The sequence below is a fragment of the Sphingobium sp. RS1 genome (assembly GCF_056156825.1).
Genome location: NZ_JBLZXE010000002.1, coordinates 2,839,044 through 2,895,591, shown reverse-complemented (window position 1 = coordinate 2,895,591; position 56,548 = coordinate 2,839,044). Strand labels below are relative to the sequence as shown.

Sequence of the window (56,548 nt, the reverse complement as noted above, 5' to 3'; positions counted from 1 at the left end):
TCGGTCTCGAAGGCGGCATGCATAGCCTGTGTCTTGAACGCATTATAGTCGCCATCTTCCTCGACATGGTTGCGGCGGGTGGCGAAGAAATAATGGGTTTCGTTGTTGTCGCCCGGCGTGCAGCTGTGCAGGTCATATTGGCTGATGCCCTCGTCGCACGGCGTGTCGCCCTGCGCGGCGGCGATCGACAGCTGGATATTCGCGGGCGCAGTCCAGGTGACGCGGATATGGTGCCGCGCACTTTCTTCCGGACATGGCAGGAAAGGAGCGAAGATCATGATTGGCGGGGTCTGGCTGTAATCCCAACTGGCCGACACGCTGGATGCTGTCTCTTCCACCTGCGGGATCAGGGGGGAGAGCTGGCCGCGCGTCGTGATGATCTCGCCATGGACATAGTCGACGTGGCTGAGGTCCATGACATTGTCGAGAATCATGCGATAGTCGACCGGCAGCTTCATATAGGTGTGGCCGACGCCATTGGGATGGCCCTCGTCCAGGAGTGAGAAATCGGTGAGCAGCGCCGGATCTGCGGCTTCTTCCGCCATCCATATCCACAGGAAGCCGTGGCGCTCGATCAGCGGAAAAGTGCGCACGACAGGCCCCTTGGGCAACTGGCCGCGACCATGGGGATTGTGCACGCAATGACCCGCGTGGTCGAAGCGAAGGCCGTGATAGGGGCAGGCAATCGTGTCGCCCACCCGGTTGCCCATGGAAAGCGGCGCGAAGCGATGGGGGCAGCGATCCTGCATGGCGACTGGCTCGCCTGCTTCGTTGCGATAGATGAGAACGGACGTGCCCAGGATGCGGCGGTGAAAGAGTTGGGTCGCATCGACCTCACTCGACAGGGCGGCGACATACCAGGCGCGCTTGAGACAGTGCATGATGATCCTCTTCCCAGTTGGGCCGCATCGTAGGCGGCATATGGAGACGGACATCGCAAGGGGTGTGCCATCCGTCCCATCACCCTGCCCTCGTACGGGTTGAGCGTGTCGAAACCCTGCCTTCCCCCTTGAAACTGCGAAAGAAAGTTCAGCTCTTCAACAGGTTCAGGGCGAATGAAGGTGAGGCGATAATCTGCCGTGCCTGTTGAATTTTATCGATATCCCGCTCATGATTGCAGAATATTCTACACACTGGAGCGGCCATGCCTGCCAAACCCACCGGCTTGACCCGAGCCTTTCACGAAGGTGCAGCCACCCTCGTCGAACCGTCCGATCTTGCCGACCTGCTCGACAGCTTTCATTTCGATCCTGCCCGTGCCGAAATCCGGCTCGGCGACCGGCGGATGTTGCTGGTGGACGATATCGGCTTCGGGATCCTGCGTCGCGAACTCATCCACGCCCTTGGATATGAACGCGCGCGCGGCGCCATGTCCCGTATCGGCTATGGCATCGGCGCGGCGGACGCGGAACTCGCGCAACAACTGCGCAAGGATGCCGGCATCGATCAGGTCTATCGTGCCGGCCCGCAATTCCATGCGCTCAAGGGCGCCGTCCGCGTCGAGGAGCTGGCGTTCGAGGCGGATTTTCAGGCGGGGCATTTTTACGGCGAATATGTCTGGCACAACTCTGCGGAGTGCCAGTCGCACCTTCACGAAATGGGCATCGGCGCGCATCCGGCGGGGTGGCAGCAGGCGGGCTATGCGTCCGGCTACGCCTCCACCTTCTTCGGCCGGCCGATGGTGTTCCGCGAACTGGAATGCATCGCGATGGGGCATGATCGCTGCTACCTCGTCGGGCGGCCGGCGGACGAATGGCCTGACGCGGACGCAGAACTGCGCTGGTTCCGCGCCGACACCTACAGCCACCGCCCGGTCGCGCCGAACGCCGCGCCGCCAGTGGACGCGGACCTTCAGATTGGCGCGCGGGCGATCGTCGGCGCGTCGGCGGGCTTCAACACCGTGCTGCATCTGGTCGACAAGGTCGCGCCGACACTGGCCCCGGTCCTGTTCCTGGGCGAAAGCGGCGTCGGCAAGGAAGTGTTCGCGCGCGAACTGCACAAGCGCAGCCGTCGCGCCGACCGCGACCTGATCGCGGTCAACTGCGCCGCCATCCCCGAAACGCTGCTGGAGGCCGAACTGTTCGGCGTGGAGAAGGGCGCTTTCACCGGCGCAGTCGCGACCCGCTCCGGCCGGTTCGAGCGGGCGGCGGGCGGCACGCTGTTCCTGGACGAGATAGGCACATTGTCGCTGGCGGCGCAGGGCAAGCTGTTGCGCGTGTTGCAAGAGGGGGAATATGAGCGAGTCGGCGGCGCGAAGACGCTGCGCGCCGACGTCCGTCTGATCGCCGCGACCAATGCGGACCTGCGCGCGGAGGTGGAGGCGGGGACATTCCGCGCCGACCTGTTCCACCGCCTCAGCCCCTTCCCCGTCTATATCCCGCCGCTGCGTGACCGGCGGGCGGATATCCCCGTGCTGGCCAATCATTTCCTGGGGCGGCTGAGCCGGCGGCATGGCCGCGAAGGGTTGCGCTTCGATGCGGAGGTGATCCGGCTGTTCCACGATTATGGCTGGCCGGGGAATATCCGCGAGATGGAAAATCTGATCGAGCGCGGCATCATCCTGGCGGATGCGGGCGAGGCGATCGGCGTCCATCATCTGACTCTGGGCGTTGGCAATGCCGCGCCGGGCGGGCAGAGCGGCTTCCGGCCTGACCCGTTCCGCGACTTCGTGGCGCAGCGCTTCCGCGAGGGGCGACGGGATGCAGGGGCGGACATTGGCGTGCTGCTGCTGGAGAGCGGCCTCAGCCAGCAGGAGGTGACGGACCGCCTGATCGCGGCGGCGCTGGAGCGAAGCGGCGGCAATATCAGCGCGGCAGCGAGTGCGCTGGGCATGACGCGGGCGCAGGTGCAATATTGGAAGAAGGGACGGGGTTAGCCGATCATACCGACCCATTGCACTCGGTTGTCAATATTTTGTCCGATGCCACATCATAGATGATCGTGACCTGGCTACAGCCCCCATCGTTGATGCCCGGGAAATCTTGATCCACTGACACAAACCATCGGCGCTCGTTCGCTTTGGCTTGCGATTCAATCAATTGCCTTTCCATATCGGCAATCTCTTTCAGGTCCTGCGCCGAACATGGTTCCAGTTTGTCATCATCCCCAATCGCCGAGCAACCCTCGTCTGGGTCGGATGGTTTGGGTGGGATCAGATAGACGCCCATTACTTTCCCATCTTTCAGATAGGTATAGTTCCGACCATATTCGGAATATGGGAAAGCGCCATCGGGCAGCTTCGCCTGTTTTTCGATACCGTCCATAATATGTTCGCGGCGCAATGCTTCTGATGGCGCAACGGAAGCTGACATGAGTGTCAGCAATAAGACGAACAGTTTCATTTAGCTGTCTTAGCCGTTTCCCAAAGGCTGCGTCACCCCGTCACCACCTTAACCGCCTGCCGGAACCCCTCGATCAGCGGCGACTGGTCATCCGACCGGTAGATCATGCAGAGGTCAAACGCCGCCGGCCCGTCATCCTCCGCCAGCGGCACATAGACCACATCGGGCAGTTGCAGCGACCGCGCCGATTCCACCGCCGCCGCCAGCCCCACGCCGCTCGATACGAAGGCGACGGCGGTGACGACATCCTCGACCGTCTGGATGATCTTCGGTTCGATATTCAGGTCGTGGAAGGCCCGCAGCAGGAAGTTGGAGAAGCCGCCCGGCGCGGTGGCGCGGGGGTAGAAGATCATCGGCTCGCCGGCGAGGTCGGCCAGCGTCACGCTTTCCCGCTCCGCCAGCCGATGATGGCGCGGCATGGCGATAATCATCGACTCATGCACCACCGTTTCCCAGGCAAGGTCGGGATATTCCAGGAAAAAACGGTTGAAGCCGATGGCAATGCGCCGTTCCTGCAAGGCCTTCACCTGCGTCTCGCGGTCCATATTGTGCAGCACCACCTCCACATTGGGGTAGCGCTTGCGGAAATCGAGCACGATGCGCGGCACGATGTCGAGCACGGCGGAGCCGAACACGCCCACGTCCAATCGCCCGAGCGCGCCCTGTCCGATCAGCTGGGTGGTGGCACAGGCCTGCTCCACCAGATTCAGGATATTGACCGCCTCGGTATAGAGCGCCTGCCCCGCCGGGGTCGGCTCTACGCCATGGCGCTTGCGCACCAGCAGCGGCACGCCCAGCACTTCCTCAAGATACTGGATCTGGCGCGTCAGGGGCGGTTGCGACAGGTTGAGTTCCTGCGCAGCGGCGCGGATGCTGTCATGCTGCACGGTGGCGACGAAATAGCGCAGATGCCGGATGTCGATGCGGTTCGCGAACATGGGTTTGACCTCTCTTTTTGTCCCCCACTCCGCTCGTCCCGAGTAGCCATTGAGCCCGTCGAATTTAGCAGGTGAAACGTCCCCCAGACGTTTCAGGATCATCCGGGGGATGATCCGACCTGCTAAACGTATCGAAGGATCAGGCACGGCGCTGGACGCTTCGAAACGGGCCTTAGAAACGCTCAGTCCCTACTCAGCACGAACGGATGTGGGTGATACTGTCGAGATATGCCTGTCAGGTATCTCCAAAGGCATAAAACAGTATTATTGGGTTTCGCTCAAGCCCGTTAGACAGGATCCCAACGAAGCGGAGAGGACGAGTTGACCCAGTTCCAGCATTTCATCGACGGCGCCTTCACCGGGGGGACGTCTGGCAAGAGCTTCCCCAAGATCCGCCCCAGCGACGGTTCGCTGGTCGGCACAGTGCACGAAGGTGGTCGCGCGGAAATCGACGCGGCGGTGCAGGCTGCTCGTGCGGCGCTTAAAGGTCCATGGGGCAAGCTGACGGTCGATGACCGTTCCGACCTGATGCGCGCCGTCGCGGACGGCATCACGAAGCGCTTTGATGATTTCGTCGAGGCCGAGATGGCCGACACCGGCCAGCCCAAGTCGATGATGGAACATGCCTTCATTCCGCGCGGGGCCGCGAACTTCAAGATTTTCGCCGACGTCGTGAAAAATGTCGCGACCGAAAGCTTCCAGACCCCCACGCCGGACGGTCGCGGCGCGCTCAACTATTCGATCCGCAAGCCCAAGGGCGTGGTCGGCATCATCTGCCCGTGGAATGCGCCGCTGCTGCTGATGACGTGGAAGGTCGCCCCGGCGCTCGCCTGCGGCAACAGTGTCATCGTCAAGCCCTCGGAAGAAACGCCGGGCACCGCGACTCTACTGGGCGAGGTGATGAACGACGCGGGCGTGCCCAAGGGCGTGTATAATGTCGTCCACGGCTTCGGTCCGGACAGCGCGGGCGGCTACCTCACCCAGCATCCGGGTGTCGACGCAATCACCTTCACCGGCGAGACGCGCACTGGCACCGCGATCATGCAGGCGGCGGCGCATGGCCTGCGCGACGTATCGTTCGAGCTGGGCGGCAAGAACAGCGCGATCGTCTTCGCCGACGCTGACCTGGACGTCACGCTGGAGGCGCTGGGGCGCTCGGTTTTCCTTAATTGCGGGCAGGTGTGCCTCGGCACCGAACGGGTACTGGTTGAACGGCCGCTGTTCGACAAGCTCGTCGCGGGGCTGAAGGCCAAGGCCGAAAGCCTGAAGCATGGCACCAGCATCGGCCCGCTCATTTCGGCAGAGCATCGCGAAAAGGTGCTGTCCTACTACGCCAAGGCCGTGGCCGAGGGCGCGACGGTGGTGACGGGCGGTGGCGTGCCAACCATGTCCGAAGAGCTTGCCGGCGGCCATTGGGTGCAGCCGACGATCTGGACCGGACTGCCCGACGGCGCCGCCGTCTGGAACGAGGAGATTTTCGGCCCCTGCTGCCACATCCGCCCGTTCGATACGGAGGAGGAGGCGATCACGGTCGCCAACGCCACCGACTATGGCCTTTCCACCTCGATCTTCACGACCGACCTGTCGCGCGCACATCGGGTCGCGGCGGAGATCGACGTGGGCATTACCTGGGTGAACAGCTGGTTCCTGCGCGACCTGCGTACGCCCTTTGGCGGCACGAAACATAGCGGTATCGGTCGGGAGGGCGGGGTCCACTCCCTCGAATTCTACACCGAACTGCGCAATATCTGCGTGAAGCTGTGACCATGGACAGCGCAGCCATCCGCTATCATGGCGACGAACTCTACGAAGCGCTGGTCGCCGGCACGACCGTTCCGAATCTGCGGGATCGCGTGCCGGGTATCACCATCGTGGACGCCTATCATATTCAGGCCCGCATGATCGAACGGCGCATCGCGGCGGGCGAAACGGTCGTCGGCAAGAAGATCGGCGTCACGTCCAGGGCGGTGCAGAACGCCATCGGCGTGTTCGAGCCCGACTTCGGCATCCTCACCTCCGCCATGGCCTATGACGACGGCGCGACCGTCCCCATGGACGCGCTGATCCAGCCCAAGGCCGAAGCGGAAATCGCCTTCGTTTTAAAGCGCGACCTCAAGGGGCCCGGCGTCACGGCGGCGGACGTGCTCGCCGCGACCGACCATGTCCGGGCCTGTTTCGAAATCGTCGACAGCCGCATCACCGGCTGGGACATCAAGATACAGGACACGGTTGCCGACAATGCCTCCTGCGGCGTCTACGCGCTGGGGTCCGAGAAGATCGACCCGCGAGACGTGGACCTCGCGCTGGCCGGCATGTGGGCGGAGCGCAATGGCGAGCAGGTCGCGGTCGGCGTCGGCGCGGCGGTGCAGGGCTCGCCGGCCAATGCCGTTGCGTGGCTCGCCAATACGCTGGGCCGGCTAGACATGCCTTTCCTTGCCGGCGAGGTGATCCTGTCCGGTGCGCTCGGGCCCATGTTCCCGGTCGAGGAAGGCGACGAAATCGCCATGCGGATCGGCGGCATCGGCGACTGCAAGCTGACATTCGGACGGAGGACCGCCCATGCTTGATGCAACCGCCGTCGCAGACCTCGCTGATCGCGTGGATGGCGCGCAGTCGAACGGCCACACCATCGCGAAACTGACCGACGATTATCCCGCCATGACCGTGGACGATGGCTATGCCGTGCAGGACGAATGTCTGCGCCGCTGGCAGGCGCGGGGCCGCACGCTGATCGGCTACAAGGCGGGGCTCACCTCCCGCGCCAAGATGGTGCAGATGGGGGTCACCGTGCCGAGTTTCGGCCTTCTCATGCGCGACACCTGCGACATGGAGGGCGGCGTCATCCCGACCACGGGCCTTATCCACCCGCGTGTCGAAGCGGAAATCGCCTATATCATCGGCACCGACCTCGCCGGGCCGGACGTGACCATCGAACAGGTTCACGCCGCCACCGACTTCATCCAGCCAGCGATCGAAATCCTCGACAGCCGGTTCGAGAAGTTCAAATTCGACCTGCCCAGCGTCGTCGCCGACAATGGCTCCAGCGCCCGCTTCGTGCTGGGCGGTCGGATGCGGCGGCCAACCGATGTCGATCCCGCCACGATCGGCATCGTGCTGGAAATCAATGGCGAACAGGTCGCCCTTGCCTGCTCCGGCGCGGTGCTGGGCCATCCGGCGCGCGCAATCCAGATGCTAGTCGGTTGGCTGCACGGCCGGGGCCAGATCCTGCCTGCCGGCGCCATCGTGCTGACCGGCGCCGCAACCGAAGCGGTACCGATCAAGCCGGGCGACAGCATCTGCGCCCGCTATCAGGACATGGGCAGCATCAACATGAGGGTAAGCTGATGCCAATCATCTCTGTCGTGATCGGCGAGGGCCGGTCGCCGGAAAAGAAACGCGCGCTGATCCGGGCGCTGACCAATGCCGCAATCGAAAGCTTCGAGGTGCGGCCCGAACAGGTGCGGGTGATCCTCAACGAAACCCCGCTCGATCATTATGCCGTCGCTGGCGTGACCTTTGCCGAGCGCGAGCAGCAGAAGCAGGACGAACCGTCATGACGAAAGTAAAATGTGCGATTATCGGGCCGGGCAATATCGGCACCGACCTGCTCTACAAACTGCTGCGCTCCGACGTGCTGGAGCCAGTGTGGATGGTGGGTGTCGATCCCACGTCCGAAGGCCTGGCCCGCGCCCGTGACCTGGGCCTCAAGACCACCGATCAGGGCGTGGACGGCATGCTGCCCCATGTCGTAGCGGACGGCGTCCAGATCGCCTTCGACGCCACATCGGCCTATGTCCATGCGGAAAACAGCCGCAAGCTGAATGCGCTGGGCGTCCTCATGATCGACCTGACGCCGGCCGCGATCGGCCCGCTTTGCGTGCCCCCGGTGAACCTCGCCGCGCTGGCGCAGGCCGCCGCTGCCAACGTCAACATGGTAACCTGCGCGGGGCAGGCAACGATCCCGATGGTCAACGCCGTCGCCCGCATCCAGCCGGTCGACTATGCCGAGATCATCGCGACGGTGGCCTCGAAATCGATCGGACCGGGCACCCGCAAGAATATCGACGAATTCACCCGCACCACCTCCGGCGCGATCGAGAAGGTCGGCGGCGCGGCGAAGGGCAAGGCGATCGTAGTTGTTAACCCCGCCGAGCCGCCGCTGATGATGCGCGACACCGTCTATTGCGAAACTGCCGAGGAGCCGGACCGCGAGGCGATCACGAAATCGGTCCATGACATGATCGCGCAGGTCCAGAATTATGTCCCCGGCTACCGCCTCAAGAACGGCCCGACCTTCGAGGGACGCAAGGTCTCGATCTTCCTGGAGGTCGAGGGGCTGGGTGACTTCCTGCCCAAATATGCCGGCAATCTCGACATCATGACCGCGTCCGCCGCACGTACCGGCGAGATGTTCGGGCGGGAAATACTCGCAGGAAAACTCAATCTGGCCGTGGAGGCAGCAGCATGACGACGAGCGCAGAGGTCAAGGGCCGCAAGGTCAAGCTGCATGACATGTGCCTGCGCGACGGCATGCACTCGATGCGGCACCAGATCAGCGTCGAGCAGATGGTCGAGATCTCGACCGGGCTGGATGCGGCGGGCGTGCCATTGTTGCAGGTCACGCATGGCGACGGGCTGGGCGGTTCCTCGCTCAACTATGGCCGGGGCGCGCATAGCGACCGGGAGTATATCAGCGCCGTCGCATCGCGGATGAAGAATGCGACCGTTTCGGTGCTGCACGTCCCCGGCATCGGTACGCTGGACGAACTGCGCATGGCCGCCGACTGCGGCGCGGGTTGCGTGCATGTCGCCTCGCACTGCACCGAAGCAGACGTGACCGAACAGCATATCGGCCTTGGCCGCAAACTTGGCCTCGACACAGTCGGCTTCCTGATGATGGCGCATATGACCGGTATAGAGACGCTGGTCGAACAGGCGCTGCTGATGGAAAGCTATGGCGCGACCACCGTCTATTGCGTGGACAGCGCGGGCTATATGCTGCCCGAACATGTCACCGCCCGCGTTGCCGCTCTGAAGCAAGCGCTCCAGTCGGACACCGAGATCGGTTTCCATGGTCACCATAATCTCGGCATGGGCGTCGCCAACTCGCTGGCCGCCATCGCGGCGGGCGCCAGCCGCATAGACGGGTCTGCCGCCGGCTTTGGCGCAGGCGCGGGCAACACGCCGCTGGAGGTGTTCGCCGCCGTTTGCGAGCGGATGGGCGTGGAGACCGGCGTCGATACCTTCCGCCTGATGGACGTGGCGGAGGACAAGGTGCTGCCAATGATGGCCAAACCGCCCCGCGCCGACCGGGACAGCCTGACCCTGGGCTATGCCGGCGTCTATTCGACCTTCCTCTACGCAGCCAAGGACTGCGAACGCAAATATGGCCTGCCGGCACGCGATCTGCTGGTGGAACTTGGGCGCCTCAAGATGATCGGCGGTCAGGAAGACATGATCGAGGATACGGCGCTGACCATGGCCAAGGAGCGCGGGCTGATTTCGGCCTGAACGTGCGCTGCTGATCGAGGAAGAACAGATGTCCCAACCGGACGATTTCGCCGAGCATGTTGTCGTGGTCGGCGCCAGCGGAGCCTTGGGTGCCGCGATCGTGGCAAAGCTGGTCGCGCGCCGCAAACATGTGATTGCCCTCGCGCGGTCCATCGCGCCGCTGAACAGGCTGGTCGAGCGGCATGGCGGATCGGTGGTATTGCCGGTCGTGGCTGATTTTTCGACCGATGCCGCGATCGGCATGCTGAAGGAGCGGCTCGACCGTCCCGTCGCGATGGTCATCCATGCGCCCGGCGTTCCCGTGGCCGGCGGCATTCGCACCGCGCCGACCGATGCGCTGGTGGAAGCCTGCAATATCAAGGTCGGCGGCTTCGTCCGGCTGGTTCGCGCAGTCGAGGCACGTCTGCGTCGCCACAGTCGGCTGGTCGCGATCGGTGGCCATTACGGGTTCGAGCCGACCGCCTATGCCGCGACCGCCGGTGTCGCCAACGCCGCGCTCGCCAATCTGGTGCGGCAGATGAGTTGGGCCTATGGCGGCGATGGCGTGACGGCGCATCTGGTCGCGCCCGGTCCCGCCGACACCGAGCGGCTGCATCGGGTCGCAAATGCACGGGCCGCGGATAATGGCTCTTCCGTCGAATCAGAACTGGACGCGATGCGTGGCGAGTCCGCCATTGGCGCGCTCACCACGCCTGAACAGGTCGCCTGGGGGATCGCGATGCTGCTGGATGAAGAAGCCGACGCGATGGCCGGTGCGTCGCTGATGCTCGACGCCGGTCGCCGTCGCGGCTTGCCCTGACAGGAGATGCGCCATGCCCATCGTTCAGTTCCATCTGGTCGCTGACCATTATCCCGATGCGGCGATCGCTGCGCTGCTGGAGGAGGCATCGACCTTCTACGTCGATACGCTCTATCCCACGCTCGACCCTCGACCGATCGAGCGCGTCAGGGCTTTCGTCTCGCCTGTTCCGGCGGAACATTTCGCGACCGGCGGACGGCTCGTCAGCCTGGGGGGAACGGCTGCCCCCTATTTCACCTGCCTGTCACTGGAGGGGCGTCCGGTTGAGCAGTTGCAGGCCTTGCTGGCCGGTTTCACCGATCTGATTGAACGGCATCTGTGCTGTGACCGCGCGACCATCAGGGGCACGGTCGTGGAGATTGCGCCGGCGTTCTGGAGCATCGGCGGCGTGCCCGCGAGCCAGGCGCGTGATACCGAAAAGGCGCTGCGGGCAGGCATTTCGGCATAGGGTGATACGGATTGGGCATCATCCATTAGCCCAAAGGGTATTTGTCGGTAATTCATAACCTGGTTATGCCAGTAAAAAACAAGACCAGTCTGGAGCGAGAGGACCGATGGAAAGGCGGGACGACAAGAAGGATGGCGCGGCGACCGTCTTCTCGATCGAGATTGCCGGTAGCGATGTCCGCTTTCCATGCCGCGCCGACCAGAGCCTGCTGGCGGCGATGATGGCAGCGGGCCATCGCGCACTGGCCGTAGGTTGCCGCAGTGGCGGTTGCGGCGTCTGCCGCGTACGCATTCTGTCGGGTCGTTTCACCACGGGGCATATGAACCGGGCTGTAGTGAGTATCGCCGACGAGCTGGCGGGGAGCCTCCTGTCCTGCCGCACTTTTCCGCGCAGCGATATCCGGCTGGAGCCGATGCCGCGCGCGACCGGCACGGCGGTGATCATAGAGCGAGCGGCATGAGCTTGGCGACCGCCATCGCTGCGCCCACGGTCGAAACGATCGAGCGGCTGCTATCGGCTGCGCGGGAGCGAGCGGACGCGATCAGCATCTGCGTCAATATCGGCATCGTCGATGGCGCAGGTAATCTGGCGGGTTTCCTGCGGATGCCGGGATCGTTCCTGAGTTCAGGCGAACTTGCCATCGACAAGGCCTATACCGCCGCCAGCTTCGGCATGACGACGCGCGGCTTCGGCGTATTGCTGGAAGCCAGCCCGCGCGCGGTGCGAGACGGCCTGCTGCGTCGGCCACGCCTGACCGAGGTGCCGGGCGGCCTTCCGATCCTGATCGACGGTCGACTTGCCGGGGCGATCGGTGTGTCAGGCGGTAGCGACGAAGAAGATGAAGATATTGCGACCTACGTCTTGGCAGCGGTCGCGCATGAGAATTCCGGGAGAGTGTGAATGGCGATTAGAGGACTGCTCCGTGTTGGCGAAGTCTGCGTCCGCGTGTTCGATCTGAAGGAATCGCATCGCCATTATGGCGAGCGCATGGGCCTGATCGAGACGTATAAGGGTGACCCCGACAAGCTCTATTACAAGGTCGCGGACGAGCATGACTGGTATTCGGTCGTGCTACAGCAATCCGATACGCCCGGCATCGAATATTTCGCTTTCCGGACGTTCGAAGACAAGGAGATAGACGAGTTCGCGGCGGCGCTGACCGACTATGGCCTTACCGTCGAGCATATCGAAGCCGGCGTCTATCCCAAGAGCGGGCGACGCATCCGCTTTACCCTGCCGTCCGGCCATGTCATGCACATCTACGCCGACAAGGAGAAGATCGGCAACGGGATGCCGACGCGCAATCCGGGCACCATCCCCGACGAAGGCTATATTCGCGGCTTCCGCTGCGTGCGGCTCGACCATGTGCTGATGGGCGGCACCAACATCGTCGAAAATCGCGACATCTTCACCAACATCTTCGGCTTCACCATCAGCGAGGAACTGGTGACGCATGGCGACGAGATGCGCCTGGCCGTCTTCCTCTCCTGCTCCAACAAGCCGCACGACATCGCCTTCATCCTCCAGCCGGAGGAGAGCAAGTTCCACCATGTCTCCTTCCTGCTGGATTCGGTGAACGACCTGTTCCACGCTGGCGACCTGATCGGCAAATATGAGATTCCGGTGGACGTGTCGGTGAACCGCCATGGCGTGACGCGCGGCGCCACCATCTATTTCTTCGATCCGTCCGGCAACCGGAACGAGGTCTTCACCGGGGGCTATGTCCATTATCCCGATACGCCCACGCTCATCTGGGACACGTCCCAGCTGGGTAAGGCGACCTTCTCGCAGGATAACACGCCGCGCGAGAGTTTCCTCAACGTCCTGACCTGAACTGCTGAACCAAAACGGCCCCTGTGGGGTGGCCGATAAGAATAGCGAGGGGAGTATTTCCATGAAGTCCGTGATTTTCAACAGCGCTTCGGCGCTGGCGGTGGCGCTCGTCCTGACGACACCGGCCGCCCACGCCCAGGATGCCGCGCCGCAGGACGGCAATGTGGGCCTGGAGGATATCGTCGTCACCGCGCAGAAGCGCTCCGAAAGCGCGCAGCAGGTGCCGATCGCCATCTCCGCCGTCACCGCCGACGCGCTGCAGTCCAAGGGGCTGACCGACATTGCCAGCATCAGCGGACAGGCACCCAACGTCACGCTCAAAAGCTCCGGCGCATTCGGAGGATCCAGCTCGACCCTGTTCACCTATATTCGCGGCATCGGCCAGAACGATTTTGGCTTCAATCTGGAACCGGGCGTCGGCGTCTATGTCGACAACGTCTATCTCGCCCGTAACATCGGCGCCAATGTCGACCTGCTCGATCTGCAACGGGTGGAAGTCCTCAAGGGGCCGCAGGGCACATTGTTCGGCCGCAACACGATCGGCGGCGCGCTCAACATCGTCACCTCCGATCCGGGCGATGAGTGGAAAGTGAAGGGAGAGGTCACCACCGGCCGCTACAACCGGATCGACGTGCGCGGCGCGATCGAGGCGCCGCTGGCACCGGGTGTGCTGCACATGGGGCTCGCCTTCTCGACCAAGCATCGCGACGGCTGGCAGACCCGTATCCCCTACACCGGCGACACCGGCAATAATCCGATCTGGCTGCTGGCGACCGGCGGCGCGTCGGGCGGCCCCACCAACAGCAACACCGACGGCGCCCATCTCTTCCCGGTCACGGCACAGGATACGCCGTCCAGGTCGGGCAACATGAACCAGACGGCGGTGCGCCTCAAATTCCTGTTCACGCCCAATGACCGGCTGACCATGCGCCTGATTGGCGACTATCTGAACGCCGACGAGCAGGCGACCCCCTTCTCGCTGTTGCAGGTCAACCAGAACGCCTATGTCGCGCTCTACAACACATGCATCTCCGGCAACCCCGGCTTCTACGCGCCGGTTGCGGGCCTCGCGGGCGTCCCCGCCGCCGGCGTCACCGACCTGTGTCAGGGTATCAGGGGCAATGCCGGTTCCCCCGCCGGCACCCAGCCATCACTGGAAAGCCAGGCCGGCAGCAACCTGCCCTATGACAATCGCTACGTCATCCGCAACGCGGACGGCAGCATCAACCCGAACCTCAGCTACGCCAGCGGCGCCAATTACAACAAGATCGACAATTACGGCATCAACGGCCAGATCGACTATGAACTGTCCGACGCGCTGACGGTAAAGTCGATCACCGCCTATCGCCGGCTCGTGTCGAAATTCGGCGCGGACATTGGCGGCGCGCCCTTCTCGGCCCTGTCGCCCACCTTCGCCGACTGGGAAAACCAGTTGAGCCAGGAACTGCAACTGGTCGGCAATGTCTGGGACGATCGCTGGAAATTCGTCGTGGGCGGCTATTATTTCCACGAATATGGCCGCCATGCCGACCGCGTGCCCTTCACCGGCGGCATGATCCAGATCGTGTCGAACGACACCTACGACACCAAATCCTACGCCGCCTTCATGCACAATAATATCGACGTCATCCCCGATAAGCTCGGCCTGACGCTTGGCATCCGCTACACGAAGGACAAGAAGCGTTTCACCGGCACCCAGCGCGACGAGAATGCCTTCGGCCTGCGCCTGACCCAGGCACCGCCGGGCCTCGTCCTGCCTGATCCCAGCGACATCTACCGCGTCTATCCCATGGGCGAGAACCGGATGGCGTTCGAAAATGTGTCCTACCGGATCGGCGCGGAATATCACATCAACCGACGGGTTATGGCCTATGCCTCCTACTCCACCGGCTACAAGGGCGGCGGCTGGACCACGCGCCTGACCCTGCCCAACTTCACGGTCGATTCCAGCGGCAATTTCGTGAAGCTGCCCGCCCCGACCTTCGGTCCGGAAAAGGCTTACACCACCGAAATCGGCCTGAAATCCGAGCTGTTCGACCGTCGCGTGCGCCTCAACATCGCCGCCTTCAACACCGAATATAACGGCATCCAGCTGACCTTCCAGAACGGCTCCTCGCCGGTCACGGCCAATGGCGGCGATGGCCGCATCCGGGGCGTCGAGGCAGAGGTTAACATGGCGCTGGTCCGCAACTGGACGCTGGACGCGAGCATTGGTTACATCGACGCCGAATATCAGAGCATTCGGCCCGGCGTGCCGCTGACGGGCAACGAGAAATTCGTCAACACCCCCAAATGGCAGGCGCAGGCCGGCACCGGCTACACGTTCGACGTGGGTACTATCGGCTCCTTCACGCCGCGCATCGACTGGACGTTCGCCAGCAAGACATATAATGACGAGGCGAACACCGAACTGCTCGCCACACCCAAGGGCAGCTTCTTCAACGGATCGGTCACATGGCGCGCACCCGACGAGCGGTATGAACTCCAGGCCGGCGTCACCAACATCGCCAATCGCCGCGCGGTCGTGTCGGGCTATACCAATGCCGAAGCCATCTATTCAGGGGTCTTCAGCCGCCCGCGCGAATGGTTCCTGACCCTTCGGGTCCGCAACTGACAGGAAACCGGACGCTCCACTCTCTCTGAAAGCCCTGCGTAATAAGGCCGTCCGAAGCAATGCCCTGCACAGGCATCCGCTCCGGGCGGCCTTTCTTTTTGCCCGCTTTGCGCCGCCCTCTCCACAACTCACGCCGTCATCCCGCGCTTGATGCGGGATCCATTCGGAGCAGCGGTGCATGAGAAGGCTGCGTCGACCTGGATGGATCCCGGATCAGGTCCGGGACGACGCCGGTGCGGGGGGCAGGCCTCACCCCTGATGACAAATTTGTCGAGCACCACAGCCCCCATGACAAAATCGTCAACCGCCCCGTCCCAAAACTCTTAAAAACCCAGCAAAATCAAACTGGCACGCGCCTTGCTAAAATAAAATCACAGAGCAACAAGCCCATGGAGAGGACGATGGCGACCCAGCCACAATCCGACATATTGGACGCGAAATATATCCGCGTCCGCAATCGCCGCGCCAACGGCCTCGTCGAATTCGACTTCGCCATCGGCGCGCCGGAAATCTTCGTGGAGCTGCTGATGCCGGTGGCCGAATTCGACGAATTCTGCGCCGTCAACCGCGTCATCGACGTCACCGGCCAGCCACTCGAACATAACGACTTCGAAGTGCGGCTGGCGCGCGTGCTCGCCGGCGAAGCACGATAATCAAGGGGAGAGCACAGACATGCAGATGGACCTGCGCACCGTCACCATCACGCCGCAGCGACAGACTTACGGCCATGTCGCCCGCCATATTGGCGGCGACAAGCCGGCCAGCCGCTATCAGGAGGGAACGATCGGCCTCCAGACCACGGGCAACCAGCATTATCGCCCGCTCTGGGATCCCAAGCATGACTATTTCGACGAAAGCCGCACGCGGCTCACCATGGCGGACTGGTACGCCTTCCGCGACCCGCGCCAATATTATTATGGCAGCTACGTTCTGGCCCGCGCCAAGCAGCAGGAAGCCGCCGAAGCCGCTTTCGATTTCGTGGAGACGCGCGGCCTTGCCGATGCGCTGCCGGACGATATCCGCGCCCTCGCGCTCGACCTGATCCTGCCGCTGCGCCATGTCGCCTGGGGCTGTTCGATGAACAATGATTTCGTCGCAGCCTATGGCTATGGCACCGGCATCACCCAGCCGGCGCTCTATTATGCGATGGATCAGCTAGGCATTGCCCAGTTCGACACGCGGCTCGGCCTGCTGCTGGCCGAAGCAGATGCGCTGGACAAGGCGAAGGATGCTTGGCTGAACGACGTCCGCTGGCAGTCGTTGCGCCACCTCGTAGAAGACCTGTTCGTCGAGCAGGACTGGTTCGAGCTGTTCGTGGCCCAGGACCTTGTCCTCGACGGACTGCTCTATCCGCTGGTCTTTCAGGCGATCATCGACGACGACCTCGCATTGCGCGGCGGCGCGGCGGTCGCCATGGTGACGCAGTTCCAGAATGAATGGGCTGCCGAAACCCGTAAATGGGTCGACGCACAGATCAAGGCCGCCTGTGCCGACAATCCCGCAAACGCGGCGCTGATCGGCCGGTGGATCGCGAAGTGGAGGCCCCGCGCCGCCGCCGCTCTCTGCCCGATCGCGGAACTGGGACTTGGCGAGCGTTCCTCCGCGACCATGGATGAACTCTGCGCTGCGCTCGACGCCCGCGCCGCCAAGGCGGGGGTGAAGCCATGAGCGAGGTCCGTTCCACCGTGTTCCTGGCACTCCAGGCCAATGACGACACCCGCCCGGTCGTGGAAGCGATCATGGCGGATAACCCCGAGGCCAAGCTGGACCACCAGCCCGCCATGGTCCGCATCAGCGCGCCAGGCACGATGATCGTGCGCCGCGAAACAGTCGAGGAACTGATGGGTCGCGATTTCGACCTTCAGGAACTGCACATCAACATCATCTCGCTGTCGGGCCATGTGGACGAAAGCGACGACGAACTCACGCTTAGCTGGGAGCGGTAAGCCATGGATATGCCCGTCGCCAAAAAGAAAAAACTCGGCCTCAAGGAACGCTATGCGCTGATGACGCGCGGCTTGGGCTGGGAACCGAGCTATCAGTCGATCGACGACATCTTCCCGATGGACCAGTTCGAGGGGATCAAGATCCACGACTGGGACGCATGGGAAGACCCGTTCCGCCTGACCATGGACGCCTATTGGAAATATCAGGCGGAAAAGGAGCGCAAGCTCTACGCCATCGTCGACGCCTTCGCCCAGTCGAACGGCCATCTGACGCTGTCGGACGCCCGCTATATCAATACGGTGAAGCTGTTCGTGAACGGCTTCGCGCCGCTCGAATATATGTCGCACCGGGGTTTTGCCCATATCGGCCGCCAGTTCCGCGGCGTCGGCCCGCGCGTCGCCTGCATGATGCAGTCGCTCGATGAAATGCGCCATTCGCAGACGCAGATCCACGCGATCAGCAACTATAACCGCTATTATAGCGGCATGGCGGAGTTCCGGCACCACCATGACTATCTGCCCTATCTTCAGGTGCCCAAAAGCTTCTTCGAGGATGCGGCGACTGGCGGCCCGTTCGAGTTCATCGTCGCGATCGGCTTTGCGTTCGAATATGTGCTGACCAACCTGGTCTTCGTGCCCTTCATCTCGGGCGCGGCCTATAATGGCGACATGGGCGCGATGACCTTCGGCTTCTCGGCCCAGTCGGACGAGGCGCGGCACATGACGCTGGGCCTGGAAGTCATCAAGTTCGTGCTGGAACAGGATCCGGCCAATGTCCCCATCGTCCAGAAATGGCTGAACAAATGGACCTGGCGCGGGGTGCGCCTGCTCAGCCTCGTCGCGATGATGCAGGATTATATGCTGCCCAAGCGGGTCATGAGCTGGGCCGAAGCGTGGGAAATCTATTTCGAGGAAAATTGCGGCGCCCTGTTCCGCGATCTCGCCCGCTACGGCATCACCATGCCCCCATGCGTCGAGCAGGTCCGGCAGGAACGCGATCACCTCAGCCACATCGCCTGGTGCCATTTCTATCAGGCGCGCGGCACCAGCGACTTCCATGTCTGGCTGCCGTCGAAGGAGGATATGGACTGGCTGTCGGCCAAATATCCCGACACGTTCGACCGCTATTACCGCCCGCGCTTCGAATATTGGGCGCAATGCGAGGCGGAAGGGAAGCCGTTCGAGGCGACCGCGGTGCCGATGCAGTGCCAGGTGTGCCAGATTCCGACCATCTTCCCCGAGCCGGGCGACCCGACGACGCTGTGCCAGCGCCACTCGCACTATAAGGGCGAGCAGTATCATTTCTGCTCCGATCATTGTCAGGCGATCTTCGAAGACGAGCCGGAGAAGTTCATCCAGGCGCATATCGCCGGGCATGAAGTGTTCAAGGGCAACGCCTTCCGCCCCGGCACCGATCCAACCGCCGAAGGCTTCAACCCCGCTGCCGAGGCGCTCGCCTTCTTCCGGATCGAGCATGGCCGCGACAACGGCCTGCACAACGGCTCCACCGACGAAGCGAATTTCGACCTGTGGCGCGGGCTGGCGAAGGCCAACGACTGACGAGCGCCCAATACCCCCACCTCCGTTCGTTTCGAGCGTAGGCGAGAAACGCAAAGCACAGCGCTAGCCGCTTCTCGACTAGGCTCGAAGCGAACGGAAGGGGGAACCAGAATATCCAGGAGAGAGCCCATGGCCGTCACCGCCATCGACACCTATGAATTCGAGCCATCCGACAAGGTCGAAAACTTCCACGGCGCGCACCTTCTTTACGCCGGCTGGGACGGGCACCTGCTCTTCTCCAGCCCCTATGCCTGGCCGCTCCCGCCAGACCTGCCCTTCGCCCATTTCGTCGCCGGCCCCATGGCGAACATCTTCGGCCAGCATCCCGACTGGGCAAAGATCGAATGGAGCGCGGCCATCTGGACCCGCAACGGCGCCGCCTTCACGCCGGACATGGGGGCAAGCCTCGCCGCCAACGGCCTCACCCACAAGGATTCACTGCGCTTCCGCACCCCCGGTCTCGACGGCCTTGCCGGAGCCGGCCTCTGATGAGCTACACCCTCACCATAGACACCACCGGCGACGAGGTGGAGGTGGAAGACGGCCAGACCATCCTCGACGCCTGCCTGCGCGCGGGCATCTGGCTGCCTCATGCCTGCTGCCACGGCCTGTGCGCGACCTGCAAGATTCAGGTCACGGACGGCGAGATCGACCATGGCGAGGCGTCCAGCTTCGCACTCATGGATTTCGAACGCGACGAGGGCAAGACGCTGGCCTGCTGCGCGCGCCTGGAAAGCGACGTCACGATCGAGGCGGACATAGAGGAAGACCGCGACGCGCTCGGCATTCCGGTGGAGGATTATGAAGGCATAGTCACCCGCATCGACCCGCTGACCCCGACGATAAAGGGCATCCACATCGCCCTCGACCGTCCGATCCGCTTTCAGGCCGGCCAATATGTAAGCCTGACGCTGGGGGAAGAGGGCGTCCTCACCCGCGCCTTCTCGCTTGCCAGCGACCCGAACCAGCCCGAGCGCATAGAACTCAACATCCGCATCGTTCCTGGCGGCATCGGCACCACCTGGATCCACGAGCATCTGAAGGAAGGCGACCGCGTGAAGCTGTCCGGTCCCTATGGCCGCTTCTTCGTCCGCCACTCGGCGCAACTACCCTTGCTGTTCCTAGCTGGCGGCTCCGGCCTGTCTTCGCCGCGATCGATGATCCTCGATCTGATCGCCCGCAACGAAACCCTGCCGATCACGCTGGTCTATGGAGCCCGCAGCCTCGAGGAACTCTATTATCACGAAGAGTTCGAAGCCCTCGCCCAAAGCCACCCCCATTTTCGCTACATCCCCGCTTTGTCGGATACCCCCGCCGACAGCGACTGGCCGGGCTATCGCGGCTATGTCCACGATGCCGCCAAGGCCGCCTTCGACAACGACTTTCGCGGCCACAAGGCCTATCTGTGCGGGCCTCCGGTGATGATAGAAGCCTGCCTTTCCACCCTGATGCAGGGCCGCCTGTTCGAGAAAGACATCTACACCGAAAAATTCTTCTCCGCCGCCGACGCGCAACAGGTGCGTAGCCCGCTTTTCAGGCGCATCTGACCGGTTTTTGCGTTACTACCGACACAAGAGCCGCCGATAACAGTGGCCAGGAAGATGAGAGGGTAAGGCATGGCAAGCAAGGCGGTCGCCGATCCGGTGGATCGGATCGACCTCTGGTCCAAATTGCGGTTCGACCCCGACACCGGCACCGTGTGGCTGGACGAACAGCGCATGCTCCTCCTCCATGCCGGATCGCTGGGCGCCCTGCGCGCGGAAATGGTCCGCACGCTGGGTGAAACCCGCGCCGGCCCACTCCTCATGCGCATGGGCTATCAATCCGGCATCCAGGACGCCGAAATCGCCCGCAAGCTGGTGGGCGACCGCGATTATGAGGATGTCTTCCTGCTTGGCCCCCGCCTGCACAAGCTGGAGGGCCTGGTGCAGGTCGAAACCATCTGTTGCGACCTCGACCTCGACGCCGGCAAGTTCCACGGCGAATTCCACTGGACGCAAAGCTGGGAAGCGGAAAGCCAGATCGCCCATTTTGGCCTGGGCGATCACGCTACTTGCTGGAACCAGCTGGGCTATGCGTCGGGCTATGTCAGCGCCTTCATGGGCCGCCCGGTCATCTTCCGTGAAACGATGTGCAAGGCAAAGGGCGACCCGCATTGCACCATCATCGGCGAGATCGCCGCCGACCTGCCGCAGGACGACCCCTATCTCAAGGCCATGCACCCGGACGATATCGCCGGCCAGTTGCGCGCCATGGCGGAAGAGATCGGTGAACTGCGCGCGTCCCTGCGCCGCGAAAAGCAGACGGGTTCACTGATCGGCCAGTCTCCCGCTTTCCTCAAATCCCTCAATCTGCTGCGCCGCGCCGCCGACAGCCCGATCACCGTGCTGCTGACCGGCGAGACGGGTGTAGGCAAGGAGGTCTTCGCCCATTGGCTGCACGAGAACGGTCCGCGCCGCGACAAGCCTTTCGTCGCAATCAACTGCGGTGCGATCCCCCACGACCTTGTCGAAAGCGAGCTGTTCGGCGCGGAAGCCGGTGCCTATACCGGGGCCGGCCGCCAGCGCATCGGCCGGTTCGAGCGCGCCGATGGAGGCACCCTCTTCCTCGACGAAGTCGGCGACCTGCCGCTCTCCGCGCAGGTGAAACTGCTCCGCGTGCTCCAGACCGGTGAAGTCGAGCGGCTGGGCGGCGAAAAGACCCGCCATGTCGATGTCCGCATCGTCGCCGCGACCAATTTGGACCTGACCGCCGCGATCGAGGCGAAAACCTTCCGCGCCGACCTCTTTTACCGCCTCAACCCCTTCCCCATCCCGATCCCCGCCCTGCGCGACCGGATCGCCGACATCCCCCTTTTCGTGGAAGCCCTGATCGAGCGCCTGTCCAAACGCCACGGCAAGCCGGTGCGCGGCATCTCCGATCAGGCGATGCGTGCGCTCACCGCCTATCGCTGGCCGGGCAATGTCCGGGAACTGGAAAATGTGCTGGAGCGCGGCGTGCTGCTCGCCGAACCGGGCGGGCGGATCGACGTGGATACGCTCCCGATCTTGCCGGAACCCGATGCCCGCGAACAGGCCCTTGTTCGTCCCGACGGCCGCCTGGCGCTGACCGGCGCAGCATTGATCCCCGACATCGAAAATGCCCCGCTCATTCTCGCAGACTATGAGGGTGCCCTCGTCGCCGAAGCGTTGCGCCGAAGCGAGGGCAATATCGCCGACGCAGCCCGCTTGCTCGGCATGACCCGACGACAACTCGACTATCGTCTGAAGCAGGATCAGGGGACGTGACGCTTGTCGCAGACCCTCGCGACTGGACATGGTCCGCCCGACCGGCGTCAAGCCAGTCCACTCTACACCAATGGGCTACGCTCATTTCGCAGGAGATTGCCGAAATGGCTATCGACAGCGATGTCGGGTCGCATTTCTCCGCCAACTGGACCCGCTACGGGCTAGGTCCAGTGGAACTCAACTTCCTGCGCTGTAGCCCGCAAACCGTGACACGGTCGCTCGAAATGATTGCGCGTGGCAGCTTGCGCAACTTCGAACTGCTATACGCTCGCAGTGGGATGATAGGTGTCGAGCATGGCAACAGCAGGGGCCTTGTACCGCCAGGCTGCTTCGTGCTGCTGGACGACCAGCAAGCCTACCGTCTCGACTTTCCGCAGGGCAGTGACTGTCTGACGGTGCGTATGCCGGAAGATTGGTTGCTCGACTGGATGGCCGGCGCGCATGATCTGATCGGGCGCACGATCGGCCTGCTATCGCCTTGGGGACGGCCGCTTGCCGGACTGCTCACAGCGATAGCCGACGGGGGTCTGACGCAAGCCAGTCTGTCGCGCGCTGTGATAGCCGACCAGCTGGGCGGCATGGCGGGCATGCTGGCGGGCGATGCCGAGGACGCCGGGCGCGCGCGCCCCAGCCTCGCCAGTCGCGCGCGCGACGTGATCCATGCCCTGCATGCCGATGCGGAACTGACCCCCGCGCGCGTGGCCGCCGAACTGTCGGTAGGCGTGCGACACCTGCATCGCGTGCTGGCGCGATCGGGCGACAGTTTCGGCCGATGCCTCAACGCCGCCCGCATCGCCGCCGCGCAGGGCATCCTTGCAAGTCGTGAAGGCCGCGACATGCCGATCGGCGAAGTCGCCTGGCGGGTCGGCTTTGCCGACCAAAGCCATTTCGCGCGGCTTTTCCGGGCAGCGCACGGATGCAGTCCGATGCGTTATCGCCAAGGCAGCAGGTCGCTGACATCCTGAAATCAGGTCACTGTCAGGCGCGCCGAACGACATCCGCCATGGCAGAATGCTCCCAATGATGAGGGGAGGACGCGGCCATGTTCCTGCGCAATGCCTGGTATATCGGCGGCACGTCCACCGCGCTTGACGCCGCGAAGATGCTGGCGCTGACGCCGCTGGGTGAATCGGCAGCGCTCTGTCGCAAGGTCGACGGCGCGCCCGTGGCGCTGGAAAATCGCTGCATCCACCGCATGACGCCGCTGTCGCTCGGCTGGGTCGACGGCGACAATCTGCGCTGCATGTATCCCGGCATGCTGTTTAACGATCGCGGTCGCGCGCTGGAGATACGGCGGAACGCTATGGCGGCGAAGCGTCCGATCGCGACGATCCCGCGCTGCTCTACGAACATTATGTCCAGCAGGCCGTCACATCGATGACCGCGCTCGATTTTACGCGCCAGCCGATGCCACCCGTCCGGTCGGCCGCATGACGCTGATCCGGCGCTTGCTCCATCGACTTGCCCTTTGGCTCGACGCCTATGGCCGCATCCATCTTTCCGCCCATGCCGCCCCCGGCGATGGCCCCGCACAGGAAGACTGACCCCTTATGTCCAGACAGGCGCTTCTCGTCCACGCCCATAGCGAAGCGGACAGCTTCGTGACCGCCATGCGCGATCGTATCGCCGACACCCTGACCGCGTCGGGCTATGGCCTGCTTCAGTCCGACCTCTACGCCATGGGCTGGAACCCGGTGCTGTCGCCCGCTGATTTCGGGTCGCGTCGCGATCCCGATCATCTGACCTATGCGCTGGAGCAGCGGCACAATCATCACGCCGGAACGCTGGCATCTGACATAATGGTGGAGATAGAGAAGGTGCAGGCGGCCGACTTGATAGTCTTCACCTTTCCGCTGTTCTGGTTCAACCTGCCCGCGATCCTGAAAGGCTGGATCGATCGCGTTTTTGTGTCCGGTCCTTTCTATGGCGGCAAGGCGATCTACTCGCGTGGCGGCATGGCCGGCAAACAGGCGACGGCCGCCTTCAGCCTGGGCGGTCGGGACTATATGTTCGGCCCGCAGGGATTGCATGGCACGCTGGTGGACGGCTTCCTGCGGTCTTTCTTCCAGGGTACGCTTGGCTATGTCGGCTTCGAAGTGATCGCGCCTTTCGTCTCCTATCATGTGCCCTATCTGACATCGGAACAGCGTGGCACCCTGCTGGACGATCTTGGCACTCGTTTCGGAATGCTGGACCAGCTGCCCAGAATCACCATCCCGGACCTGTCACAGTTCGGGGATCGCTTCGAACGGCTCTGAGGTCGACAAATGCCGGGCCGGTATGCCTCGGCTTCAGGGTTCCCAACATTCCGTCAGTTTGAGGAGGTAAGCCTTGCGTTGCCGAGGCAGGCCGGACAGCACCGTAATGGGGCCGGCATAAATGTCAGGATGGTCGTTCTCGTCCTGCCGGCTGGCCGGCATGAGAATGGGTATAGGGGCGCCCGGCGATGTCATCGCCAGCAATTGCGCCGGCACACGGAGCGCCGGTCCGGCCTTGGCGAGCCGCTGATCCAACATATGCACTGTGGCGCCATGTTCCGACGCGGCAGCGAGATGCAGGGCGTCGCCGGCGCTAAGCCCAAGCTGTACTGATCGGCAAACCGCGCCGCCGTCCGAAACTGCCCGCCCGTCACGGGCAGCACGGTGACGCTCTCCGCAACAAGCTTGTCGAACATGGCGGGTGCCGCCGTCAGCGTTTGAAGCAACGCGGCGTCGATCGGCTTGCGGGGTCCGGCCACGGCCGTGAGTCGCGCAACCGGCGTGCCATCCTCGCTTGACCCGTCTCCCTCCATCGGGAACATCCTGTCCCATGACCGACACGCCGCCCCTCGGCCATCCCGTCTATCGGGACATGCCAACCACCATCTTCGAACATATGTCGGCCCGCGCGCGGGAAACGGGCGCGATCAATCTGGGGCAGGGCTTCCCCGAAGGCGCCGGGCCGCCGGACGTTCTGCACGCCGCCGCCGACGCGCTGCTCAGCAAATCCAGCCAATATCCGCCAATGCCCGGCCTCATCGAACTGCGCAGCGCGATCGCCGCTTATTATGCCCGCCACCAGCAGCTTGACCTGACCCCGCAGGAGGTCATCGTCACCTCCGGCGCGACCGAAGCGATCGCCGCCAGCCTGCTCGCACTGGTGCAGCCCGGCGACGAGGTGCTGATGCTCGCCCCGCTCTACGACGCCTATCTGCCGCTGGTGGAGCGCGCCGGCGGCGTGGCGAAGGTGGTGAAGCTGACCCCGCCCGACTGGCGCGTCACCCGTGAGGCGCTGGCGGCGGCGATCGGCCCACGCACCCGCCTCCTCCTCATGAACAACCCGGTGAATCCCACCGGCATCGTCCTGCGCCCCGAAGAGCTGGCGCTCCTGGCCGATCTGTGCGTCGCCCATGACCTGATCGCCATCTGCGACGAGGTCTGGGAGCAGACCGTTTATGACGGCGTCGCCCACCAGCCGCTGATGGGCTTTCCCGGCATGCGCGACCGCACCGTCAAGATCGGGTCGGCAGGCAAGGTCTTTTCCGTCACCGGCTGGAAGGTCGGCTGGATGTGCGCCGCGCCGCCACTCGCCACCCTGCTCGCCCGCGCGCACCAGTTCCTGACCTTCACCACCCCGCCCAATCTGCAATGGGCCGTGGCGGAGGGCCTCGGCTGGCCCGACGCCTGGCTCGACAATCAGCGTGCCACGTATCAGGCATCGCGCGACCGCTTGGCGAAGGGCCTCGAACAGGCGGGCTATGTCGTCCAGCCCAGCGGCGCCACCTGGTTCCTCTCGATCGACCTGCCCGCCTCTGGCATCGCGCTGGACGATGTGACCTTCTGCAACCGCATCATTGAGGAAGCCGGCGTCGCGGCGATCCCGATCAGCGCCTTCTATCCGGCGGACCCGGTCACGCATCTCGTCCGCCTCTGCTTTGCAAAGACGGACGCGACGCTGGATCAGGCGATCGAGAGGCTGGCGACTTTCCGCGCGGCGCTTGGCTGACGCAGGATCGCCGCGCCCAGCAGCAGCATCGCGACCAGCAGCAGCCCCTGCGCCACGAGGAAAGGCGGCTCGGTCCCGGTCGGCGCAAAGACATTGAGCGCCGGCACCTTCTGGAAGCCCTGCACCATCAGTACGAACAGGTTCATCCACAGCGCGGCAGTGGCGCTCACCGCGTAGACGCCCCGCGCCCGGCCGCGCAGCTTCAGACCATAGAGCGCGACAAAGGCAAGGGTCAGCACCAGCGTTGAGACGATCCCCACCCCGATCGCCGGCGTGAAGCCCCGGAACGGAAAGAGAAAGCCCGTCAGGCTGGTGAGCAATGTGGTGACGAGGAAGATCGCCTGCGTCCGGCGCAGGAAAAGCCCCTTCGCCTGAGCGCCCAGCGCCACCACGCCAGCGACGATGCCGATCAGGCTGATCGCGACATGCAGCGCGATGAAGGCGGGAATGGAAAGACCGAGGATCATGATATGTCTCCTAGTTTCCAGAAATCCGTTCGGTTCGAGTAGCCCCTTCGACTGCCTGCAAGGCAGGCGCTCAGGACAGGCTTCGAGCGAAGCCGAGAAGGCGTATCGAGAACGGGTTCTCGACAAGCTCGAACCGAACGGAGGATTGGGTTCACGCCCGATAGCGCGCCGCCGCATCCTTGCGCGACAGGTTGGGCCGCAACGCCACCCGCGCCGCCAGATAGGCATCGAGGTCGCCCCGGTCGGGCAGCGCCGGAATGGTGATCGGCTCGCCCATGTCCAGCCCGGCCAGCGCGGCGTCGACCATCACCTCGACATCCATCACCATCGCAGGCGGAATGCTGGCGATCTGCTCTGCGGTCCAGATGGCGGTGCGGGTGATGCCCGGCAGCACCGCCTGCACCTTCACCCCCTTGCCGCCCAGTTCGACCTGCAACGCCTCGGTAAAGGCCAGCACATAGGCCTTGCTCGCCGGATAGACCGCCGTGAAGCCATCGGGCATCAGCGCCGTGACCGACGTGATGTTGATGAGCGTCCCCGCCCCCTTTGCCGCGAAGCGCGGTGCCACCGCACGCGACAGCCGCGTCACCGCCAATATGTTGAGGTCAATGAGGCCGGTCAGATAGGCCGGGTCCGTCTCGACGAAACTCTTTTCCCCGGCGATCCCCGCATTGTTGATAAGGCCGGTAATGGCGTCGTCATCGCGCAGCCGCGCCTCGATCCGGGCGAGATCGTCCGCCTTGGACAGATCGGCCGCGATCACCTCGACCGCAACGCCGGTGCCACGCAAATCAGCGGCCAGCGCCTCCAGTCTCTCGGCCCGCCGGGCGACGAGGATCAGATTGGCGCCGCGCCTGGCAAAGCGATCGGCATAGACCGCGCCGATGCCATCCGACGCGCCAGTGATGAGGATGGTTTCCTGAGTCATGTTCAATCTCCTTCGATTCATACCCCTCCTCCGTTCGTGCTGAGCTTGTCGAAGCACGCGCGCGCACGGAGGAAGTGATGGGTTTTTCAGCCGTTAATGAAATCGAGCAGGTCGGCGTTGAACCGATCCTGATGCGTCTGGGTCAGCCCATGGTCGGCGCCTTCATAGACGATCAGCACCGCTTGCCGGACGATCTTCACGGTGGACAGGGCAGACGCACCGATCGGCACGATCTGGTCGTCATCGCCATGCAGGACGAGCGTGGGCACATCGACCTTGGCAAGGTCCGCATGGAAATCGCTTTCCGAAAAGGCGCGGATCGAGTCGAGCTGGCCTTTCAGGCCGCCCGTCATCCCCTGCCGCCAGAACTCGTCCCTGATGCCTTCGGAAATCACCGCTCCATTGCGATTATAGCCGTAAAAGGGAATGGTCAGATCCTTGAAGAACTGGCTGCGATTGTCGAACGTGCCCTTGCGGATGCCGTCGAACACATCGATGCCCAGCCCGCCCGGATTGGCTTCGGTCTTCAGCATCAGCGGCGGCACCGCGCCGATCAGCGCCAGCTTGGCGACCCGCGCCGTACCATGGCGGCCAATATAGCGGGTGACTTCGCCGCCGCCCGTCGAATGACCCACCAGCACAACGTCCTTCAGGTCCAGCGCCGCGATCAGGTCCGCCAGATCGTCGGCATATTGGTCCATATTGTTGTTGTCCCACACCTGATCCGACCGGCCATGGCTGCGGCGGTCATGGGCGATGGTGCGGAAACCCTGATTGGCGAAAAACACCATCTGCGCGTCCCAGGCATCGGCCGACAGCGGCCAGCCATGGGAAAAGACGATCGGCTGGCCATCGCGCGGCCCCCAATCCTTGTAGAAGATGCGGGTGCCGTCCATGGTGGTGATGTAATTGCTCATGATGAAAGTCCCTTCTGTCTCGCAAAAGAGCGTCCTCACGCCCTGTGCTTGCAGAAATAGGGGGAATGGCAGAGGATCGGGATTGGCGGTTCCGACATTAAGCGGGCCGATTCCGACAAAGGGGCTATCATGACCGCTGCGCAACCGCCTCGGGCCGAAATCGGCATCCTTCTCTATCGCGACTGCCAGCAGGCGATGGTCCATGGCATGACCGACCTGCTCGCCATCGCGGGCCAATATTCGCGCCAGCATGGCGGCCCGCTGGTCCGGGTCAGCCATTGGCAGATGCGCAGCGACGGCGGCTTCGCCCGCTGCCACGACACGCATGACGGCCTGCCCGGCACGCCCGACATCTGGCTCATCCCCGGCCGCCTGACCGGCGTGCCGGAGGCTGAGGAAGCCGCGCCCTATGCCCGCTGGCTGCTCGATCGCCATGCACAGGGCGCCACCCTCGCCTCCAATTGCGGCGGCGCCTTCCTGCTCGCCGCCACCGGCCTGCTCGACGGCAGGCCCGCGACGACCCACTGGTGGTTCGCCGAAGCCTTCCGCACCCGCTTCCCTGCCGTGAAGCTGGATTGCGACCGGATCGTCATCGACGATGGCGACATCATCACCGCCGGCGGGCTGATGGCCTGGACCGATCTTGGCCTGCGGCTGGTCGACCGGCTGCTCGGCCCCACGGTGATGCTCGACACCGCCAAATTCCTGCTGGTCGACACAGCCGGGCGCGAACAGAAGCATTTCGCCCGCTTCATGCCGCGCATGACCCATGGCGACGAAGTGATCCTGAAGGTGCAGCACTGGCTCGCCGCCCGTGAAGCCAGGCCGCTCAGCGTCGGCGAGATGGCGGCACAGGCTGCCTTGGAGGAACGCACCTTCCAGCGCCGTTTCAAGGCCGCGACCGCGATGACGCCGATCGAATATGTCCAGCATCTGCGCATCGCGAAGGCGCGCGAGCATCTGGAATTTACCCGGCGCAGCATCGACCAGATCGCCTGGAGCGTGGGCTATGAGGATGCCGCCGCCTTCCGCAAGCTGTTCCACCGCCTCGTCGGCCTGTCGCCGGGCGACTATCGCCAGCGCTTCGCGGCGCCGGCCATGCAGGCAGCCTGATCCTATATATAGTTAGCTAACTATCGAATTTACCCTGTGCGATTTACCTGTCTCACTCGCTGTCTCACTTGCGGCCACCGCCGCCGCCCGCTAGGTTCCCGTTTCGTTCCAGACAAGGATATGCAATGGACAGCCTGGCCGCCCTCTTGATCGTCATCGCCCTGCTGATCGGCCTCGCCGTCGGCTGGCTGCTCCGGGGCAAGGCACTGGCACCGCTGGCCGCCGAAAAGGCCGATCTCGCCGGCAAGCTGGACCTCGCCACCAGCCAGCGCAACGGCGCCATCGCCGAACTGGCGGTGGAACAGGAACGCGTCCATCAGGCCGCAACCCAGATTGCTCGGCTCGAAACCGCACAGCAGGCCGCCGACCAGCGGATCGACGCGATGCAGACCGCCGCGACGCAGAAGCATGAAGCGCTGCAAGCCGCCGCCGCCCAGCGCATCGAAAGCATTCAGGCCGACCGCGAAGCTGCCCTGCGCGAACTGGCCGCGCTCAAATCCGACACCCAGGCCCGCACCCAGGCCTTCGAACAGCAGATCGCGGCGCTCAGGGACGCCAAGGAACAGCTGTCCGCCCAGTTCAGCGAGATTGGCGGCAAGCTGCTGGATCAGGCCCAGACCCAGTTCCTCACCCGCGCCGACCAGCGTTTCGCGCAGGCTAACGAGAAGAGCGAGGCGCAGCTGAAAACCCTGCTCAATCCGGTCGAAACCACCCTGAAACGCTATGAGGAAGGGCTGGCCCGCGTCGAGAAGGATCGGGTCGGCAGCTATGCCGAACTGCGCGAGGCGGTGCAGCAGGTGCATCTGGGGCAGGGACAGGTGCGCGAGGAGACGGCCAAGCTGGTCAATGCCCTGCGTGCCGCGCCCAAGACCCGCGGCCGCTGGGGCGAGCAGCAATTCAAGAATCTCATCGAAACCGCCGGCCTCTCCCCCTTCGTGGACTTCAAGGAGGAAGTGTCGGTCGCGGTCGAAGCCAATGGTTCTGAAACTCGGATGCGCCCCGACTTCGTCATCAACCTGCCTGGCGATCAGCAGATGGTGGTCGACGTCAAATGCTCGCTGGTCGCCTATCTGAACGCCGTCGATCAGGTCGATCCCGCGCTGCGCGACGCCCATATGCTCGACCATGCCCGCGCCATGCGCACCCATGCCGACGCGCTGGGGCGCAAGGCCTATTGGGAACAGTTCGACAAGGCGCCCGACTTCGTCATCATGTATGTGCCCGGCGACAATTTCGTCACCGCCGCGCTGGAAGCCGACATGGACCTGTGGGAACGCGCCGCCAAGAATCGCGTCATCATCTGCGGCCCCGCCACCTTCCTCCCCCTCGCCCGCACGCTGGCGGGCCACTGGCGGCAGGCCAAGATGCAGGAACAGGCGCAGCAGGTCGGCCAGCTCGGCAAGGAATTGTATGAGCGCCTCTCCGTCGTCGCCACGCATCTCAAGCGCCTCGGCTCCGGCCTCAACAGCGCCGTCTCCAATTACAACAGTTTCATCGGCAGCTTCGAAAGCCGCGTCCTGTCCACCGGCCGCAAGTTTCGCGACCTCGACATCGAAACCGGCGGCAAGGAGATCGAGGCGATGGAGCCGCTCGACGTCATCGCCCGCGACGCACAGGCGGACGAAGCCAAAGCGCTGCCGGCCGCCGAATAAATAAAGCAGGAACAAGCCTCCCCGCCCCGCGTATCTTCATCAGAAGCGGCACAGACAAACATGTCGCGGGTCGGAGAGTATCATGTGGAAGGCCATATTATTCCGCCGCCCGTTGCGGCGGCCCAAAGACAAGGCAGAGACTTTGCCGCCACCGCACCGGCCCGCAACTAGGGCGGACGGCCCCTTTGCGGACCTGATGGCGAAGCTTTACGAGATTCCGTATCAGCGCCAGTGGAAGCGCGCTCCGGGTCATTGACCGACCCGCTTTTCATTACGCCCCATTGCCGCGCCGATCCCGCGCTGGCATGGCAGGGTCATGAAAAAGATCGGCCTGCTCGGCGGCTCCTTCAATCCGGCCCATGACGGCCACCGCGCCATATCCCTCTTCGCCAAAGCCGCGCTCGACCTCGATGAAATCTGGTGGCTCGTCTCCCCCGGCAATCCCCTGAAACCCGCAAAGGGGATGGCCCCGCTCCCCGCGCGCCTCGCCCATGCCCGCAAAGTCGCCCGCCGCGCCCCGATTCGCGCGACCGCGATCGAGCGTGATCTGCGCACCCGCTACACCGTCGACACCCTCCGCGCCCTGACGCGGCGCTACCCGTACAACCGTTTCATCTGGCTGATGGGCGCCGACAATCTGGCGCAATTCAGCCAGTGGCGCGACTGGCGCGGCATCGCCCGGCAAATGCCCATTGCCGTGATCGCCCGTCCGGGTTATGATAGGGGTGCCCGTGGCTCTACGGCCATGAGCTGGCTGCGGCGCTTCGTCCGGTCCGCGCGCCAGAGTGCAGACTGGACGAATTGGAGACCACCGGCGCTCGTGCTATTGCGCTTTCGCCCTGATCCAAGATCGGCGACCCTGCTGCGGCAGGCGGACCCCCTCTGGCATCGCGAATATGAAGCAACGTGTGTGCGCGATCCGCTCACGCGTCGGTACGTCATCTAGATTGGAGTTTAATTGTCTAACCTCGCCCCTGCCAACGATACCGCGCTCGGCGCAGAATCCGTGGCCGCCCTGCACGCCCTTGTCATGCAATCGCTCGACGATGACCAGGCGCAGGAAACCATCTCCATCCCGCTGGAAGGCAAGAGCAGCATCGCCGATCATATGGTGATCGCGAGCGGCCGTTCGTCGCGTCAGGTCGCGGCCATGGCCCAGCACCTCGCTGAAAAGATCAAGAAGGAAACGGGTCGCTCCGCGCGGGTCGAGGGCCTTCCGGTCGCCGACTGGGTGCTGATCGATGCCGGCGACGTGATCGTCCATCTGTTCAAGCCGGAAGTGCGCAGCTTCTACAATCTGGAACGGATGTGGGGCTTCGTAGACGCACCGATCGCGGGCAACGCCTGACGGCCCTCTGACCGTTCAGTTCGAGCAGCATCGAGCGAAGTCGAGATGTCGAGCCGAGCCGCGTGGCTCGTTTCGACGTCGAGAACCCTTCTCGACTTCGGTTCTCGACACGCTCGAACCTGCGCTCGAAGCGAACGGAATTTGTAATGCTCCTCCACATCGTCGCGCGCGGCAAGATCGGACGCTCGCCCGAGGCCGACCTGGTCGACCGCTATGTCAAGCGGCTGACCATGCCGCACAAGATCACCGAAATGCCCGACCGGGGTGGCAAGCTGCCCCCCATCGGTCCCGGCACCGTCACGGTCATGCTGGACGAAAAGGGCAAGCAGCTCGGTTCCATGGACTTTGCCCGCCGGATAGAGGGCTGGCGCGACGCGGGCACCCGCGAATGCCGCTTTCTGATCGGCGCGGCGGACGGCTTCGATGACGCCGACCGCGCCAATGCCGACCTGCTGATCGCCTTTGGCGCGATGACCTGGCCGCATATGATGGCCCGCGCGATGCTGGCCGAACAGCTCTGGCGCGCCTGCTCGATCCTCGCCAACCATCCCTATCATCGCGAAGGCTGAAGCATTCTGAAGTCGGCTGGCACAGCCGACGACTCGCAGAATGCGACCGACAAAAGAAAGAGCGGCAAATATCGTTCGCCGCTAGAAAGGCACCCACTTTCCGCCTAGGCAGAGGCCATATAGGGACAGGGCATCGGGTGAAACGCAACATCCTCATCGCAGGCGGACTGGCGGGCTTTCTGGCCCTCGCCGCCACACGCCTGCCCGCTGCGGATGACAGCGCCATCATCCTGTCCGGCACCGCCGGCACTACGCTGGCGCAGGAGCAGCGGGCCCTGAAAAACGCCCGCCGCCAGTCGGACGAGGCCCGCGACCGCTCCGCCCGTCTCGAACAACAGGCCGGACTGGCCCGCGACGAGGCCGAACAGGCCCGCCGTCGCGCCGCCGCGGTCGCCGCCCGCATCCAGCAGGCAGAGGCCGACATTCAGGCAGCACAGGCCCGCATCGCCATCATCGCCCGGCTGCAACGCGCCCAGACCGCCCGCCTCGCCGCCAAGCAGGAACCGGTCGTGCGCCTGACCGCCGCGCTTCAGATGATGGCCCGCCGGCCGCTGACGCTGGCGCTGGTGCAACCCGGATCGGTGGCCGACGCCGTGCATATGCGCGCTGTATTGGGACAGGTTCTGCCCGTCATCGAACAACGCACCGCCGGCCTGCGGCAGGAACTGGACAAGAGCCGCGCCCTGCGCGCCACCGCCCAGCAGGCCGCCGACGCCCTCACCAAAGCGCAGTCCGATCGCAAGGATCGCCAGACCGCCCTCGCCGCCCTCGAAGCGCAAAAGCGCCTCGCCGCCCGCGACTATCGCGCCAATGCGGGGTTGGAAAGCGAACGGGCGCTGGCGCTGGGCGAACGGGCGCGCGACATTGTCGACCTGATGGACCGGCTGGAGGAAGCCGGCGACCTGCGCGACCGGCTGGCCGCTTTGTCCGGCCCGCTGCTGCGCCCCGCCCGCCCCGATCAAACCGGCACGCCCGCACCCGAGCGGGAAAGCGCCACTGACGGCCCGCCGCCCTATCGCCTGCCGGTGATCGGCCAGCTCGTCACCGGCATGGGCGAAGTGAATGACGGCGGCGTCCGCTCCCGCGGCCTGACCCTGGTGACACAGGCGGGCGCGCAGGCGATCGCACCCACCGCCGGCCGTATCGCCTTCGCCGGCCCCTATCGCGACTATGGCCAGATTCTCATCATCGACCATGGCCAGGGCTGGACCACACTCATCACCGGCCTCCACCGCGTGACCGCGCAGGTCGGGGATAGTGTGCGACAAGGCGAGCCGGTCGGCATCACCGGCGCCGAACGCCCGAACATCACCGTAGAACTGCGCCGCAACGGTCGCCCGGTGGATATCGTGCCGCTGGTGGGATTGGGGTGAGGCATTGAAGGCAGCATCATATGATGCTAATTTTGGTGCCTCGCGGAGAAAAGATGATGCGCACGACCGTCGTTCTTGATGACGAACTTATGGCGAAGGCCCAGCAATATACTGGCCTGACCGAGAAATCGGCACTGCTGCGGGAAGCCCTCAAAGCATTGGTGAACCGCGAAGCAGCGCGGCGCCTTGCCCTTTTGGGCGGCTCTGATCCCGATGCCGAGGCAGCACCCCGTCGTCGTTCATCCATGCCGTGATCCTGATCGATAGCTCGATATGGATTGACCATCTGCGCAGTGAAAACCCGCTGTTGCAAGCGCTGCTCAATGATGGCCAAGTTCTTGGGCATGCCCTCGTCACCGGAGAGGTTGCCATGGGTAGTTTGCGGCGACGGCAGGAAGTTCTGGAGATGCTTGATGATCTGCCCCAAGCAATTGAAGCGGACCATGGCGAGGTTAGATTGCTGATCGAGAAAGCGACGCTTTTCGGTCTGGGCATTGGCTATCTCGATTCGCATCTGCTGGCGTCCACCCGGTTGATGCCCGGGGCAAAATTATGGACGCGTGATCGCAGACTGCATGGTACTGCCACTCGTCTGGGCATCGCCTTTCAATCTGATCGGTCCCATTAACCCGACGCTCATCGACGCTGCGCAACATTCATCGAAGCGCGCTTTTGCGTTGGCACGCGAATCGGCCTATATCGGGGATCAGATGCCGGAATCTAGGACAGCCATGAAATCCACCTTCCTCCAGGGCGCGGTTGCGCTCGGGGCGCTTGCGCTCATCCCTGCTACGACCGCCGCTCTCGCCGATGGGGAAGCGTCGAGCTACAAGGCGCTCGATGAATTCATGGATGTGTTCCAGAAGGTGCGCAGCGACTATGTCGAGAAGGTCGACGACGAAAAGCTGATCAAGGGCGCGATCGACGGCATGCTCGCCAGCCTCGACCCGCATAGCAGCTTCCTCGACGCGCGCGACTTCCAGAATCTGCGCACCCAGACCGAGGGCAGCTATGGGGGCCTCGGCCTGTCGGTCACGCAGGAGGATGGCGCGGTGAAGGTGATCGCCCCGACACAGGACACCCCGGCCTGGCGCGCAGGCATCAAGGCGGGCGACTATATCACCCATATCGACGGGCAGCTGATCTATGGCGGTACGCTGGACGAGGCGGTGGACAAGATGCGCGGCGCGCCGGGCACGTCGCTGAAGCTGACCCTCGTCCGCGCCGGCCGCGACAAGCCGATCGAACTGACCCTGACGCGCGAGATCATTCAGCTCAAGCCCGTCAAATGGGAAGTGAAGAACAATATCGGCGTCATCAATATCGTCAGCTTCTCGGCCAATACCGGGGCGGACGTGCGGTCGGCGATCCGCAGCATCGACAAGAGCCTGGGCCACAAGCCCACCGGCTACATCCTCGACCTGCGCTCCAACCCCGGCGGCCTGCTGGACGAGGCGGTCAGCGTCAGCGACACCTTCCTGGAACGCGGCGAGATCGTGTCGCAGCGCGGCCGGGCCAAGGGCGATGTCGAGCGCTATTATGCCAAGCCCGGCGACGATGCGAAGGGTCTGCCGGTAATCGTGCTGGTCGATGCCGGATCGGCTTCGGCGTCCGAAATCGTGGCCGGCGCGCTTCAGGACCAGCATCGCGCGCTGGTGATGGGCGAACGCAGCTTCGGCAAGGGCAGCGTCCAGACCATGCTGCCGCTCAGCAACACCACCGCGCTCAAGCTGACCACGGCACGCTATTACACGCCCTCGGGCCGCAGCGTGCAGGAAGGCGGCATCCAGCCGGATATCCGCGTCCCGCAACTGTCAGACCCCGATTACAAGAACCGGCCGAAGTTTCGCGAAAGCGACCTGCGCCGTCACCTGATCAACGAGATCAAGACCGACGACAAGGCGCTGGAAGAGGACACGAAGGACGATCCGCGCTTCGCCATGTCGGCCGAGGAGCTGAAGAAGAAGGGCGTGGAGGATTTCCAGCTCGACTATGCACTCAAGACGATCTCGCGCCTCGCCAGCACGCCCGGCGCGACCATCGCCCAGGCGCAAGCGACACGGAAGCCGGGGGCGAAATAATCTTGCCGTCCCGGGGACAGGCGCCTGCAAGTTCAGCATGACGAAAGCATGGCGAGGGTTTAAGCGGCTGATATGAACAGCCTGTCCCCCTCCCTTGCCAAGGCCCGTGCGCTGGCGCTGCTGGCCCCGATCGTCATGCTGGCCGGCGCCTATGCCTTCCAATATATTGGTGGCCTCTATCCGTGCGAAATGTGCTGGTGGCAGCGTTATGCCCATTTCGCCGCCATTCCGCTGGCGCTGGTGGCCTATGCCGCGCGCGGCCGGGCCTGTATCAGCGGGCTTTTCGCGGGCTTTGCGGGAATCGCGGTCGGTATCAGCGGCCTCATCGGCCTGTTCCATGCCGGCGTCGAATATGGCTGGTGGGAAGGGCTGACCACCTGCTCCACTGCGCCTGCCGGTGGCAGCGCGGCGGACATGCTCAATCAGATCATGGCCAGCCCCATCACCCGCTGCGACGTCGCGGCGTGGAAGATGGCCGGCATTTCGATGGCGGGCTATAACGGCCTCTTGTCCAGCGCCGCCGCACTCGCCATCTTGGCGCTGCTGCTGAAAGCGAGGAAGGCATGAGCGCTGCCAAGGATTTCCCCAGGCCGGGCAAACGGTTGAGTGACGCCGATCGCGCCTCCATGGTGCGGGTCGATCAGGCGGGCGAGTTCGGCGCGGTGCGCATCTATGCCGGGCAACTGGCGGTGATGGGCGATCGCCATCCCTATGGCCGGCTGATCGCCGGCATGGCGGCGCAGGAGGAACGGCATCGCGACGCCTTCGACGCTATGATCGCAAGGCGCGGTGTACGGCCGACCATCCTGTCGCCCTTCTGGCATGTCGCCGGCTTCGCGCTCGGCGCGGTGACCGCCGCCATGGGGCCAAAGGCGGCCATGGCCTGCACCGCTGCGGTCGAGACGGAAATCGACAAACATTATGCGGACCAGCTGGAAGCGCTGGGCAAGGAAGATCCGGAACTCTCCACCGCCATCGCGGATTTTCAGGCGGAGGAGGTCGAGCATCGCGAGGCCGCCATCGCCCATGGCGCGCAACAGGCCCCCGCTTACCCTCTCTTGTCGGGCGCCATCCGTTTGGGATGCCGGGCCGCCATCGCGCTTTCCAAGCGCATCTGAAAAGGACGGACTGATGATGAAAACCCCGATGATCGCAGCGTTGCTGATGCTGGGCACGTCCGTCCCCGCGTTGGCTCAGCCCGCCTCCGCGCCGACCGCCGTGACCGATCCGGCTTCGGAGAAGGTCAATATCGTCATCGTCTATGGCGACGATGCCTGTCCGCAGAGCCAGGGCGACGACATTGTCGTGTGCGCGCGCAAGGGTGAGGAAGAACGCTATCGCATTCCCGAGCCGCTGCGCGGCGATCCCAATATGCCGAGCAAGCAGGCCTGGGGCGAGCGCGTGCGGTCGATGGAATATGTCGGCCGGTCCGGCACTGAAAGCTGCTCGCCGGTAGGCAGCGGCGGCGCGACCGGCTGTTTCGCGCAGCTCTCACGCCTCGCCAAGGCCGAGCGGCAGGCGCTGGACAATGCCAGCTGGAAGGATCTGGTCGCGGCCGAGCGGGCCAAGCGCCTGTCGACCATCGACGCCGACAGCGAAGCGATCGAGGCACGGGTAAAGGCCGAGGAAAAGGCGGCAGCGCAGCAGACGCCGGCCGCAGACACCACGACGCCGCCGCAATAAGGACGGTTTCGGGGCGCCGGTGGCGTCCCGCCATTGAACCGCCGGGCTATGGGCAGGCCCCGGCATGGAACAGGCCAGAAGGCAACGGGGACATTAAGGATTTTAGCGATGCGTCACCCCGTCCTCCCCCTGATTGGTCTGCTGCTGGTCCCGTTGCTGCCCGCCCCTGCCATGGCGCAAGCTGAACCCCCGCCTGAGCGTATCATCAACCTGCTGGTTTATGGCGATGATCCCTGTCCGCAGGGCAAGGGCGACGAGATCGTCGTATGCGCGCGCAAGCCTGAATCGGAACGCTATCGCATCCCCAAGAAGCTGCGCGAAAAGCCGGCCGTCGCCGGTGGTCCCGGCTGGGGCAGTCAGGTGGCGACGATGGAACAGGTGCAGCGCCAGAATCTGCCCAACAGCTGTTCGGTGATCGGCAGCAACGGCTTTACCGGCTGCACCGCACAAATGCTGCAACAATGGTTCGCCGAACGGCGGATGCAGCAAAGCGCCGGCGAGCCTTAGTTGCGCCCCTCCAGGTCCGGCCCGCTATCCACGGTCGGCCGGAAATCGGGCCGCAGCTTGAAACCCGCCGCCTGCTCATAGGCATAGCCGGCATCGAGCAGCGTCTGTTCGGCATAGGCACCGCCGATGAAGCTCAGCCCCACCGGCAATCCCCGCACCTGCCCCATCGGCACGGTCAGATGCGGATAGCCCGCAATCGCCGCCGGCCCGGTCGATCCACCCGGCCCTTCATATTGATCGCCCCAAACGGTATCCGATGGCCAGGCCGGGCCGTAGCTGATCGTCACCAGCAGGTCGACACGATGATCGGCGAGCATGGCATCGATCCCTTCCCGGCCCGCCAGCCGCAGCGACTTCTCTCGCGCCGCGCGATAGGCTGGATCGTCAAGCCCCGCCTTGGCCTGTGCCATGGCGAAAATATCCTGCCCGAACAGCGGCATTTCCGCAGCCTTATGCGCTTCATCGAAAGCGATCAGGTCCGCCAGCGTCCGGCTGTCCACCTGATCTGGTCGGGTGGAGGCAAGATAGGCGTTGAGGTCGGCCTTGAACTCATATTGCAGCACGTCGTAGCTGGCGGCGGACATGCCATCCATGGCGGGCTTCGCCACTTCCACCAGTGTCGCGCCCAGCCCCTTCAGCACCGCCAGCGCCGCATCATAGCGGGCCAGCAGGTCAGGCTGCGCCCCGCCGCGCAGCACGCCGATCCGCATGTTCCGTATCTTCGCCGGATCGAGCGCGGCGGCATAATCCTGCGCGTGGGCCATGGCGTCGGCGGTGGTCGGATCGCCGGGATCGCTGGCGATCAGCGCCGACAGCAGGATCGCGACGTCGCGCACGCCCCGCGCCATCGGCCCGGCTGTGTCCTGGCTATGGCTGATCGGCACGATATGGGTGCGCGGGATCAGGCCGATCGTGGGCTTCAGCCCGACCAGCCCCATCATGGATGCCGGACAGATGATCGACCCGTTAGTTTCGCTGCCGATCGCAGCGGGCGCGAAGCCGGCGGCCACCGCCGCGCCCGATCCGCTGGACGATCCGCAGGTGGTGCGATCCAGCGCATAGGGATTGCGGGTCAGGCCACCGACGGCGCTCCAACCGCTCATTGATCGTTCGGACCGGAAATTGGCCCATTCGCTCAGGTTCGTCTTGCCCAGGATGATCGCGCCCCTGGCTTTCAAGGCAGCGGCCACCGGCGAATCGCGATCCGGGGCGTTGCGAGCGAGCGCCAGTGACCCGGCGGTGGTCGGCATCCCCGCCGCCTCAATATTATCCTTCAGCAGGATCGGCACGCCATGCAGCGACCCGCGCAGCTTCCCGGCCCTGCGCTCGCTATCCAGCGCCCGCGCCTCTGCCAGCGCCTGCGGATTGAGCGCGATGATGCTGTTGAGGCGCGGCCCGTTGCGATCCAGCGCGGCGATCCGTTTGAGATAGGCGCGCACCGCCTTCTCGCTGGTGGTTCGCCCGGCGGCGAGATCGGCGGAAAGCGAAGCAATGCCCTTCTCTTCGACCTGCGCCTGCACCGGCGGTGCGGCCAACAACAGGGCGATACAGAACGGCCATGGCTTCATCGCGGATAGATCCTGTCCATATGGTCGACACTCTGGACGATCAGCCGCTCCAGCACCGCCATGTCGACCTGCGACAGGCGCTTGATATAGAGACAGCCCTTGCCGCACCTGTATTTGCCGAGCGGCGCGAAGTCCGCCTCGTCCAGCCCGGCGAGATAGAAGACCAGTTCCGCCTTGCGTGGCGAAAAGCCGATCCGGCACATGTCCCCTTCGCGCCCGCTGTCATAGCGATAATGGTAGCGGCCAAAGCCGATGATGCTCGCCCCCCACATATGCGGCGGCTCGCCTGACAGGCGCGCCATCAGCGCCGCGACGATGCGCCCGTCCGCCTGCCGCTCGGGCGGTTCCACCCGGTCGAGAAAATATTCGACCGCTGCGTCACTTTCGACCGTCTTGTTGGGCTGCACCATGGCTTGCCTTCCCCGCCTGTCTGGACTAGAGGCTAGCCCGTCATCTGGGGAGTAGCCAGCCGTTCCCGACGGAACGGGCCATGCGTCAACATATTTGGTCGAGAGGCCATGGCGTATGGGATGCGGATACGAAAGCATCGCGCGTAAAAGTGGGCACCGGTTTTACGCTCACGGCGATGCTTCAATGACGTTCCGCATCGGGCGAGACCAATGGCATCGGCACTTTCCTGTCCGGCCGGGCGGAAGGTGACGATGGCATTGTGTCTGTTCAACCTGCGCCCGGCCCGGAAATATGATGATGGAAGCTCTCTTCACCTCTGCCGCGCTCGTCGCGCTCGCCGAAATGGGCGACAAGACGCAGTTGCTCGCCATGCTGCTCGCCACCCGCTTTCGAAAGCCGGTACCGATCATTCTGGGCATTTTCGCCGCCACCGTCGCCAATCATTTCCTGGCCGCGCTGGTCGGCCATTCGATCGCCGGCATATTGACGCAAAACTGGTTCCGCTACGCCGTTGCCGCCTCCTTCATCGCCATGGCCGCCTGGACGCTGGTGCCCGACACGATCGACGAGGATGCACCGCTCAAGGCCCCGTCCAAGGCCGGCGTGTTCGTCACTACGCTGGTCGCCTTTTTCCTGGTCGAGATGGGCGACAAGACGCAGGTCGCCACGGTGGCGCTGGGCGCCCGCTTCGACAATCTGATCGCCGTCACCATGGGCACGACGCTGGGCATGATGATCGCCAATGTGCCGGCCGTGCTGTTCGGCGAGGCGCTGGCCAAGAAGGTGCCTATGCGCGCGCTCCAGATCGGTGCGGCGCTGCTGTTCCTGTTCCTCGGCCTGTGGATGCTGGCCGATTTGCGAGGCTGGCTGGGTTAAAGTCAGTTGTCAGCGCGCGGTGGCTGTTGCAAGGGGAAGGGCAGAGTCATTCCCCTTATATTTGGACATGGGACGCGCGTGATGAAGGACAGTCTGGTAACGATCTTCGGCGGCGGCGGCTTTCTGGGCCGACAGGTCACGCAGGCACTGATGGCGCGGGGCGCGCGCGTGCGGATTGCGCAGCGCGACCTCGCCAACGCGGTCAAGGTGAAGGCTCTCGGCAATCTGGGCCAGTCCCAGTTCGTCGCGGCAGACATCCGCAAGCCGGTGACGGTGGAGCGCGCCATTCAGGGCAGCGACATCGTCATCAATCTGGTCGGCATCCTGTCCGGTGATTTCGACGCCTTCCATCGCGAAGGCGCCGCCAACGTGGCCAAGGCCGCCGCAGCGGCGGGCGTTAAGGCGCTGGTCCATATCTCGGCGATCGGCGCGGACGCAGAAAGCCCCAGCGCCTATGGCCGGTCGAAGGCCGCCGGTGAAGAGGCGGTCAAGGCCGCCTTCCCGACCGCGACCATCATCCGCCCCTCGATCATCTTCGGACAGGAAGACCAGTTCCTCAACCGCTTCGCCCAGATCATCGGCTCCGCGCCGGTGATTCCGGTGATCGGCGGCGCGACGAAGTTCCAGCCCGTCTATGTCGCCGACGTTGCACAGGCGATCGCCAATGCAGCAGAACAGCCGGGCGTCTTCGGCGGCAAAACCTTCGAGCTGGCCGGCCCGCAGGTGATGAGCATGAAGGAGATCAACGGCTGGATCGCGAAGGCGATCGGCCGCGACAAGGCGCTGGTGGATGTGCCGGGCGGCTTCGCCTCGCTGTTGGCGCTGCTGCCGGGCGGCCCCATCACCCGCGACCAGCTCGCCATGCTGGGCCGTGACAATGTCGCGGCACCGGGCAGCGAAGGGCTGGCCGCGCTCGGCGTCGATGCCACGCCGCTGGGCGCGGTCGCGGGCAAGTGGATGGTCCGCTATCGCCGCCATGGCCGCTTTGCCGGTCGGGTCAGCGCCTGATTATAGTCGAGAAAGGCGGGACAGTCATTCCGATGTCCCGTCCAAGCTACTCCTCCCCGTAACCAGCGAGTTGGTCGGGGGGGATTTTTTTTGCCAAGCCATTAGGGATCACCCATGGACCTGCATTATCTGACCGTCATCCTGCTAGGCATTGTCGAGGGGCTGACCGAATTCCTGCCCGTCTCCTCGACCGGCCACCTGATTCTGGCCAGCGAATTGCTGGGCTATGACAGCTCTACCTGGGCAATGTTCAACGTCGTCATCCAGTTGGGCGCGATCCTCGCGGTGGTGGTGCTTTACTGGCGCACTTTCTGGGCGGTGGGCATGGGCCTGTTGCGGCGCGAGCCGGTGAGCTGGCGCTTCCTGCGCAACCTCATCATCGCCTTCATCCCTGCCGCCGTCATCGGCCTTGCCGTCCACGACTATGTCGAGATGCTGCTGGGCGCGCCCAAGGTCGTGGCAACGGCTTTGATCGTCGGGGGCATCGCTATCCTGTTGATCGAAAGGGCAGTGAAGGAACAGCGTTTCCACGGCATCGCCGACATTCCGGTCGTCCGGGTCATCGGCATCGGTCTCATCCAGTGTATCGCGATGATCCCCGGCGTCAGCCGGTCGGGCGCGACCATCATGGGGGCACTGACGCTGGGGGTCGAACGGCGCACCGCCGCCGAATTCAGCTTCTTCCTCGCCATTCCGACCATGCTGGGCGCAACCACGCTGGAACTGCTGAAGAAGGGCGATCAGATCACCAGCGCCGCCGTGGGTTGGGACAGTATCGCGCTGGGCTTCATCGTCTCCTTCATCGTCGCCCTGCTGGTGATCAAATGGTTTGTGGGACTTGTGTCGAAACATGGGTTCGCCCCCTTCGCCTGGTATCGAATCATTGCCGGCGCCGCAGCGCTCATTTGGCTCGCGGCAAGATAGGTCCGTATCGGCCTAAAATATCATGCAATATTTGCGATTCATTCTCAACAATGGGATAAACGCACTTATATTAGGTTAGGTTTGCTTACCTAAATGCTAGAATCCACGTGACTCCGTGGGTTTTCCTGCTATGCGCGCTTCAGCAACATAGTAGGGACAAGGGTATGGGCGACAATCCGATGCTGAAATTCGTGGGTAAGGCGCAGGCCTATCCGGAAAAACGCGCGGCCGACGATCGTGCCGACGATTTTCTGGAAATCAGCAAGTCCTTCATCCTGGACAAGGCCGAGGAACAGGCGTCGCGCTGCTCGCAATGCGGCGTGCCTTATTGCTCGACCCATTGCCCGCTGCACAATCATATCCCGGACTGGCTGCGCCTGACCGCCGAAGGTCGCCTGCGCGAAGCCTATGAACTGTCGAACCTGACCAGCACCATGCCGGAAATCTGCGGCCGCATCTGCCCGCAGGATCGCCTGTGCGAAGGCAATTGCGTCATCGAATTTTCGGGTCACGGCTCCGTCACCATCGGCAGCGTCGAAAAGTACATCACCGACACCGCCTGGAAGGAAGGATGGGTCGAACCGCTGGTCGCCGGCGCGGCGCGCGGCCAGTCGGTCGGCGTGATCGGCGCGGGTCCGGCGGGTCTGGCCACGGCCGAATATCTCCGCGTCGCGGGCTATGAGGTCCATGTCTATGACCGGCACGACCGCGCCGGCGGCCTGCTGACCTATGGCATCCCCGGCTTCAAGCTGGAAAAGGACGTCGTCATGCGGCGCATCCAGCGGTTGAAGGATGGCGGCATCGTCTTCCACGAGAGCTTCGAGGTCGGCCGCGACGCCACGCTGGAACAGTTGCGCCAGAAGCATGACGCGATCCTGATCGCTACCGGCGTCTACAAGCCCCGCGACATCAAGGCGCCGGGTGTCGGCGCTGCGGGCGTGGTCAAGGCGCTCGACTATCTGACCGCCTCCAACAAGGCCGGTTTTGGCGACGCCGTGCCGGAACATGAGGATGGCACGTTGCTGGCGACGGGCAAGAATGTCGTCGTCATCGGCGGCGGCGACACGGCGATGGACTGCGTCCGTACCGCGATCCGCCAGGGTGCAAAGTCGGTGAAGTGCCTCTATCGCCGCGACCGCGACAATATGCCGGGGTCGCAGCGCGAAGTCGCCAATGCCGAGGAAGAAGGCGTCGAGTTCGTCTGGCTGACCGCGCCGATCGCCTTTGAAGGCACGGAGCATGTCACCGGCGTCAAGGTGACTAAAATGCGCCTGGGCCAGCCCGACGCATCCGGCCGCCGCGCGCCCGAACCCGATCCGGGCAGCGAGCATACGCTGGAAGCGGACCTCGTCATCAAGGCGCTGGGCTATGATCCGGAAGAACTGCCCAAGCTGTTCGGCGCGGACGACCTGTCGGTCACCCGCTGGGGCACGCTGCGCGTCGATCACAAGACGATGATGACCAGCGTGGACGGCGTGTTCGCTGCGGGCGACATCGTGCGCGGCGCATCACTGGTCGTCTGGGCGATCCGCGACGGCCGCGACGTCACCGACCATATGCACCGTTATCTGAAGGCAAAGGCCAAGGCAGCGGCTGGCGAGAAGGTCGCGGCGTAAGCCGCCACACCCTCCCCCCTGCCTCATCTCATCATCATCGGAAGGAAGGCCCGATCATGACCGACACCAATTTCATGGCCAGCCCCGAAGAGCGCGCACGCATCGCTGCCGAGGGCATGTATCATCCCGATCTGGAAGGCGACGCCTGCGGCGTGGGCCTCGTCGCCGCGACCGACGGCCGCGCCAGTCGCCGCGTGGTCGCCAGCGCGATCGATGCGCTCAAGGCCGTGTGGCACCGTGGCGCGGTCGATGCGGACGGCAAGACCGGCGACGGCGCCGGCATCCATGTCGACCTGCCGGTTCGCTTCTTCGATGACGCCATCGCGGATTCGGGCCACAAGCCGCTGCCCAACCGCCTCGCCGTCGGCATGATCTTCCTGCCGCGCACGGACCTGAGCGCGCAGGAAACCTGCCGCACCATCGTGGAAGCGGAAATCATCGACGCCGGTTACACCATCTATGGCTGGCGCCAGGTACCGGTCGACGTGTCGGTCATCGGCGAGAAGGCGCAGCGCACCCGCCCCGAAATCGAGCAGATCATGATCGCCGGCCCGATGCCGGAAGAGCGCGATCAGGCCGAGTTCGAAAAGGATCTCTACCTCATCAGGCGCCGGATCGAGAAGAAGGTCATCGCCGCGCAGATTCAGGATTTCTATATCTGCTCGCTGTCCTGCCGCTCGATCATCTACAAGGGCCTGTTCCTGGCGGAATCGCTGTCGGTCTTCTTCCCCGACTTGCAGGACGAGCGGTTCGAAAGCCGCGTCGCGATCTTCCACCAGCGCTATTCGACCAACACCTTCCCGCAATGGTGGCTGGCCCAGCCGTTCCGTACGCTCGCCCATAATGGCGAGATCAATACGATCCGCGGCAACAAGAACTGGATGAAGAGCCACGAGATCAAGATGGCCTCGCTGGCCTTTGGCGAGCAGTCGGAAGACATCAAGCCGGTGATCCCGGCCGGTGCGTCCGACACCGCCGCGCTCGACGCCGTGTTCGAGGCGATCTGCCGTTCCGGCCGCGACGCGCCGACCGCCAAGCTGATGCTGGTGCCCGAGGCATGGCAGGCCGACAGCGCCGACCTGCCCAAGGCGCATGCCGACATGTATGAATATCTCGCCTCCGTGATGGAGCCGTGGGACGGCCCGGCCGCGCTGGCGATGACCGACGGCCGCTGGGTCGTGGCCGGCGTCGACCGCAACGCGCTGCGTCCGCTGCGCTACACGCTGACCGGCGACAATCTGCTGATCGTGGGGTCGGAAACCGGCATGGTCGTCGTGCCCGAAACCACCATCGTCAAGAAGGGCCGCATGGGTCCGGGCCAGATGATCGCCGTCGATTTGCAGGAAGGCGAAATCTATGACGATCGCGCGATCAAGGACCAGATCGCCGGTGAGCGTCCTTATGGCGACCTCATCAAGGACTTCCTGACCGTCGACGATTTGGCCGATGCGCCCACGGCGCTTCCGGCCTGGGACAAGGCGGAACTGACCCGTCGTCAGGTCGCCGCCAACCTGACGCTGGAGGATATGGAACTGATCCTGTCCCCCATGGTCGAGGACGCCAAGGAAGCCATCGGGTCGATGGGCGACGACACGCCGCTCGCCGTCATTTCCGACAAGCCGCGCACGATCAGCCATTTCTTCCGCCAGAATTTCAGCCAAGTCACCAACCCGCCGATCGACCCGCTGCGCGAACGGCACGTCATGAGCCTGAAGACGCGCTTCTCCAACCTCCACAACATCCTGGAGGAAGGCGCGCAGAACAGCCATGTGCTCGTATTGGAATCGCCGGTTGTGACGAGCGGCGAATGGGCGCGGCTGAAGGCCTATTTCGGTCCGGCCGTAGCCGAAATCGACTGCACCTTCCCGGCGTCTGGCGGGCAGGAACAACTGCGCGCCGCCATCGCCCGCATCCGGGAGGAAGCCGAGCAGGCGGTCCGTGAAGGCCGCACCGAAATCTTCCTGACCGACGAAGCCGTCAGCGCCGATCGCGCTGCCATCGCCGGCGTGCTGGCGGCCGCGGCCGTGCACACGCATCTGGTCCGCAAGGGGCTGCGCAGCTACGCCTCGATCAACGTGCGGTCGTGCGAGGCGCTCGACACCCATTATTTCGCGGTGCTGATCGGCGTCGGCGCAACCACGGTGAACGCCTATCTGGCTGAAGCCAGCATCGCCGACCGGCACAGCCGCGGCCTGTTCGGCGACCTGTCGCTGGACGCCTGCATCGACCGCTATCGCGTGGCCATCAACGAAGGCCTGCTGAAGATCATGTCCAAGATGGGCATCGCGGTGATCAGCAGCTATCGCGGCGGCTATAATTTCGAGGCCGTCGGCCTGTCCCGCGCACTGGTCAACGATCTCTTCCCCGGCATGCCGGCGAAGATTTCGGGCGAAGGCTATGCCTCGCTCCATTACAGCGCGATGCTGCGCCATGAGCAGGCGTTCGATGCGGCTGCCGTGCGCCTGCCGATCGGCGGCTTCTATCGCCAGCGTCAGGGTGGCGAGAGCCATGCCTATTCGGCGCAGCTAATGCACCTGTTGCAGACGGCCGTGGCGACCGACAGCTATTCAACCTATCTGCAATTCTCGCGCGGGGTCCGCGACCTGCCGCCGGTCTATCTGCGCGATTTGATGGAGTTCAACTTCGCTCGCGAAGCCGTCCCCATCGACGAAGTGGAAGCCACTACCGAAATCCGCAAGCGCTTCGTGACGCCGGGCATGTCGCTGGGCGCGCTCAGCCCCGAAGCGCATGAAACGCTGGCAATCGCGATGAACCGCATCGGCGCGAAGGCCGTGTCGGGCGAAGGCGGCGAGGATGCGAACCGCTTCAAGCCCTATGAAAATGGCGACAACGCCAATTCGGTCATCAAGCAGATCGCGTCGGGTCGCTTTGGCGTCCATGCCGAATATCTGGCGTCTGCCGAAGAAATCGAGATCAAGGTCGCGCAGGGCGCCAAGCCCGGCGAAGGCGGGCAGTTGCCCGGCTTCAAGGTGACTGAGTTCATCGCCAAGCTGCGCCATTCGACGCCGGGCGTGACGCTGATCTCGCCGCCGCCGCATCACGACATCTATTCGATCGAGGATCTGGCGCAGCTCATCTACGACTGCAAGATGATCAACCCGCGCGCGCGCGTGTGCGTGAAGCTGGTCAGCCAGGCCGGCATCGGCACCGTCGCGGCGGGCGTGGCGAAGGCGCATGCGGACGTCATCCTGATCGCCGGCCATGTCGGCGGCACGGGCGCGTCGCCCCAGACGTCGATCAAATATGCCGGCACGCCGTGGGAAATGGGCCTGTCCGAAGCGAACCAGGTGCTGACCCTCAACGGCCTGCGTCACCGCGTGAAGCTGCGCACCGACGGCGGCCTCAAGACCGGCCGCGACATCGTGATCGCGGCGATCCTGGGCGCGGAGGAGTTCGGCATCGGCACGCTGTCGCTGGTCGCCATGGGCTGCATCATGGTCCGCCAGTGCCACAGCAACACCTGCCCGGTGGGCGTGTGCGTGCAGGATGAGAAGCTGCGTCAGAAGTTCACCGGCACGCCGGAGAAGGTCATCAACCTGATGACCTTCATCGCGGAAGAAGTCCGCGAAGTGCTGGCGCGCCTCGGCTTCCGCAGTCTGGACGAAGTGATCGGGCGGACGGAACTGCTCAAGCAGGTCAATCGCGGGGCCGAGCATCTGGACGATCTCGACCTCAACCCGATCCTGGCCAAGGTCGATGCGCCCGACGATCAGCGCCGTTTCAGCCTGACCGAATGGCGCAACGAAGTGCCCGACAGCCTGGATGCGCAGATGATGCGCGATGCCAAGGCCGTGTTCGAGCGTGGCGAGAAGATGCAGCTGACCTATACGGTGCGCAACACGCACCGCGCCGTCGGCACCCGCCTCTCCTCCGCCGTGACCGACCGGTTCGGCATGTCGACGCTGGCCGACGGCCACCTGACCGTCCGGCTGCGCGGGTCCGCCGGCCAGTCGCTCGGCGCGTTCCTCTGCAAGGGCATTACCCTTGAAGTGTTCGGCGACGCCAATGACTATGTCGGCAAGGGGCTGTCGGGCGGCATCATCAAGGTGCGCACTACGGTTTCCAGCCCGCTCTCGTCCAAGGACAATACGATCCTTGGCAATACCGTCCTCTATGGCGCGACCAGCGGCAAGCTGTTCGCGGCGGGTCAGGCCGGCGAGCGCTTCGCGGTCCGCAACTCGGGCGCGCAGGTCGTGGTCGAGGGCTGCGGCGCCAATGGCTGCGAATATATGACCGGCGGCACGGCGGTGATTCTGGGCAAGACCGGTGCCAATTTCGGCGCCGGCATGACCGGCGGCATGGCCTTCATCCTGGACGAGGATGGCAGCTTCCCGGCACAGGCCAATCCGGAAGGCATCGTCTGGCAGCGACTGGACAGCAAGCATTGGGAAGCGCAGGTCAAGGCGCTGATCGCCGAACATGCGGTGGCGACGGACAGCAAATGGTCCAACACCATATTGGACGACTGGGATCGCTGGCGCCGGTATATCTGGCAGGTCTGCCCGAAGGAAATGCTCGGCCGCCTCGCCCATCCGCTGAGCGACAGCCCGGCAGAGACGGTCGCGGCCGAATAATCAGGGCCAAATAATCATTGGGGCAGGATGCTCTCCGCCGCCGTGGGTAACAAGATCTGCGGCGGCGGGGTGGCATCCTGCCCTTCGCGCGTCATCGTCACAGGCGGTGGCGGCGTATCGCCCGACGCGAATCGCGTAACCTTTGGCGGCATCGGGTGAACCGGCGCAGGCGGTTCGACGGCAGCCTCCATGGCATAATCGTCCGGTGGCACGTCATAGTCAGTGGCAATGGGTGCCGCTGCGTCCAGTTCCGCCATGTCAGCCTTCCAGCGCCGGTCGGCCAGCGTCGGCCCGCAGCCTGTACAGTGAATCACGCCCGGCCCCTTGTCGGCAGTGAAATGCGCTTCTTCCATACCGCTGTCGTCAAGGCTTTCGTCGATCGTCGCGCTCGCTACCCGTGCGGGCGCCTGCGGGCTGGTGACGTAGCTGCCAAGGCCAAGGCCGAGAACCGCCGCCGCACCCAGCGTCACGCCTGTACCCATCCAGAAATGTGCCGACAGCATGCGACTTCTCCCGCGCCGGCGGCATCGCTGTACCGAACCGGCATCACCTTCTCCAATCAATCACAACGCAGATGCAGATCACTTGTTGCATGACCCAAATCGCTTTGCTAAGGGCCGCCTCCTACCAAGTCACCGGCCCCGCCGGTTTCCTGTTTGATGTGCGGTCATGGCGGAATTGGTAGACGCGCAACGTTGAGGTCGTTGTGGCCGAAAGGCCGTGGAAGTTCGAGTCTTCTTGACCGCACCATCACCCCGCCGGGCCTGTTGGCCCGGCAGATAACTCCCCTTACGCAAGATTGGCTGTTGCATTGCAACAAGGGCTGGCGTTTGATCGCGCCATGCTCAAGGCCGCCCTGCACCACCTCACCGCCTATCGTTATAACCGCCCGATCCGGCTGGGACCGCAGGTGGTTCGATTGCGCCCCGCGCCGCACAGTCGCACCAAAGTGCCCAACTATGCGCTGAAGATCGAGCCGGCGAACCATTTCCTCAACTGGCAGCAGGACCCCCACGGCAACTGGCTGGCGCGGATCGTCTTTCCCGATCCGGTCGATCATTTTTCGATCGAGGTCGATCTGCTCGCCGATCTCGACATCATCAATCCCTTCGACTTTTTCGTGGAGCCTTATGCGGAGGATTATCCCTTCGCCTATGACGAGCAGTTGAAGACCGATCTGGCCGCCTATTTCGATCTGGAGGATCAGGGGCCGCTGTTCGATGCGCTGGTCGCCGAATATGACGGCTTCCAAAGTCGCACCGTCGATTTCCTGGTCGAGGTCAACCGCCGCCTGCAACAGCGGGTCGGCTATGTCATCCGCATGGAAGCGGGCGTCCAGACGCCGGAGGAGACGCTGGACGTCGGCACCGGCTCCTGTCGCGATTCGGCCTGGCTGCTGGTGCAACTGCTGCGTCGCCTTGGCTTTGCCGCACGTTTCGTGTCGGGCTATTCGATCCAGCTGGTCGCAGATGTCGCGCCGATCGAGGGGCCGAAGGGCGTCACGCAGGACGTCGTGGACCTCCACGCCTGGGCGGAAGCCTATGTGCCCGGTGCCGGCTGGGTCGCGCTCGACGCAACCAGCGGCATGTTCGCGGGTGAAGGGCATATCCCGCTCTGCGCCACGCCCCATTATCGTTCCGCTGCACCCATCAGCGGCATGGCCGAACCGGCCGAGGTCGATTTCAATTTCGAAATGAGCGTCAGCCGCATTGCCGAAGCGGTGCGGATCACCAAGCCCTTCACCGACGCCCGCTGGGCCGCAGTGATGGCGCTGGGCGCGCAAGTGGATGCAGATCTTGCCGCGCAGGATGTGCGCCTGACCACCGGCGGCGAGCCGACCTTCGTGGCCGAGGATGGCGGCGATGCCGGCGAATGGAATGGCGATGCGGTCGGCCCGACCAAGGCTGCCTATGCCGACCGGCTGATCCGCAAGCTGCGTGGTGAATTTGCGCCAGGCGGCCTGCTGCACCATGGGCAGGGCAAATGGTATCCGGGCGAAAGCCTGCCGCGCTGGGCCTATGCCGTCTATTGGCGCAAGGATGGCGTGCCATTGTGGCGCGACGAAAGCCTGATCGCGCCGGACGATGCCCCCGAAGGCGCGGCAGCGGTGACGGCGGCCGATGCGCAGGCATTCCTGGCGCATATGGCCGGCAATATGGGCTTTTCTGCCGACTATACCCATGCCGTGTATGAAGATCCGGCGGTGTGGGCAGTGAAGGAAGCCGACCTGCCGGTCAACACCAGTCCGGAAGATCCCAAGATCAGTGACCCCGAAGCCCGCGCCCGCATGGTGAAGGCGTTCGAGCGCGGCCTCGACCAGCCGGTCGGCTATGTCCTGCCGGTGCAGCGCTGGCAGACGCAGGCCACGACGCCGCGCTGGCAGAGCGAAATCTGGCAGCTCCGGCGCGGCAAGCTGTTCGCGGTGCCGGGTGATTCGGCGCTGGGCTATCGCCTGCCGCTGGGATCGCTGCCCTATGTGCCGCCGTCCAGCTATCCCTATATCCACCCGCGCGACACCAGCGAGCCGCGCGGGCCGCTGGGCGACTATCGCGCGCAGGTCAGCGAAGCTGCCAGCCACGAGGAGGTGCAGGCCCAGCCGGTCCAGCGCGTCGGCGCGGTAGAAGGTGGTGCCGCCGCGCAGGAACGGGTCGAGCAGGTCATCATCGAAGGCGCCGTCCGCACCGCCGTGACGGTCGAACCGCGCGGCCATTATCTGTCCGTTTTCCTGCCGCCGGTACAGGCGCTGGAAGATTATCTGGAACTGATTGCCGAGGTCGAAGCCGCTGCCGAAGCGCTGCGCATCCCGGTGCGGATCGAGGGCTACGCCCCGCCGCCCGACCCGCGCATCGACGTGCTGAAGGCCACGCCCGATCCCGGCGTGATCGAGGTCAACGTCCAGCCCGCATCCAGCTGGGACGAGACGGTCGCCATCACCGAACGCCTCTATGCACTCGCCCGCGAATGTCAGCTGACGGCCGACAAGTTCATGGTCGACGGCCGGTCGGTCGGCACGGGCGGGGGCAATCATATCGTGCTGGGCGGGGCGACGCTCAATGATTCGCCCTTCATCCGCCGCCCGGACCTGCTCAAGAGCTTCGTCCTCTACTGGCAGCGGCACCCCTCCCTCTCCTACCTCTTCTCGGGCCTGTGCATCGGCCCGACGAGTCAGGCGCCGCGCATCGACGAGGCGCGGCATGATGGCCTGTATGAGCTGGAGATCGCGCTGGCGCAGGTGCCCAACCCGTTTGCGGGCGATGGTGCCGCGCCGCCGCCATGGCTGGTCGATCGCCTGTTCCGCAACCTGCTGGTCGACGTCACCGGCAACACCCACCGCACCGAAATCTGCATCGACAAGATGTTCTCGCCCGACGGGCCGACCGGGCGGCTTGGCCTGCTGGAGTTTCGCGGGTTCGAAATGCCGCCCGAAGCGCGCATGAGCCTGGCCCAGCAATTGCTGATCCGGGCGTTGGCCGCCTGGTTCTGGCGCCAGCCGCAGCAGGGTAATCTGGTCCGCTGGGGTACCACGCTGCACGATCGCTTCATGCTGCCCCATTTCGTCTGGGCCGATTTCCTGGAAGTGCTGGGCGACCTGAAGGGCGCGGGCTATGACTTCGATCCCAACTGGTTCGAAGCGCAGCGTCAGTTCCGCTTCCCCATCCATGGCGCGGTCGATGCGGGTGGCGTGGGGCTGGAAATCACCCATGCGCTCGAACCCTGGAACGTGCTGGGCGAAACCGGAGCAATCGGCGGCACGGTCCGCTATGTCGATTCATCGACCGAGCGGTTGCAGGTGCGTGCCACCGGCCTGGTCGCCGGGCGCCACATCATCGCCTGCAATGGCCGGCAGGTACCGATGACCGCGACCGCTGTGCCGGGCGAGGGCGTAGGCGGCGTGCGTTACAAGGCATGGGCGCCAGCCAACTGCCTGCATCCCAATCTGCCGGTCAATGCGCCGCTGACTTTCGACGTGCTGGATAGCTGGAGCGGGCGGTCGCTGGGCGGCTGCGTCTATCATGTCGCGCATCCGGGCGGGCGCAATTACGACACGCTGCCGGTCAACGGCTATGAAGCGGAAGCCCGGCGCAAGGCGCGCTTCCAGGACTATGGCCACACGCCGGGTCAGGTCGATATGCCCGCTCCCGAAGCCGCCGCCGAATTTCCCATGACGCTCGACCTGCGTTTCCAGCATCACGGGCTGTGATGGCTGCCGATGCCCTTGCCCCGCCGCGTAGCGGTGAAGCCTGGGCCGACGCCTATCTGGCACAGGCCCCCGTGGGCGACCTGTTCGCCGGGGCCGCGCCGGCCATAGCGGCGCGCTGGCGCGCCATGCTCGATCGACTGTCCACACAGGCACAGGGCGACCCGGCCATATTGGCCGACCATGTCGCGCGGCAGGCGATCGACCTTGGCATGGCGTTCCGTCATACCGGGGATGAGGAAGAGCGGTCCTGGCCGCTCGGCCCGGTGCCGCTGCTGGTCGACGCGGCGGAATGGGCGCATATCGAACGTGGCCTGATCCAGCGCGCCGACCTGCTGGAGCGTATCGTCAGCGACGTCTATTCTACGCAATCGCTGGTCCGCGACGGCAAGCTGCCAGCCAGCATCATCACCGGCAGCCCCCATTATTGGCGGGTGATGACCGGCACGCCTCCCCCGCGTGGCCATCATCTTCATTTCTATGCTGCCGATATCGGGCGCGGCCCGACCGGGGAATGGCGGGTGCTGGCGGATCGGGTGCGCACCCCCGTGGGCGTCGGCTATGCGCTGGAAAACCGGCTCGCGCTGTCGCGCGCCACCGGCGACATGCTCGGCGCCATGAACACGCGGCGGCTCGCGCCCTTTTTCGACGAACTGCGCCGGGGCCTCGCCGCCGACTGCGCCCGGGCCGATCCGCGCATCGGCCTGCTGACGCCGGGCCGCTTCAACCAGAGCTATGCCGAACAGGCTCATCTCGCCCGCTATCTCGGCCTGCTGCTGGTGGAGGGCGACGACCTGATCGTGTCGGACGGCCGCCTGTTCGTGCGCACCATTCAGGGTCTGAAGCGCATCGATGGCCTGTGGCGCTGGATGGACAGCCGCTTTCTCGATCCGCTGGCGTTCGACGGCCAGTCGCGCATCGGCGTGCCCGACCTGTATGACGCCTGCGCGCGCGGCGGCCTGATGGTCAGCAACTGGCCGGGCGCCGGCGTGATCGAATCGCGCGCCTTCGCCGCCTTCCTGCCGCAACTGGCGCAGGCGATGCTGGGCACCGACCTGATCCTGCCCAATATCGCGACCTGGTGGTGCGGCCAGCCGCGCGAGCGCGACCATGTGCAGGCGCAGATCGACAATCTGGTGGTCGGCTCCGCCTTTGACCAGCCGGTCGCCGGCCTGCCCCACACGCACTTTACCCCCGGATCGTTGCTCGCCCCCGATCAGCGCGCCATCCTGTTCGACGCCATGGCGCGCCGGCCGATGGACTATGTCGGGCAGGAAGTGGTGAAACTGTCGACCACGCCCGCGATCATCGACGGGCAACTCACCCCCCTGCCCTTCACCCTGCGCATCTTCGTCGCGCGCGACGCGACCGGGCGCTGGCGGGTGATGCCCGGCGGCTTCGCTCGTCTGGCTGGTCATGGCGACATTCGCGCTGCGCTGATGGGCCGGGGCGACATGTCGGCGGACCTCTGCGTGGTCGACAGCAGCCCGGTGCCGCCCGACAGCCTGCTGGGCGGTGGCACCCCCGCCATCCGCCGGGTCGGCGGCATGTTGCCGGCCAAGGCGGCGGACAATCTCTACTGGCTCGGCCGCTATATCGAGCGGGCGGAAATGACGCTGCGCCTGATCCGCGCCATCGTCGGCGGATCGATCGAGGCCGATCTTGGCCCCTCGCTCGCGTCCCCCACCATGGCGCGACTGGTCGATCAACTGCTACTCTGGGGCGCGGTGCCCGATCGGAATGGCGCAGTCGGTCCGCTCTGCGCCACCGCACTGGGCGATGCGCGCCAGTCGGGCAGCGTGCGCGCACTGATGGCGACGGTCGCCAATATCGGCGAAGGGCTGCGCGACCGCCTGTCGAGCGACGTCTGGCGGCTGGTGCGCCTGCCCCTGCCCGGCTTCGATCCCGCCGTGACGGAAACATTGCTCGACGCCTCCTCCCGCCTGATCGAACGCATGTCGGCGCTGTCGGGGCTGGCGGCGGAAAATATGGGCCGGACCGAAGGCTGGCGCTTTCACGATATGGGCCGGCGCATGGAACGGGCGGTCAATGGCTGCCGCCTCATCACCCTGTTCGGCAGAGACGACGCTTCGGCCGACGACCTGATGGTGCTGCTGGACCTTATGGACAGCCAGATCAGCTACCGCACCCGCTACCTGACCGGCCCGGCACTGCCGCCGGTGCGCGATCTGGTCGCACTGGAACCGCATAATCCCCGCGCTATCGCCTGGCAGGCGTTGCGGCTGGCCGAGCATGTCGCGGCGCTGCCGCCCCTGCGCGCCGACGGGATGCCGGAGGAACCCCGGCGCCTCGCCGATGCGCTGGCCGCGCGACTGGCGCCGCTGACCGGCGACATGCTGGCAATGGCCGACATCGCCGACGTCGAAAGCCGGCTGCTGCGCCTGTCCGATGCGATCGGCCAGCGTTACTTCCTGCAACTGCGCAAGACGCAG

At 64.5% G+C, this 56,548-nt stretch carries 54 protein-coding genes, 1 tRNA gene and 1 riboswitch (2 of these 56 only partly in view); of the genes, 45 read left to right on the top strand and 10 right to left on the bottom strand.

Annotated features, from left to right (window positions below; all coding sequences use genetic code 11):
- On the bottom strand, positions 1–881 hold the 5' portion of the coding sequence (locus ACNHGR_RS15965) for a Rieske 2Fe-2S domain-containing protein (RefSeq protein ID WP_475287369.1). Its footprint begins 172 nt before the window's first position; 881 of the gene's 1,053 nt are visible here — the first part of the coding sequence; the start codon lies at positions 879–881; its stop codon lies beyond the left edge, outside the window.
- 263 nt (positions 882–1,144) lie between these two features.
- Between ACNHGR_RS15965 and ACNHGR_RS15960 the strand changes: the two genes are divergently transcribed.
- Positions 1,145–2,875: a sigma 54-interacting transcriptional regulator gene (locus tag ACNHGR_RS15960; protein WP_475287367.1), complete on the top strand. Its 1,731-nt coding sequence runs from the start codon at positions 1,145–1,147 to the stop codon at positions 2,873–2,875.
- 4 nt (positions 2,876–2,879) lie between these two features.
- Here the strand turns inward: ACNHGR_RS15960 and ACNHGR_RS15955 are convergent, their stop codons facing one another.
- Both ACNHGR_RS15955 and ACNHGR_RS15950 read right to left on the bottom strand, forming a co-directional pair.
- Positions 2,880–3,341, bottom strand: a complete 462-nt coding sequence (locus tag ACNHGR_RS15955) for a hypothetical protein (RefSeq protein ID WP_475287365.1) — start codon at positions 3,339–3,341, stop codon at positions 2,880–2,882.
- A gap of 32 nt (positions 3,342–3,373) precedes the next feature.
- The gene (locus ACNHGR_RS15950; protein ID WP_184269249.1) at positions 3,374–4,279 is read right to left on the bottom strand and encodes a LysR family transcriptional regulator; all 906 of its coding nucleotides are present in this window, start codon (positions 4,277–4,279) and stop codon (positions 3,374–3,376) included.
- A 321-nt stretch (positions 4,280–4,600) separates the two neighbouring features.
- Here ACNHGR_RS15950 and ACNHGR_RS15945 point away from each other — a divergent pair, with 321 nt between their 5' ends.
- The 22 genes from ACNHGR_RS15945 (at position 4,601) to ACNHGR_RS15840 (ending at position 24,535) form a co-directional block, all read left to right on the top strand.
- The gene (locus ACNHGR_RS15945) at positions 4,601–6,043 is read left to right on the top strand and encodes a 2-hydroxymuconic semialdehyde dehydrogenase (protein ID WP_475287363.1); all 1,443 of its coding nucleotides are present in this window, start codon (positions 4,601–4,603) and stop codon (positions 6,041–6,043) included.
- A gap of 2 nt (positions 6,044–6,045) precedes the next feature.
- The gene (locus ACNHGR_RS15940) at positions 6,046–6,846 is read left to right on the top strand and encodes a fumarylacetoacetate hydrolase family protein (protein ID WP_184269245.1); all 801 of its coding nucleotides are present in this window, start codon (positions 6,046–6,048) and stop codon (positions 6,844–6,846) included.
- Positions 6,839–7,624 (top strand): fumarylacetoacetate hydrolase family protein, encoded by a 786-nt coding sequence (locus ACNHGR_RS15935; protein WP_475287362.1) that lies wholly within the window; start codon positions 6,839–6,841, stop codon positions 7,622–7,624. The genes ACNHGR_RS15940 and ACNHGR_RS15935 overlap by 8 nt, the downstream gene beginning before the upstream one ends.
- Entirely contained in the window at positions 7,624–7,836 is a 213-nt protein-coding gene (locus ACNHGR_RS15930; protein WP_475287360.1) for a tautomerase family protein, read from the top strand. Before ACNHGR_RS15935 ends, ACNHGR_RS15930 begins: the two co-directional genes overlap by 1 nt.
- Positions 7,833–8,747 (top strand): acetaldehyde dehydrogenase (acetylating), encoded by a 915-nt coding sequence (locus tag ACNHGR_RS15925; RefSeq protein ID WP_475287358.1) that lies wholly within the window; start codon positions 7,833–7,835, stop codon positions 8,745–8,747. Before ACNHGR_RS15930 ends, ACNHGR_RS15925 begins: the two co-directional genes overlap by 4 nt.
- Positions 8,744–9,790, top strand: coding sequence for a 4-hydroxy-2-oxovalerate aldolase (gene dmpG / locus ACNHGR_RS15920; RefSeq protein WP_475287356.1), 1,047 nt, complete (start codon positions 8,744–8,746; stop codon positions 9,788–9,790). The genes ACNHGR_RS15925 and dmpG overlap by 4 nt, the downstream gene beginning before the upstream one ends.
- 28 nt (positions 9,791–9,818) lie before the next feature.
- Entirely contained in the window at positions 9,819–10,589 is a 771-nt protein-coding gene (locus ACNHGR_RS15915; protein WP_475287354.1) for an SDR family oxidoreductase, read from the top strand.
- A gap of 13 nt (positions 10,590–10,602) precedes the next feature.
- A complete protein-coding gene (locus tag ACNHGR_RS15910; RefSeq protein ID WP_475287352.1) occupies positions 10,603–11,037 on the top strand; it encodes a tautomerase family protein in 435 nt (144 codons plus the stop codon).
- A 106-nt stretch (positions 11,038–11,143) separates the two neighbouring features.
- Entirely contained in the window at positions 11,144–11,497 is a 354-nt protein-coding gene (locus ACNHGR_RS15905) for a 2Fe-2S iron-sulfur cluster-binding protein (RefSeq protein ID WP_475287351.1), read from the top strand.
- Entirely contained in the window at positions 11,494–11,937 is a 444-nt protein-coding gene (locus ACNHGR_RS15900; protein ID WP_475287349.1) for a GlcG/HbpS family heme-binding protein, read from the top strand. The genes ACNHGR_RS15905 and ACNHGR_RS15900 overlap by 4 nt, the downstream gene beginning before the upstream one ends.
- Positions 11,938–12,870, top strand: a complete 933-nt coding sequence (locus tag ACNHGR_RS15895) for a catechol 2,3-dioxygenase (protein ID WP_184269227.1) — start codon at positions 11,938–11,940, stop codon at positions 12,868–12,870. It abuts the gene before it with no gap.
- A gap of 61 nt (positions 12,871–12,931) precedes the next feature.
- Positions 12,932–15,484: a TonB-dependent receptor gene (locus tag ACNHGR_RS15890; protein ID WP_475287347.1), complete on the top strand. Its 2,553-nt coding sequence runs from the start codon at positions 12,932–12,934 to the stop codon at positions 15,482–15,484.
- A 401-nt stretch (positions 15,485–15,885) separates the two neighbouring features.
- A complete protein-coding gene (locus ACNHGR_RS15885; protein ID WP_475287345.1) occupies positions 15,886–16,137 on the top strand; it encodes a phenol hydroxylase subunit in 252 nt (83 codons plus the stop codon).
- Positions 16,138–16,156: 19 nt separating this feature from the next.
- The gene (locus ACNHGR_RS15880; RefSeq protein WP_475287343.1) at positions 16,157–17,152 is read left to right on the top strand and encodes a ferritin family protein; all 996 of its coding nucleotides are present in this window, start codon (positions 16,157–16,159) and stop codon (positions 17,150–17,152) included.
- Complete coding sequence (locus tag ACNHGR_RS15875) at positions 17,149–17,430, top strand: MmoB/DmpM family protein (protein WP_475287342.1); 282 nt, start codon at positions 17,149–17,151, stop codon at positions 17,428–17,430. Before ACNHGR_RS15880 ends, ACNHGR_RS15875 begins: the two co-directional genes overlap by 4 nt.
- Positions 17,431–17,433: 3 nt before the next feature.
- Complete coding sequence (locus ACNHGR_RS15870; RefSeq protein ID WP_475287340.1) at positions 17,434–18,990, top strand: YHS domain-containing protein; 1,557 nt, start codon at positions 17,434–17,436, stop codon at positions 18,988–18,990.
- A 129-nt stretch (positions 18,991–19,119) separates the two neighbouring features.
- Positions 19,120–19,479 (top strand): phenol hydroxylase subunit P4, encoded by a 360-nt coding sequence (locus tag ACNHGR_RS15865; protein WP_475287338.1) that lies wholly within the window; start codon positions 19,120–19,122, stop codon positions 19,477–19,479.
- Entirely contained in the window at positions 19,479–20,537 is a 1,059-nt protein-coding gene (locus ACNHGR_RS15860) for a 2Fe-2S iron-sulfur cluster-binding protein (RefSeq protein ID WP_475287336.1), read from the top strand. Before ACNHGR_RS15865 ends, ACNHGR_RS15860 begins: the two co-directional genes overlap by 1 nt.
- Before the next feature lie 69 nt (positions 20,538–20,606).
- On the top strand, positions 20,607–22,277 hold the full coding sequence (locus tag ACNHGR_RS15855; RefSeq protein ID WP_475287335.1) for a sigma 54-interacting transcriptional regulator: 1,671 nt from the start codon (positions 20,607–20,609) through the stop codon (positions 22,275–22,277).
- Entirely contained in the window at positions 22,274–23,242 is a 969-nt protein-coding gene (locus ACNHGR_RS15850; protein ID WP_475287333.1) for a helix-turn-helix domain-containing protein, read from the top strand. The genes ACNHGR_RS15855 and ACNHGR_RS15850 overlap by 4 nt, the downstream gene beginning before the upstream one ends.
- 77 nt (positions 23,243–23,319) lie before the next feature.
- Positions 23,320–23,658 (top strand): Rieske 2Fe-2S domain-containing protein, encoded by a 339-nt coding sequence (locus ACNHGR_RS15845; protein WP_184269207.1) that lies wholly within the window; start codon positions 23,320–23,322, stop codon positions 23,656–23,658.
- A 169-nt stretch (positions 23,659–23,827) separates the two neighbouring features.
- Positions 23,828–24,535: an NAD(P)H-dependent oxidoreductase gene (locus tag ACNHGR_RS15840; RefSeq protein WP_184269203.1), complete on the top strand. Its 708-nt coding sequence runs from the start codon at positions 23,828–23,830 to the stop codon at positions 24,533–24,535.
- A gap of 33 nt (positions 24,536–24,568) precedes the next feature.
- On the opposite strand, the gene ACNHGR_RS15835 is transcribed toward ACNHGR_RS15840, so the two are convergent.
- Positions 24,569–24,793, bottom strand: a complete 225-nt coding sequence (locus tag ACNHGR_RS15835; protein ID WP_475287331.1) for a hypothetical protein — start codon at positions 24,791–24,793, stop codon at positions 24,569–24,571.
- Between the two features lie 292 nt (positions 24,794–25,085).
- Here ACNHGR_RS15835 and ACNHGR_RS15830 point away from each other — a divergent pair, with 292 nt between their 5' ends.
- Positions 25,086–26,261, top strand: a complete 1,176-nt coding sequence (locus ACNHGR_RS15830) for an aminotransferase (protein ID WP_475287329.1) — start codon at positions 25,086–25,088, stop codon at positions 26,259–26,261.
- Here ACNHGR_RS15830 and ACNHGR_RS15825 read toward each other — a convergent pair.
- From ACNHGR_RS15825 to ACNHGR_RS15815, 3 genes are all read right to left on the bottom strand, one after another.
- On the bottom strand, positions 26,216–26,728 hold the full coding sequence (locus ACNHGR_RS15825; RefSeq protein WP_475287328.1) for a hypothetical protein: 513 nt from the start codon (positions 26,726–26,728) through the stop codon (positions 26,216–26,218). The genes ACNHGR_RS15830 and ACNHGR_RS15825 overlap by 46 nt on opposite strands.
- A 151-nt stretch (positions 26,729–26,879) precedes the next feature.
- On the bottom strand, positions 26,880–27,656 hold the full coding sequence (locus ACNHGR_RS15820) for an SDR family NAD(P)-dependent oxidoreductase (RefSeq protein WP_475287326.1): 777 nt from the start codon (positions 27,654–27,656) through the stop codon (positions 26,880–26,882).
- Positions 27,657–27,742: 86 nt separating this feature from the next.
- Entirely contained in the window at positions 27,743–28,573 is an 831-nt protein-coding gene (locus ACNHGR_RS15815; RefSeq protein WP_475287324.1) for an alpha/beta fold hydrolase, read from the bottom strand.
- 129 nt (positions 28,574–28,702) lie between these two features.
- Between ACNHGR_RS15815 and ACNHGR_RS15810 the strand changes: the two genes are divergently transcribed.
- From ACNHGR_RS15810 to ACNHGR_RS15750, 13 genes are all read left to right on the top strand, one after another.
- Positions 28,703–29,686 (top strand): GlxA family transcriptional regulator, encoded by a 984-nt coding sequence (locus tag ACNHGR_RS15810; protein ID WP_475287322.1) that lies wholly within the window; start codon positions 28,703–28,705, stop codon positions 29,684–29,686.
- 125 nt (positions 29,687–29,811) lie between these two features.
- Complete coding sequence (locus ACNHGR_RS15805) at positions 29,812–31,338, top strand: DNA recombination protein RmuC (RefSeq protein WP_475287321.1); 1,527 nt, start codon at positions 29,812–29,814, stop codon at positions 31,336–31,338.
- A 316-nt stretch (positions 31,339–31,654) separates the two neighbouring features.
- Positions 31,655–32,284 (top strand): nicotinate-nucleotide adenylyltransferase, encoded by a 630-nt coding sequence (locus tag ACNHGR_RS15800; RefSeq protein ID WP_184269187.1) that lies wholly within the window; start codon positions 31,655–31,657, stop codon positions 32,282–32,284.
- Between the two features lie 12 nt (positions 32,285–32,296).
- Positions 32,297–32,686 carry a ribosome silencing factor gene (rsfS, locus tag ACNHGR_RS15795; protein ID WP_184269185.1) on the top strand — a complete coding sequence of 130 codons (390 nt, stop codon included), beginning with the start codon at positions 32,297–32,299 and terminating at the stop codon, positions 32,684–32,686.
- Positions 32,687–32,832: 146 nt separating this feature from the next.
- On the top strand, positions 32,833–33,255 hold the full coding sequence (locus ACNHGR_RS15790; protein ID WP_184269183.1) for a 23S rRNA (pseudouridine(1915)-N(3))-methyltransferase RlmH: 423 nt from the start codon (positions 32,833–32,835) through the stop codon (positions 33,253–33,255).
- Between the two features lie 137 nt (positions 33,256–33,392).
- Positions 33,393–34,628: a murein hydrolase activator EnvC family protein gene (locus ACNHGR_RS15785; RefSeq protein ID WP_475287319.1), complete on the top strand. Its 1,236-nt coding sequence runs from the start codon at positions 33,393–33,395 to the stop codon at positions 34,626–34,628.
- Between the two features lie 53 nt (positions 34,629–34,681).
- The gene (locus ACNHGR_RS15780; protein ID WP_475287318.1) at positions 34,682–34,882 is read left to right on the top strand and encodes a type II toxin-antitoxin system VapB family antitoxin; all 201 of its coding nucleotides are present in this window, start codon (positions 34,682–34,684) and stop codon (positions 34,880–34,882) included.
- Positions 34,879–35,256 (top strand): type II toxin-antitoxin system VapC family toxin, encoded by a 378-nt coding sequence (locus tag ACNHGR_RS15775; RefSeq protein ID WP_475287317.1) that lies wholly within the window; start codon positions 34,879–34,881, stop codon positions 35,254–35,256. The genes ACNHGR_RS15780 and ACNHGR_RS15775 overlap by 4 nt, the downstream gene beginning before the upstream one ends.
- A 103-nt stretch (positions 35,257–35,359) precedes the next feature.
- Positions 35,360–36,709, top strand: a complete 1,350-nt coding sequence (locus ACNHGR_RS15770) for a S41 family peptidase (RefSeq protein ID WP_475287315.1) — start codon at positions 35,360–35,362, stop codon at positions 36,707–36,709.
- 72 nt (positions 36,710–36,781) lie between these two features.
- Entirely contained in the window at positions 36,782–37,276 is a 495-nt protein-coding gene (locus ACNHGR_RS15765) for a disulfide bond formation protein B (RefSeq protein WP_475287313.1), read from the top strand.
- Positions 37,273–37,827: a demethoxyubiquinone hydroxylase family protein gene (locus tag ACNHGR_RS15760; protein WP_184269175.1), complete on the top strand. Its 555-nt coding sequence runs from the start codon at positions 37,273–37,275 to the stop codon at positions 37,825–37,827. The genes ACNHGR_RS15765 and ACNHGR_RS15760 overlap by 4 nt, the downstream gene beginning before the upstream one ends.
- A 13-nt stretch (positions 37,828–37,840) precedes the next feature.
- A complete protein-coding gene (locus tag ACNHGR_RS15755; protein WP_184269173.1) occupies positions 37,841–38,392 on the top strand; it encodes a hypothetical protein in 552 nt (183 codons plus the stop codon).
- Between the two features lie 108 nt (positions 38,393–38,500).
- Complete coding sequence (locus tag ACNHGR_RS15750; RefSeq protein WP_184269171.1) at positions 38,501–38,899, top strand: hypothetical protein; 399 nt, start codon at positions 38,501–38,503, stop codon at positions 38,897–38,899.
- Here ACNHGR_RS15750 and ACNHGR_RS15745 read toward each other — a convergent pair.
- Positions 38,896–40,467 (bottom strand): amidase, encoded by a 1,572-nt coding sequence (locus ACNHGR_RS15745; RefSeq protein WP_475287310.1) that lies wholly within the window; start codon positions 40,465–40,467, stop codon positions 38,896–38,898. The genes ACNHGR_RS15750 and ACNHGR_RS15745 overlap by 4 nt on opposite strands.
- Positions 40,464–40,877 carry a DUF1801 domain-containing protein gene (locus ACNHGR_RS15740; protein ID WP_475287308.1) on the bottom strand — a complete coding sequence of 138 codons (414 nt, stop codon included), beginning with the start codon at positions 40,875–40,877 and terminating at the stop codon, positions 40,464–40,466. Before ACNHGR_RS15740 ends, ACNHGR_RS15745 begins: the two co-directional genes overlap by 4 nt.
- A gap of 33 nt (positions 40,878–40,910) precedes the next feature.
- Positions 40,911–41,076: riboswitch (yybP-ykoY riboswitch) on the top strand.
- Between the two features lie 99 nt (positions 41,077–41,175).
- On the opposite strand from ACNHGR_RS15740, the gene ACNHGR_RS15735 reads away from it, so the two are divergent.
- From ACNHGR_RS15735 to gltB, 5 genes are all read left to right on the top strand, one after another.
- Entirely contained in the window at positions 41,176–41,754 is a 579-nt protein-coding gene (locus ACNHGR_RS15735; protein ID WP_184272307.1) for a TMEM165/GDT1 family protein, read from the top strand.
- A gap of 81 nt (positions 41,755–41,835) precedes the next feature.
- Positions 41,836–42,762, top strand: a complete 927-nt coding sequence (locus tag ACNHGR_RS15730) for a complex I NDUFA9 subunit family protein (RefSeq protein ID WP_475287307.1) — start codon at positions 41,836–41,838, stop codon at positions 42,760–42,762.
- 114 nt (positions 42,763–42,876) lie between these two features.
- A complete protein-coding gene (locus ACNHGR_RS15725) occupies positions 42,877–43,686 on the top strand; it encodes an undecaprenyl-diphosphate phosphatase (protein ID WP_475287306.1) in 810 nt (269 codons plus the stop codon).
- A 164-nt stretch (positions 43,687–43,850) separates the two neighbouring features.
- Positions 43,851–45,302: an NAD(P)-dependent oxidoreductase gene (locus tag ACNHGR_RS15720; protein ID WP_184269161.1), complete on the top strand. Its 1,452-nt coding sequence runs from the start codon at positions 43,851–43,853 to the stop codon at positions 45,300–45,302.
- 56 nt (positions 45,303–45,358) lie between these two features.
- A complete protein-coding gene (gene gltB / locus ACNHGR_RS15715) occupies positions 45,359–49,897 on the top strand; it encodes a glutamate synthase large subunit (protein ID WP_475287304.1) in 4,539 nt (1,512 codons plus the stop codon).
- A gap of 14 nt (positions 49,898–49,911) precedes the next feature.
- Here the strand turns inward: gltB and ACNHGR_RS15710 are convergent, their stop codons facing one another.
- Positions 49,912–50,400, bottom strand: a complete 489-nt coding sequence (locus ACNHGR_RS15710) for a hypothetical protein (protein WP_475287303.1) — start codon at positions 50,398–50,400, stop codon at positions 49,912–49,914.
- A gap of 160 nt (positions 50,401–50,560) precedes the next feature.
- On the opposite strand from ACNHGR_RS15710, the gene ACNHGR_RS15705 reads away from it, so the two are divergent.
- From ACNHGR_RS15705 to ACNHGR_RS15695, 3 genes are all read left to right on the top strand, one after another.
- Positions 50,561–50,647: transfer RNA gene (locus ACNHGR_RS15705), tRNA-Leu, on the top strand.
- 91 nt (positions 50,648–50,738) lie between these two features.
- Complete coding sequence (locus tag ACNHGR_RS15700; protein WP_475287302.1) at positions 50,739–54,098, top strand: transglutaminase family protein; 3,360 nt, start codon at positions 50,739–50,741, stop codon at positions 54,096–54,098.
- Positions 54,098–56,548: the 5' portion of a circularly permuted type 2 ATP-grasp protein gene (locus ACNHGR_RS15695; RefSeq protein ID WP_475287301.1), read on the top strand. 21 nt of this gene lie beyond the right edge of the window; only the first 2,451 of its 2,472 coding nucleotides appear in the window; its start codon is at positions 54,098–54,100; its stop codon lies off the right edge, out of view. The genes ACNHGR_RS15700 and ACNHGR_RS15695 overlap by 1 nt, the downstream gene beginning before the upstream one ends.

Excerpts from the sequence above, each read along its gene's own strand:
- ACNHGR_RS15835 (WP_475287331.1), bottom strand. The coding sequence starts at position 24,793 with ATGTTGGATCAGCGGCTCGCCAAGGCCGGACCGGCGCTCCGTGTGCCG.
- ACNHGR_RS15950 (WP_184269249.1), bottom strand. The coding sequence starts at position 4,279 with ATGTTCGCGAACCGCATCGACATCCGGCATCTGCGCTATTTCGTCGCC.
- ACNHGR_RS15915 (WP_475287354.1), top strand. The coding sequence starts at position 9,819 with ATGTCCCAACCGGACGATTTCGCCGAGCATGTTGTCGTGGTCGGCGCC.
- ACNHGR_RS15745 (WP_475287310.1), bottom strand. The coding sequence starts at position 40,467 with ATGAAGCCATGGCCGTTCTGTATCGCCCTGTTGTTGGCCGCACCGCCG.
- ACNHGR_RS15870 (WP_475287340.1), top strand. The coding sequence starts at position 17,434 with ATGGATATGCCCGTCGCCAAAAAGAAAAAACTCGGCCTCAAGGAACGC.
- ACNHGR_RS15960 (WP_475287367.1), top strand. The coding sequence starts at position 1,145 with ATGCCTGCCAAACCCACCGGCTTGACCCGAGCCTTTCACGAAGGTGCA.
- ACNHGR_RS15940 (WP_184269245.1), top strand. The coding sequence starts at position 6,046 with ATGGACAGCGCAGCCATCCGCTATCATGGCGACGAACTCTACGAAGCG.
- ACNHGR_RS15900 (WP_475287349.1), top strand. The coding sequence starts at position 11,494 with ATGAGCTTGGCGACCGCCATCGCTGCGCCCACGGTCGAAACGATCGAG.
- ACNHGR_RS15710 (WP_475287303.1), bottom strand. The coding sequence starts at position 50,400 with ATGCTGTCGGCACATTTCTGGATGGGTACAGGCGTGACGCTGGGTGCG.
- ACNHGR_RS15875 (WP_475287342.1), top strand. The coding sequence starts at position 17,149 with ATGAGCGAGGTCCGTTCCACCGTGTTCCTGGCACTCCAGGCCAATGAC.
- ACNHGR_RS15720 (WP_184269161.1), top strand. The coding sequence starts at position 43,851 with ATGGGCGACAATCCGATGCTGAAATTCGTGGGTAAGGCGCAGGCCTAT.
- ACNHGR_RS15930 (WP_475287360.1), top strand. The coding sequence starts at position 7,624 with ATGCCAATCATCTCTGTCGTGATCGGCGAGGGCCGGTCGCCGGAAAAG.
- ACNHGR_RS15840 (WP_184269203.1), top strand. The coding sequence starts at position 23,828 with ATGTCCAGACAGGCGCTTCTCGTCCACGCCCATAGCGAAGCGGACAGC.
- ACNHGR_RS15935 (WP_475287362.1), top strand. The coding sequence starts at position 6,839 with ATGCTTGATGCAACCGCCGTCGCAGACCTCGCTGATCGCGTGGATGGC.
- ACNHGR_RS15885 (WP_475287345.1), top strand. The coding sequence starts at position 15,886 with ATGGCGACCCAGCCACAATCCGACATATTGGACGCGAAATATATCCGC.
- ACNHGR_RS15700 (WP_475287302.1), top strand. The coding sequence starts at position 50,739 with ATGCTCAAGGCCGCCCTGCACCACCTCACCGCCTATCGTTATAACCGC.
- ACNHGR_RS15895 (WP_184269227.1), top strand. The coding sequence starts at position 11,938 with ATGGCGATTAGAGGACTGCTCCGTGTTGGCGAAGTCTGCGTCCGCGTG.
- ACNHGR_RS15855 (WP_475287335.1), top strand. The coding sequence starts at position 20,607 with ATGGCAAGCAAGGCGGTCGCCGATCCGGTGGATCGGATCGACCTCTGG.
- ACNHGR_RS15820 (WP_475287326.1), bottom strand. The coding sequence starts at position 27,656 with ATGACTCAGGAAACCATCCTCATCACTGGCGCGTCGGATGGCATCGGC.
- ACNHGR_RS15735 (WP_184272307.1), top strand. The coding sequence starts at position 41,176 with ATGGAAGCTCTCTTCACCTCTGCCGCGCTCGTCGCGCTCGCCGAAATG.
- ACNHGR_RS15805 (WP_475287321.1), top strand. The coding sequence starts at position 29,812 with ATGGACAGCCTGGCCGCCCTCTTGATCGTCATCGCCCTGCTGATCGGC.
- ACNHGR_RS15760 (WP_184269175.1), top strand. The coding sequence starts at position 37,273 with ATGAGCGCTGCCAAGGATTTCCCCAGGCCGGGCAAACGGTTGAGTGAC.
- ACNHGR_RS15815 (WP_475287324.1), bottom strand. The coding sequence starts at position 28,573 with ATGAGCAATTACATCACCACCATGGACGGCACCCGCATCTTCTACAAG.
- ACNHGR_RS15865 (WP_475287338.1), top strand. The coding sequence starts at position 19,120 with ATGGCCGTCACCGCCATCGACACCTATGAATTCGAGCCATCCGACAAG.
- ACNHGR_RS15765 (WP_475287313.1), top strand. The coding sequence starts at position 36,782 with ATGAACAGCCTGTCCCCCTCCCTTGCCAAGGCCCGTGCGCTGGCGCTG.
- dmpG (WP_475287356.1), top strand. The coding sequence starts at position 8,744 with ATGACGACGAGCGCAGAGGTCAAGGGCCGCAAGGTCAAGCTGCATGAC.
- ACNHGR_RS15730 (WP_475287307.1), top strand. The coding sequence starts at position 41,836 with ATGAAGGACAGTCTGGTAACGATCTTCGGCGGCGGCGGCTTTCTGGGC.
- ACNHGR_RS15790 (WP_184269183.1), top strand. The coding sequence starts at position 32,833 with ATGCTCCTCCACATCGTCGCGCGCGGCAAGATCGGACGCTCGCCCGAG.
- ACNHGR_RS15905 (WP_475287351.1), top strand. The coding sequence starts at position 11,144 with ATGGAAAGGCGGGACGACAAGAAGGATGGCGCGGCGACCGTCTTCTCG.
- ACNHGR_RS15800 (WP_184269187.1), top strand. The coding sequence starts at position 31,655 with ATGAAAAAGATCGGCCTGCTCGGCGGCTCCTTCAATCCGGCCCATGAC.
- ACNHGR_RS15830 (WP_475287329.1), top strand. The coding sequence starts at position 25,086 with ATGACCGACACGCCGCCCCTCGGCCATCCCGTCTATCGGGACATGCCA.
- ACNHGR_RS15740 (WP_475287308.1), bottom strand. The coding sequence starts at position 40,877 with ATGGTGCAGCCCAACAAGACGGTCGAAAGTGACGCAGCGGTCGAATAT.
- ACNHGR_RS15860 (WP_475287336.1), top strand. The coding sequence starts at position 19,479 with ATGAGCTACACCCTCACCATAGACACCACCGGCGACGAGGTGGAGGTG.
- ACNHGR_RS15880 (WP_475287343.1), top strand. The coding sequence starts at position 16,157 with ATGCAGATGGACCTGCGCACCGTCACCATCACGCCGCAGCGACAGACT.
- ACNHGR_RS15725 (WP_475287306.1), top strand. The coding sequence starts at position 42,877 with ATGGACCTGCATTATCTGACCGTCATCCTGCTAGGCATTGTCGAGGGG.
- ACNHGR_RS15845 (WP_184269207.1), top strand. The coding sequence starts at position 23,320 with ATGTTCCTGCGCAATGCCTGGTATATCGGCGGCACGTCCACCGCGCTT.
- ACNHGR_RS15910 (WP_475287352.1), top strand. The coding sequence starts at position 10,603 with ATGCCCATCGTTCAGTTCCATCTGGTCGCTGACCATTATCCCGATGCG.
- ACNHGR_RS15890 (WP_475287347.1), top strand. The coding sequence starts at position 12,932 with ATGAAGTCCGTGATTTTCAACAGCGCTTCGGCGCTGGCGGTGGCGCTC.
- ACNHGR_RS15955 (WP_475287365.1), bottom strand. The coding sequence starts at position 3,341 with ATGAAACTGTTCGTCTTATTGCTGACACTCATGTCAGCTTCCGTTGCG.
- ACNHGR_RS15825 (WP_475287328.1), bottom strand. The coding sequence starts at position 26,728 with ATGATCCTCGGTCTTTCCATTCCCGCCTTCATCGCGCTGCATGTCGCG.
- ACNHGR_RS15770 (WP_475287315.1), top strand. The coding sequence starts at position 35,360 with ATGAAATCCACCTTCCTCCAGGGCGCGGTTGCGCTCGGGGCGCTTGCG.
- ACNHGR_RS15925 (WP_475287358.1), top strand. The coding sequence starts at position 7,833 with ATGACGAAAGTAAAATGTGCGATTATCGGGCCGGGCAATATCGGCACC.
- ACNHGR_RS15780 (WP_475287318.1), top strand. The coding sequence starts at position 34,682 with ATGATGCGCACGACCGTCGTTCTTGATGACGAACTTATGGCGAAGGCC.
- ACNHGR_RS15750 (WP_184269171.1), top strand. The coding sequence starts at position 38,501 with ATGCGTCACCCCGTCCTCCCCCTGATTGGTCTGCTGCTGGTCCCGTTG.
- gltB (WP_475287304.1), top strand. The coding sequence starts at position 45,359 with ATGACCGACACCAATTTCATGGCCAGCCCCGAAGAGCGCGCACGCATC.
- ACNHGR_RS15810 (WP_475287322.1), top strand. The coding sequence starts at position 28,703 with ATGACCGCTGCGCAACCGCCTCGGGCCGAAATCGGCATCCTTCTCTAT.
- ACNHGR_RS15755 (WP_184269173.1), top strand. The coding sequence starts at position 37,841 with ATGATGAAAACCCCGATGATCGCAGCGTTGCTGATGCTGGGCACGTCC.